The sequence below is a fragment of the Devosia sp. genome (genome assembly GCF_041917035.1).
Taxonomy (GTDB): Bacteria; Pseudomonadota; Alphaproteobacteria; order Rhizobiales; family Devosiaceae; genus Devosia_A.
The window spans coordinates 1-54961 of record NZ_JAYRYM010000003.1 but is presented as its reverse complement, the minus strand read 5'-3'; the positions used below and the strand labels follow the sequence as shown (position 1 = coordinate 54961).

Genomic DNA, 54961 nt, shown 5'->3' with positions numbered 1-54961 from the left:
GCTCGCCTGCTGACGCTCCGCCTTGTAGAAAGTGGCATCGATCATGAAGTCGATCGAATCCTCGGCGAAGAGCCCGGCGACGAGCAGCGCACCGGCCAGCGCGATGCCCAGCGTGGTCAGTGCGGATCGCAGCGGCCGACGCATGATGTTGCGCAGTGCCATGGTCAGGGCCATCGGCAACAGGCGCATCAGGCCGATGGCATCGAGCACCGAGCGCATGTAGACCGGCGGCACTGGCGGGGCCATCGCCACCGCGGGAGGCAGCCGCACCGTCGAGGCGACGGCCTGCGCGCTGCCCAGTCCCGCCGCGACCAGCGCTGCCAGCGCCGAGATCGCGAAGACATCCGGCCGCTCGTCGAACAGCAGGAACGGGAACTTGTAGAACTCGGCGTAGAGCCCGGCCATCTGCCGGCCGAGCCAGGCGCCGATACCCCAGCCGATCACCACCCCGATCGCCACGATCAGCAGCGACAGCTTGACGTAGTGCCAGGCGATGCTGACCGAGCCGTAGCCGAGCGCCTTGAACAGTCCGATCTGCTCGCGCTCGAGCTGCACGAGGCGTCCCAGTGTCATGTTGACGAGAAACGCCGCGACGCCGAGGAAGATCGGCGGCAGCACGTAGCTCATCGCCTCCAGCTGGGTCAGCTCGGAACTGAGAAACTGGTGCGAGATCTGCTGGCTGCGGCCATAGGCACCGGAACCGCCATAGGGCTTGAGCCGCTCGTCGATCGCCGCGATCACGCGCCGCTCGTCCGCCCCGCGCATCAGCCTGAGGCTCAGCGCGTTGACGTCGCTGCGCATGCCGTAGATGGCGGCCAGTTCCGATCGCGGCATCCAGATGACGCCGAAGCGTCTGTTGTCGGGCATCATGTCGCCCGGCCCGATCGAATAGACATACTCGGGCGACAGCACGATGCCGGTCACCGTCAGCCGTTGCGCGGCACCGTTCATGATGGCGGTCAGGCGTCCGCCCGGCCCCAGCCGTTGCGCTTCGGCGAACGGCTGCGAAATCACCACCTCGTGGTCATGGCCGAGTTCGGGGAACCGCCCTTCGACCAGATGCAGGTCGTTGAGTTGCGCGCGTCCGATATCGGGAATCGACAGCACCAGCCCATTGGCCGGTTCGTCCATCCCGGCGATGTCGAGAATGACCTGGCGCTCGATCCGCCCCTCCACCGTCGCCACCCCGTCTATCGCCGCGATCGCTTCGATCGCCCTCGGCGGGATACGGGTGGCGGAGGCGAACACGTCGGCAAAGCGATAGCGCTCGTAGTAGGCCTGCTGCGTCTCCCCGAGCGAGCGCAGGGTCCCCACCCCGAGCAGCAGAGTCATCACCCCGGCGGCGGCGACGAGCGCGATGGCCAGCCCCTGCGCCCACAGGCGAACCAGGTCGCGTCCGAGCTTGATGTCGAGCGCCCTCACCAGGAGACCTCCGAGGGCCTCAGCCGTTCGGCGTTGACCGTTTCCCCGACGATCCGGCCGTCCGCCATGGTCAGCACCCGGTTCGAGATCTTCTGGATCACGGCATTGTGAGTGATCACCACCGTGGTCGTGCCGAACTCGGCGTTCACCTCGCTGAGGGCCTCGAGCACCGTGATGCCGGTCTTGCTGTCGAGCGCCCCGGTCGGCTCGTCGCAGAGCAGCACCTGCGGGCGCTTGGCGATGGCGCGGGCGATCGCCACGCGCTGCTGCTCGCCGCCCGAGAGCTGTGCCGGAAAGTGCTGCGCCCGGGCCGACAGGCCCACCCGGGCCAGAGCCTCCTCGGGCCGCATCGGATTGCTGGCGATCTCGGTCACCAGCGCCACGTTCTCGACCGCCGTCAGGCTGGGCACGAGATTGTAGAACTGGAAGACGAAGCCGACATGATCGCGCCGGTAGCGCGTCAGCCCGGCCTCCCCGAGGGCGGTCAGTTCATGCTCTTCGAACCAGGCCTGTCCCGAACTGGCGCGGTCGAGGCCGCCGAGGATATTGAGCAGCGTCGACTTGCCCGATCCCGAATGGCCGAGGATCGTGGTGAACTCGCCCTTGGGCAGCACCAGGTCGGTGCCGCGCAGCGCCTGCACCGCCGTCTCGCCCTCGCCATAGGTCTTGGTGAGCTGCAATGTCCGAAAGGCGGCATCGCTCATCCCGGCGCTCCCGGCCCGGCGGCCATGTCCCTGCCATTTTCCACCCGCAGCCTCAGTCCCATCGCGACCTCCAGCCACACTCCCTAAAGACCCCTTCCGTGATGTCCTTTGATCGGTGTCAAACATCGGGTCGGAACCCCACGGCCGGCGGCACGTATACCACCAACGACAACTTGTCTTGTCCAACCCCGCACTTGCCCCTATGAGGCTCGCACAGTTGACGCGCGAGAACGTCGCGCCCGCTCCGCCAGAGGCCGCCGGTTTCGGCGAGTTGCCGCAATCAGGAATGCCGATGCCGCCCGTGATCGAGACCAAGGACACCAACCTGCACCTGACCTCGGGCAAGGTGCCGCTCCACATCCTCAAGGACATCAATCTCACGGTGAACCCCGGCGAGGTGGTGGCGACGGTCGGGCCATCGGGCAGCGGCAAGACCTCGCTGCTCATGGTGCTGGGCGGCCTCGAGCGTGCCAGCAGCGGCACGGTGGTGGTGGCCGGCCAGGACATCTCGAGGCTCGACGAGGACCAGCTGGCCATCTTCCGGCGCAAGAACCTCGGCATCCTGTTCCAGAACTTCCACCTGATCCCCTCGCTGACCGCGCTCGAGAATGTCAGCCTGACCCTCGAGATCGCCGAGACCGGGCAGAGCTTCCGCCAGATCCGCGATGCCGCCGCCGCCGCCCTCTCCGAAGTCGGGCTCGCCGACCGCCTCGACCATTTGCCGAGCGCTCTGTCGGGCGGCGAGCAGCAGCGCGTCGGCCTCGCCCGCGCCATGGTCAACAGCCCCCGCCTGCTGCTGGCCGACGAGCCCACCGGCAATCTCGACCAGGATACCGGCGCCCGCGTCATCGAACTGATGTTCGACATGGCCCGTCGCCAGTCCACCGCAGTGCTGCTCATCACCCATGACCGCTCCCTCGCCGAGCGGGCCGATCGCAAGCTGGTCATGAACCACGGCCGGCTGGCTTCCGACGCAAAGGCCGGCGCGTGAGCCGTCTTCTGGGCTGGATCCGGGTCGGCCTGACCGACCTGCGCGGCGACCTGAGGCGCTTCGGCATCCTGATCGCCTGCCTCGCGCTCGGCACCGGTGCCATCGCCGCGGTCGGCTCGGTGGGCGCCAGCCTCAAGCTCGCCGTCGAGCGCGACGCCACCATGCTGATGGGCGGCGACCTCGAGGCGGCGCGCCCCGACCGCGACGCAACGCCGGCGGAACTGGCCTTCCTCGAAAGCCTCGGAACCGTGACCCATGTCGTCGATTCCAACGCCCGCGCCGCGGTCGGCGAGGAGTCCGCCTTCGCCGACCTGCTGGCCGTCGCCGACAACTACCCCCTGCTCGGCCAGGTCTCCGCCTCCAACCTCGCTGCCGGCGCCAGGCCCGGCGTGCTGCTCGGAGAACAGGACGGCGCCTACGGGGCCATCGTCGACATCGTCATGCTCGACCGGCTCGGTATCGAACTGGGCGACCGCTTCGAGATCGGCGGCATCCCGCTCGAGGCTCGCGGCATCCTTGCCTCGCTTCCCGACGGGGCGGTCCGCGGCTTCCACCTCGGGCTGACCACGCTGGTCTCGACCGAGGCGCTGTCGAAGATGGGCGATCTCAGGCCGCCCATGCCGGGCCTGCTTACCCAGCACCGCTACAAGATCGTCCTCGACACGATGGACTACGAGCAGGCCGCCGCGGCCATCGCTGCGCAGTTCGGCAATGACGAGAACTGGAAGGTGCGCTCGCCGCGTGAAGCCGCCGGCAATCTCGCCCGCCACTACGACATGTTCGCCCGTTTCCTGCTGATCATCGGTCTGTCCTCGCTGCTGGTCGGCGGCGTCGGCGTCTCCAACGGCGTCACCGCCTATATCGGGGAACGGCAGCGTTCGATCGCCACGCTGCGCAGCATGGGGGCCACCGGCGCGCGGGTCATGGTGCATTTCCTCTCCCAGGTCGCGGTGCTGATCGGCATCGGGGTCCTCATCGGCGTGGCGCTCGGGGCAATCTCGTCGCTGGTGGCGCTGCCGATCCTGGGCCAGGCGCTCGGCGTCAACCTGCCGCCGATCGTCGAGCCGATACCGCTGCTCACCGCCGCGGGCTTCGGCATCCTCGCCGGCTTAGCCTTCTCGTACCTGCCGCTGGTCCGGGCCCAGAAGGTCAAGCCCACGACGCTGTTCCGCTCGCTGGGCTCGACCATGCCGAACGCGCCCTGGGCGCAGATGCTGCGGCCGCTGGTCCTGCTGCCGCTGCTCCTCGCCATCGCCGGCATCGTCGCGCTGGCCGTTTTCACCACCCGCGATGCGATGCTCGTCACCTATTACGGCGTCGGGGCCGTGGTTGCGTTCCTGCTCCTGCGCGGGGCCGGCTGGCTGCTGCAGCAGATTCTGCGCGTCACCCCGGTTTTGCCGATCCCGGCCCTGCGCCAGGCGCTGCGCAACATCCACCGGCCGGGTTCGTCCGCCGCGGTGGTCATCATGTCGCTCGGCCTCGGCCTCGCCATGCTGCTGGTGATCGCGCTGCTCAATGCCAACCTGCACAGCCAGCTGCTCGGCGCCGTCAGCCGCGACGCGCCCACTTTCGTTGCGACCGACCTGTTCGAGGACGAGGTGGCAACTCTCGCCGGCATGGTCGGCACCGTCCCCGAAATGGTCGACTTCAAATCGAGCCCGATGCTGCGCGGCGCCGTCACCGAGGTCAACGGCGTTGCCGCGAGCGCCATCAGGAACCCGCCGGGCGAGGCCGCCTTCCTGTTGAGCGGCGACATCCCGCTCACCTGGCTCAGCGATCTGCCCGCCGGCACCACCGTCGTCGACGGAGCCTGGTGGCCTACCGATTATGACGGCCCGCCGCTGATCTCGCTGCGCACCACGATGAAGGACGAGCTGGGGGTCAAGGTCGGCGATACCATCACCTTCGACCTGTTCGGCGAGCCTTTCGTCGCGACCATCGCCAATTTCCGCGAGTACCAGTGGCAGAACGGCATCAACTTCATGGTGACCTTCTCGCCCGGTGCCGTCGAGGACTTCGCCACCGATTTCCTCGGCACCATCAAGGCGCGCGAGGGCGACGAGAAGACCCTCGAACGCCTGCTGGTCCGGCAGTTCCCGGAGATCAACCTGATCCCGATCGGCGACGCCCTCAACCAGGCAGTCGATATCCTCGCCCAGCTCGGCACGGCAGTGAACATCGTCGGCGGGCTTGCCGTGCTGAACGGTATCCTGGTGCTGGCCGGCACCATGGCGGCCGGTCGCAAGCAGCGCGAGGCCGATGCCGTGGTCTACAAGGTGCTCGGTGCCACCCGGCCCAACGTCGTCGCGGTCTTCGCCATCGAGTACAGCCTGCTCGGCGCCTTCGCCGCGGCCATCGCGACCGGCGTCGGCATGGTCGGGGCCTGGCTGATCACCCGCAACGCGCTGGAAGTGGGCTTTTCCGTCGATCCCGGGCTGATCGGCTCGGTGATCCTGGGGGCCATCGTGCTGACCGTTGCGACCGGTGCGGCGACCACCTGGCGGGCCCTCTCCATGCGGCCGGCCCGGTACCTGCGCGAGAACTGATCCATGGCTGCCGGGGACGGCGCGCCTGCCCCGCCCGCCGCGGCGCTGGCCGGTCTCGCCACCGGCCTTGCCGACGGCAGCCTGATCGCCAACCTCAAGACCGAGCTGACGCTCGTCGACACCGCGGCCGGTCCGCTGCCGCTCAGCTGCAATCACGGCCGGGAGCCCACCTGCTATCTCTGCTGCCCGTCGGTGGCTTATCTCGACTATGCGCAGGCCGAGCTGCGCCACTTCTCCGCCCGGCCGGGGCTCCGTGTCGCGCTCCACGCCCTGCTCGGCATGGCGCGACCGCTGCTGACCTCGAGCGGCCTCGACCGGCAGGTGCAGCCCAACAACTGGCTGCTGGCCACCAATCCGCTGCCGGTGCTGGAGGAAGCAGAGCTCTCCCGCATCACCGCCGGCCTCACCGCCCGCTTCCCCGACCACGCCGTGGTCTGGCGCTCGCTCAACGCCGTGAGCGATGCGCCGGTGCTCGCCACCTTTCGTGCGGCGGGCTACCAGTTGCTCCCGGCCCGGCAGGTCTACCTCTTCGATTGCCGCGGTGCGCCGCCGCCGCTGCACCGCGACGAGAAGCGTGACCGCGCCCTGCTCGCTGCTCCCGACTACCGCGCCATCGCCCCCGAGGAGATCGGCACGGCGGACTACCGGCGAATCTCGGACCTCTATGCGCGGCTCTACCTCGACCGCTACACGCCGCTCAACCCCGCCTACACCGCCCGTTTCATCGGCGGCGTGCACGAGCAGGGGCTGATCGCGTTTCATGGCCTGCGCAATGCCGCGGGCCAGCTGGATGCCGTCATCGGCTTGTTCGAGCAAGGCGAGGTGATGACGGCCCCGATCGTTGGCTACGACACCGCCCTCCCCGTCGCCGTCGGGCTCTACCGGCGGCTGATGGCCATCGGCCTCGCGCGGGCGCGGGAGCGGCGCCGGCTGTTCAACATGAGTGCCGGCGCCGCCGGCTTCAAGCGCAACCGCGGCGCCGTCGCCGCCCTCGAGTTCACCGCCGTCTACGCTGCCCACCTGCCGTTCCGACGCCGGCTTGCCATCGCGGCGATCCGCGGCATTCTCGAATCCGTCGGCATTCCCGTGCTCAGGAGATTCGCGCTGTGAGTGCCCGCATGGTTTCGAAGTGGATCGCCGTCGGACGCGCCTCGGCGCTCGGGCGACGGCCGCTGCCGGTCACTCTCGACGGCCTGCCGATGGTGCTCTTCCGCACCCCCGCCGGAGTGCGGGCGCTGACCGACAGGTGCCCGCACCGCTCGGCGCCGCTGTCCGGCGGTCGCGTGGTCGACGGCGATATCGAGTGCCCCTATCACGGCTGGCGCTTCGACGGCAATGGCCGCTGCCGCGCCATGCCTGGCCTCATCGGCGAACTGCCGCGCGCCTTCGTGCCCTCCCACCAGGTGCTCGAACGCGACGGCCTCCTCTTCGTCACCACCGCCAAGGATCCCGGGACCCCCTATGTCGGGGCCCTCTCGGGTCCCGGCACGGCCGCGCTCAGGCTCGAGAACCGCGTCACCTCCACCCTTGCAGAGGTGGCCGAGAACATCCTCGATGCCACCCATACCCACTTCACCCACAAAGGCGTGCTGCGCGGCCTCAGCCCCCGTCGGCACACCGTCGAAGTGAGCGTGACCGGCGGCGATGGCTGGGTCGAGGCCCGCTATGTCGGGGAACCGCGGCAGGAGGGACTGGTCAGCCGCCTGCTCGAGGGCGAGCGGGCCGACAGTATCGGCCGCTTCATCGCGCCGGGCATCGTCGAGCTCGAGTTCCGCGGCCCGCGCGGCCCGCACCTCGTCACCACCTTTCACCTGCGCCAGGCCGAGCCCGACACGGTCCGCGGCGTCGCCGTGCTGTCCGGGCCGAGCCGCCTCGGTCTCGGTTATCTCAAGGCGGCGCTGTTCTTCCCCCTCTTCCGCCTCGCCGTCGATCAGGACCAGCGCATTCTCTCGGCGGCCCATCGTCGCCGGCAGCAGTTTGCCGACATCCGGCAGATGTCCGGCCCGCTCGACATCATGCGCCCGCATATCGACGCCATCCTCGCCGGTCGCCGGCCGAGCGTCGCCGACACGCCGGCCCGCCATCTCATCTCGCTCTGAGGGCTGGCTATGCCAGCGGCTCGCCGTTCCACTCGATGTCGTCGGTCGCCGCCTGCTGCAAGCTCTTGCCCGACCTCAGGGCAATGCCGGCGATCTCGGCGAGCGCCAGCACCTGTGGCACGACGAACCCCCGGTCACCCGGGAAGGCGAAGAGGTCGGCCATGCCGCGCAGCTCCCGCCACCACGCACGCACGGCGCGGCGGCGCAGCGCCTCCGCCGCGCCATAGCTCAGCATGGCGAGCGGCGCCGCGAGCGTCCGCCGCTCGGTCGGCACCGCCGGGCGGCCGGCGAGCATCGCCGCGACCAGTCCGTCTTCGGGGCGGAAGAAGTGCACCCCGCTCACCGCCCGCGGATTGCACTCGATCGCATGCAGCGCCCCTGCCGCGTCGCGGCGAAAGTCGAACGAGACCTGGCCGGTCCAGCCGGTCCGGCGCGCATATTCGGCGGCAAAGCGCTGTGCCGCGCTGTCCGCCACCGGCTCGAAGGCTATGCCGGCGCCGGTCCCGGCCCGGTAGCGTGGCCGATAGGCCGAGAAGGCAAGCAGCAACCCGCCCACCGCCACGCCATAGCCGCAGATTTCCTCGCCCGGCAGATAGCGCTGCACCACCCACGGATCGCTCGGCAGCGGCACCACCGCCGCGGCCTCCTCGGGCGTCGGCCGCACCAGCACGCGCGAGGCAAAGCGCGACCAGGCGGGCTTCAGCACCCGCTCGCGCTGATAACCCAGCGCCCGCAGCGCGGCCGCCGAGGTGACGGTCTCGGTCTCCGGCGGTCCCCCTGCCATGTCCGCGGCCTCCGCCGCAAAGCGTCCCTTGTGATGCGCCGCAGCGAGGGTGGCGAAATCCGGCGCAAACAGCGGGATGGCGTGGCCCCGGAGATCCCGCGCCGCCGCCAGGAAGAACACCTCCTCGCAGGTCGGCACCACGAGGTCGACGCCTTCGGCGGCCACCAGGCCCGCGACCGCCTCGGCATAGGCGGCGAGGTTGCGCCGCGGCGCCGGCAGGCGCCGGTAGGCCCGCTTCATCCGTGTCGCCGCAGCGACCGGATGGCGGGTCGAATCGGCCAGCACCACCGCATGCCCGGCCGCGTCGAACAGCCGTGCCAGATGCAGCGCCACCGGCGCCCTTGCCCCGGTGAGCAGCACCGTCGCCATCAGTCCCGCACCCGTCGTTCCACCCGGCGCAGCTTGCGCGCGGTGACCGCAAACGCCGCAACCCGTGCCAGCCGCAGCGCCACCGGCGCGCCCAGCCGCCCGAAGAGACGGGTGAGCGCCTGCTGCGCCGCTTCCGCCGCCGCGACCGGCACGGCCTCGAGCAGAGTCAACTCGAGTTCCCCCGGTCCCGTCTGCACCAGCCGGAAATCGCCGATGCGCCGATCCGCATCGACAATGGCATTGCGCAGCACATCCGGCGTCACCACGACCTCCCCGGTGGTCCCCGCGAGGATCAGCATGTCGTCCCGCCGCCCCTCGATGGCCGCAACGGCCTGCAGCGGCGATCCGCAGGCGCAAGGCTCGGAGGAGAGCCGCAGCAGGTCGTTCATGCGATAACGCGCCATGGCCTGCGTGGTGCGCGTGAAATCGGTGACGAGCGGCACCACCAGTTCGCTCCCGGCCACCGGTTCGAACTCGAACTTCACCGCATCCTCGCACAGGTGCAGCGTGCCGTGCGCACAGGCGACGCCGAAGAGGCCCTCGGTCGCCATGTAGATTTCGCGCACCGTCACGCCGAAGCCCCGCTCGATCACCTCCCGGTCGAGCGGATCGAGTACTTCGGCCCCCGAGAACACCCGCCTGGGGCGGATCGCAACGCCCGTCTCGACCAGGTGTCGCAGCACTTTGGGCGGTGCGATCACGCTGTCCGGGGCGAAATCGGCGACCTCGCCGGCGATGGCGTCGAGGCCCCGGTTGAGATCGAAGAAACGCAGCGTGATGAAGCCGCTCCGCCCTGCCGCATCGTAGAGCCGGGTATTGAGCGGCAGGATCAGCGCCACCCGCGCCCTCGTCAGCCGGCCGAGCGTCTTGGCGACGATCACCCCCAGCCACTCCCAGCGCTCCGCCTCCGAGATCACGAACAACCCGCGATTGCCGCTCGTGCCGGTGCTGGCGCCAACGATGTGCCGCCCCACCCGTCCCGAGCCGGAGAAGGCCGCCCAGCCGGCCTCCGCCGTCACCCCGGCACGATTGAAGGCGGCGAAGTCGGCCATCACCATCGCCTTGTCGGTCACCGGCAGGGCATCGAACGGGCCCTCCGCCCGCTCGCGGTAGAATGGCACCCGCGCCAGCACCCGCCGCTGCCAGGACGCAAGTCGGCCGGCTTGCCAGGCCATGACGTCGTCCCGCGTCCGCAGCCGCCGCGCCAGCCACCGGGTCCGCAGGTAGGCGGCGACAAACCGCCACGGCGCCAGCCGGTCGGCAAGCGCGCTCACGCCTGCACCCGCTCGTGGCAGAACAGCACCTCGCCGCCCGCTTCGGCGAACCGCCGCACCCTCGCCGCGCTCTCCCGCATGCGGTCCTCATCGGCATAGACGAGCCGGGCCGCCCCGCGCGGCAGCCGCTCCTCGAGCACCGCCGCGCTCAGCCACTGCGTGTCGACCGCGTAAAGGAGCGGCCGCTCGCGCTTCGGCCAGACGAGGCCGAAATGCCCCAGCGCATGCCCGGGCAGCTCGATCGCGATGCAATTGCCGTCACCGAAGACATCGCGCCCGGTCCCGAGGCCGAGCGGCGCCGCAACCTCGGGCCGCTCCTCGAGCGGATCGAGCCGGGCCGCGAGGTCGGGCGGCAGCAGTTCGGCGAACACCGCGTGCCGCAACTGCTGGTGCCGGCGCATCGCCGCGATCCGCCGCCAGGCCGCGCCGCTCGCGAGGATCCGGGCCGCGGGGAAATCCCGCAGGGCCGCCACGTGATCGGGATGGAAATGCGTCAGCACGATCTGCGCCACGTCCCCGGCGCCGTAGCCGTGCCGCGCCAGTACCGCCAGCGGCAGCTCCTCCCGCACCAGTTGCGGCCCCAGCACCCTGCCGTAGAACCTGAGCATCGCGCTCCGCCCCGGCATTTCGGTCGCCCGCGGCCCATAGCCGGTATCGATAAGCACCGGCCGGCCGGCCGGGTCGAGCATCAGGCCGTAGCGCACCCCGATGGCGATGCGCTGCCAGCGACCCCGCCTCAGCACCAGCCGCTCGGGCGCACGGATCACCGCGCTGTTGTGGAACTCCGGCCAGCTCATGATGCCGCGATCCCCGCCGCGACGCCGATCCGCGGCCGCCAGCCCAGCTCCCGTGCCGCCCGCGAGATGTCAAGGGTCTGGCTGTAGGCCATGACGCCGACCGAATAGGCCGTGACCACCGGCTCCGGCCGGCCCGGCGTCAGCAGCGCCCGCGTTTCCAGCGCCCGCGCGGCCAGCAGCGCCAGCCCGACCGGCACCGCGCGCCACCTGACCGATACCCCGGCGCGTGCCGCCGCCAGTTCCGCGATCCGCCGCACCGGCAGCGGCTCGCCGCCGGAGATGTTGTAGACGCGGCCTGCGACCTGCGGCCCGGCAAGGAGGGCGGCAGCAATGGCACTGACGCCGTCCTCGGCGTGGGTAAGGTCGGTGACGGCCTCGCCCCCCCTGAGCAGCGGCAGCGGTCCGCTGCGTGCCGCCCGCACCAGGCGCGGCAGCAGCGCCCGGTCGCCCGGTCCGAACAGGCCCCGCGGCCTGAGCACCACCGGCGACAGGTCGCCGGCCGAGAGCACCAGGCTCTCCGCCTGGGCCTTGCTCCGGGCATAGGCGTTGACCGGACGCGGCAGCGGAACCTCCTCGGTCACCCCCAGCTGGTCGGCGAAGCGGAAGCCGACGCTGGGCGAGGAGATATGCACGAAGCGGCGCACGCCGAGCCGGCGGGCCAGCGCCAGCGCATGCGCCGTACCGGTGACGTTGGCCGCATGGAACGCCTCGCGCGACCCCCAGTTCGAGGAGAGCGCCGCGGCGTGGACGAAGCCCTCGGCCGCCTCGCCGGGCAGGGCGTCGGACAGCGCGAGGTCGATCGGCTGAAAGCGCACGCCGTCGGCAACGAGCCGCTGCCCCGCTGCCGCATCGCGCCCGAGGCCGATCACCTCGTGACCCTCGGCGAGCAGCCGGCGGGCGAGATGTCCGCCGAGGAAGCCCGTCGCTCCGCTCACCACCACCCGCATCAGCTCACCAGCGCCAGTCCGCCGAGCGACACCCCGGCGCTGGTCCCCAGCATCAGCACCCGCGTTCCGGGCGGCATGCGGCCGGACTGCCGCGCCGCGTGCAGCGCCGAGGGCAGCGAGGCGGCGATCTGGTTGCCGTGCTCGCGCATGATGTCGATGACCACGGCTCGGCCGAAGCCGGACTTGCGCGCCAGGTGCGCCAGTGCCCCGGGGCTCGCCTGGTGCGGCACCACGAGCTCGACATCGGCGCGGCGCCAGCCGGCCTGTCCCAGCAGGCGGTCGAGAAACCCCGGAAACACCCGCAGCGTCAGCCGGAACAGCGCCTCTCCCTCCATCTCGAACATGGCATTGCGCGCAAAGTCCTCAGGATCGTGGGCGAAATCGTAGCGCGTGCCGCCCGCCCCGAGCCGGCAGGCCTCATAGCCCGACGGATAGGTCTCCATTGCGGCCGCCACCACCCCGGCGCCGCCGGAGCCGGCCGACAGCACCGCCGCCGCGGCGCCATCCCCGAACAGTCCGGCGGTTGCCGGCGCCGTTTCCCAGGGCAGCGCCCGCGAGGCGATCTCGGCGGACACCACCAGCCCGCGCCGGTAGCGCCCACTGCCGAGCAGCGAAGCCAGCACGTCGACCGCCGACAGGAAACTGAGGCAGGTCGAATTGATGTCGAAGGCCGCCGCGGCCCCTTCGGCGACACCCAGTCGCCGCTGGATCAGCGGAGCCGTCGCCGGGATGGTCTGGTAGGGGACGGCCGCCGCGAACAGCACCAGATCGAGTTCGCTCGCTCCGCACCCCGCATCCTCGAGCGCCGCGGCCGCTGCCCTCACTGCGAGGTCCACCTGGTCCTCGTCGTCCGCGACACGCCGGCTGAACACGCCCGTGCGCCGAAACAGCCAGCCGTCCGGCAGGCCCAGTTGGCGATCGATTTCCGAACTGAGCCGCACCGTCTCCGGCAGCGCCACCCCGGTCCCCTCGATCCGCATCGGCCGAAACGTCGAGACCACGGAACCTCCGACTCGCTTCGCCCCCCTGCCTAGTTGCCACCAATCCGAGGTCGAGGTGAAGCGGTGAAGCGGCGACCCCTGCCTCAGCCGGACTCGACCAGTCCGTCCACCATGCGGATCTGCCGCTTGCAGCGGGCCGCGATGTGCTCGTCATGGGTCGAGATCAGGAAGCTCGTCGCCTCCTCGCGGTTGATCTCGGTGATGAGATCCATGACGTAGGACGCGCTTTCGCGGTCGAGATTGCCCGTCGGTTCGTCCGCCAGCACCAGCTCGGGCCGGTTCATCAACGCCCGGGCGATGGCAACGCGCTGCTTCTGCCCGCCCGAGAGCTTGGTTGCCGGAAAGTGGATGCGATCGGCCAGCCCGACCCGCTCGAGCAGTTCCGCCCCCCGCCGCCGATCCGCCGCCGCCTCGCGGCCGCGCCGGGCAGCCGCCGGAAACACCACGTTCTCGAGCGCGGTGAAATCCGGCAGCAGGTGATGGAACTGGAACACGAAGCCGATATGGCTGTTGCGGAACTCGGTGAGGGCGCGGTCGTTGGCTCCGGCCAGTTCCAGCCCCAGCATGCGGTAGCTGCCGCTGCTCGGCTGCATCAGCGTGCCGAGGATGGTCAGCAGCGTCGATTTGCCCGAGCCCGACGGGCCGAGCAGGGCCACCAGTTCGTGCGTCCCGATCGACAGGTCGAGCCCCTTGAGCACGGTGACCGCCGCCTCGCCCTCCTCGAAGCGCTTGACCAGCTGCTGCACCTCGATCAATGGCGCGCTCATTGCCCGATCACCGTGACGGGGTCGACCCTGGCCGCGCTGCGCGCCGGCCAGATCGAGGCGAGGATCGCTCCGATCGTGGTCAGCAGGATCGCCGAGTCGTACGCGCCCTGCCGGATATCGATCGGAAACCCGCCGGAGGGGGCCAGCTCGGGAAGCGGGAAGGGCGAAAGCGCCAGGTAGCCGAGACCGGCCCCGATCAGCCCGCCGAGGAGCCCGATCAGTGCCCCCTGCGCGACGAACACCAGCACCACGAAGCTGCGCGAGGCGCCCATCGCGCGCATGATGCCGATCTCCGAACGTCGCCGGTAGGTCGAGAGCAGCAGCGCGCTTGCCACGCCGATCACGATGGTGACGAGCGCAAAGCCCTTGATCAGGTCGCCCGAGCGCCGCTGCGCCGACAGCCCGTCGAGCAATTGCTGGTTGGTCTCCGTCCATGGCGTTGCATCGAGCCCGGTTCCCGCCGCGATCTGCCGGGCGACTTGCGGCGCCTGCTGCAGGTCCTTGAGCTTGATCTCGATGCGCGAAATGCCTTCGGGCAGAGCGAACAGCACCTTGGCTGCCCGGATCGACACATAGGCGGCGCGATCGTCGAGGCTGGCTATGCCGAGGGCGAAGATGCCCCCCACCGTCATGTTCGCCTCGTTGCCGCGATCGGAGCGGATGCGCACCGTCTGGCCGACCCCCAGCCCCAGGGCTTCGGCCAGCCCCTTGCCCACGAGGATCGTCGACAGGTTGAGCTCGGTGCTCCCCGCCACCAGCCCCCGCTCGATATTGGCGATGGCCGATATCTGGTCGGGTTCCATGCCGGTGACATTGACCGGTTCGAGCGCCTCGCCCTTGACGAGGAAGCCGTTGCCGGTGACCTCTTCGGCGACCACCGTGACCATCGGCATGGCCCGCAGCATCGGCACGAAGGCCGCCGCGCCACGGATCTGCGGCCGCTGCTCGTTGGAGGCCTGCGTCGCCAGGAGCACGGACGGGGCGTCGCCGTAGAGCCCGTAGGGATTGCGCTCGCTGGGGGCGATGCTGATATGGGCGACGCTGCCCACGGTGCGATCGATCAGGAACACCGCGAGGCCTCCGATCAGCGCGCTCATGAACACGAACACGAACACGCCGACCGCGACGCCCAGCACCAACAGCACCGTCTGTGCCCGGTTGGCGGTCAGGTAGCGCCAGGCGATCTTCAGGCCGTAGCTCATCAGGGTGCCCTGGCGACCACCAGGGCCCCGTCGGCGACCTGGGTCGGATCGAGGATAACGGTGTCGCCGGCCGCGAGGCCTCCGGTGACGATCACCCGCCCCGCCGGCCAGTCGACGAACTCGACATCCCGACGTTCCGCCTTGCCTGCCACGATGACCCGGACGAACGGCCGGCCACGCTGGTCCGAAATCGCCGCCCGCGGCACCGTCAGGGCGTCGTCCAGCTCCTCGACCACGATGTTGGTGGTGACCGTCAGCCCCACCGGCAGCGACAGGTCGGCGGCCGTCGGCACCGGGATCCGCAGCTTGCGTCCACCCGTTGAACTGTCGACCGATGGCGACACGAACGTCACCTCGGACTCTATGGTCCGGTTGAACCCAGTGGGCTGCAGGCGGGCCTTCAGCCCACGCCGGATTTCGGCGGCATAGAGTTCGTCCACCGTGGCCTCGACCTGCAGCTGGCTCAGATCGGCGATCTGGTAGATCACGCTCGCGCTGTCGACCACCTGCCCCGGGTCGACGCCGCGGGCCAGCACGGTGCCGGCGAACGGCGCGGTGATGACGTATTCCTTGAGCCGGCTCTGCGCCTGGTCTCGCGCCGCCCCGAGCCGTTCGGCGTCCCGCGTCGCCGTTTCGAGCCCGAGGCGCGCATCCTCGGCCGCCTTGCGCGAAATGGTGTCCCCCAGGCTCTCGGCCCGGTCGAAATCGAGCTGTGCCTGGCCCCGCTGCGCCAGCGCCGCATCGAGCGCGGCGCTGGCCTGCTGCACCGCCGCCTGCTGCTGGGCGTCATCGATGGTGGCGAGCACGTCCCCGGCCGCCACCGGATCGCCCTCCTCCTTGCCCAGCGACAGCAACTGCCCGCCGACCGTCGGGCGGACATCGATCGACCTCCCCGGCACGATGCGCCCGTTGACCGCCAGCACCCGGCTGGCCGGCGCGCTTGCCAGCACTTCCACCGCGACCGACTTCGGCCGCACTTCCCAGGGGCGGGTATATCCGGCCCACGCCCCGGTCGCGAGGACCGCGAGGACAAGCACGACCGGCCAGAACCTCGACCGCTTCGACCGCAACGCCGCCGCTCCGGTCCGCGCCATGACTGCCCCCAACACCATGATTTCACCGTCACTCTACGAAGCGGCGATGCGCCCGGATCATCGACAGGGGGTCGTGCCGCGGCCTTGACGGAGATCAACGCGTGCGGCGATCGTGGCGGCCATTGTGCGCGGCGCTGGAGGCGTCGCGATGTTCAAGCTGCTCCTGACCATCCTTGCCGTCCTGGTTGTCGCCGGGGCAGTGGTGCTCGTCGGCGCCTACCTGCGGCTTTCGGCCGAGATCACCAGCGACATCGACCGGCTGCTGGCGGCGGCCGACACTGCCCCCGGACCGGTCGTCACTGCCGTCATGCTGGCCGGTCTCCCCGAGCCGGCCCGGCGCTATTTCACTCATGCCGGAGTCATCGGCCGAGCGATCCCGCGGACCGTCCGGCTCACCCAGTCGGGCCGCATCCGCGCCAGCAGCGAGGCCGACTGGATGGCCCTCGAGGCCGAGGAGGTCTATTCCGTCAGCCCGCCCGCCTTCCTCTGGCGCACCTGGCTGCCGAAGGCGGCGCTCCCCATCGCCCTCGGCCGAGACGCCTATCTGGAGGGGGAGGGCTCCATCCTCATCAAGCTCCTGGCGCTGTTTCCGATGGCCGACGAGCGCGGCGAGGAGCTGCGCGAAGCCGGTCTGATGCGCTATCTCAACGAGATGGTCTGGTTTCCCGCGGCGCTGCTCGGTCCTGCCGTGCGCATCGAGGCGGACGGGCCCGACTCCTTCGTCGCCACCCTGTCCGACCGCGGCCTCGAGGCCACCGCGACCTTCTTCGTCGATCCGCAGGGGCGCCTGACCAACTTCCGCGCCCGGCGCTACAATACCGGGACGCGGAGTATCGAGACCTGGGAGACACCGATGGCTGCCTACGGCAGCTTCGCGGGCCTGCAACTGCCGGTCAAGGGAAGCGCCGTGTGGCGGCTTCCCGGCGGCGACCTCACCTATATCGAGATCGACATCACGTCGCTTCAGTACGACGGAGGACAGAAATGACGCCCGCATCGGCGACCCGGCGGCCGATCGTGCCGCTCTTCCTGCTGCTCACCTTCGGCTGGGCCTGGCTGCTCTGGGGCTACTGGGTCGTCGCCATGCCGCCGGGCGGCCTGGTGATCAGCCCCGCCTTCATCGTCACCGCCCTGCTCGGCGGCTTCGCACCCTCGCTCGCAGCGCTCGCCGTGACCTATCGGCAGGCCGGCCGCCGCGGTCTCGCCACCTTGTTGCAGCCGCTGCGGGACGGGCGTTTCGCGCCATCGATCTATGCGATGGCGCTGCTGCTCGTGCCGGCGGTCGCGCTCCTGTCGGCCCTGCTCCAGTCCGTCCTCGTCGGCCCGCTCAAATGGGCCGACCCGGCTTTGCTGCTGATGGCGCTCCTCTGGCCGCTGATGGCGGCGCTGGGGGAGGAAATCGGCTGGCGCGGCCTGCTGCTGCCGCGACTGGCGGCGCGGCTCGGGCTGCTCCCCGCCGCCCTGGTCATCGGGCTGATCTGGGGCGTCTGGCACCTGCCGGCCGATTTCGTCGGCCTCAAGGGCTATGGCGACTGGTTCTGGCTCGCCTTCCTCGTCAACGGCCCCTACGTGCTCACCGCCCACTCGATCATCATGACCTGGCTGTGGAAGCGGACCGGCGGCAGCCTGCTCGCCGCCGTCCTCTACCATTTCAGCGTCACCGCCAGCGCCATCCTCGCGCCGACGGCCGGCGCCGAGGGACCGAGCGGGCTCGCTGCGGCGGCGATCGGTGCGACGCTGCTGTGGCTGATCGCGATTGCGCTGATCGTCTCCCGACGCCGCGACTTCGAGCAGAGGCGGCCCGAAATGACATTTCAACACTAGCCGCCGCGGCGAAAAGCGGGTTTACCTCTGCCCCATCCGGAACAGGTGCCGGCGTGCTAGCCATTGCAGCTCGCCCGGCTGGGAGAGTCCGGCGCTGCTTGAAAGGAACAACAACATGAAGCTCGAAACCATCGCGCTCCATCACGGCTATACCCCGGAGGCAACCACCAAGGCGGCGGCCGTCCCCATCTACCAGACGACCTCCTACACCTTCGACAACACCCAGCACGGCGCGGACCTGTTCAATCTCGCGGTCCCCGGCAACATCTACACCCGCATCATGAACCCCACGACCGCGGTGCTCGAAGCCCGCGTCGCCGAGATGGAGGGCGGCATCGCCGGCCTCGCGCTCGCCTCGGGCATGGCGGCGATCACCTACGCCATCCAGACCATCGCCTCGGCCGGCGACAACATCGTCTCGGTCAGCCAGCTCTATGGCGGCACCTACAACCTGTTCGTCCACACCTTCCCGCGCCAGGGCATCGAGGTCCGCCTCGCCGATCAGGGCGATTTCGACGGGCTCGAGAAGCTCATCGACAGGAACACCAAGGCCGTGTTCTGCGAGTCGATCGGCAATCCGGCCGGCAATGTCGTCGACATCGAGCGCCTCGCCAGGATCGCCCACAAGCACGGCGTGCCGCTGATCGTCGACAACACCGTGGCGACCCCCTACCTCTGCCGCCCGATCGATTTCGGCGCCGACATCGTCGTGCACGCCCTCACCAAGTATATCGGCGGCCACGGCAACTCGATCGGCGGCATCATCATCGATAGCGGCAAGTTCGACTGGAAGGCCAACAAGGAGCGCTTCCCGCTGCTCAACGAGCCCGATCCCTCCTACCACGGCGTCGTCTATACCGAGGCGCTGGGGCCGGCCGCCTTCATCGGCCGCGCCCGCGTCGTGCCGCTCAGGAATACCGGCGCGGCGCTCTCCCCGCACAATGCCTTCCTCTTCCTCATGGGCCTCGAGACCCTGGGCCTCAGGATGGAGCGCCACTGCGAGAACGCCGAAAAGCTCGCCGCCTGGCTCGCCCGGCACCCCAAGGTCACTTGGGTGAACTATGCCGGGCTGCCCGACAGCAAGTACAACGCCACGGCCAAGAAGATCGCCAGGGGCAAGGCCTCCGGCATCATCAGCTTCGGCATCAAGGGCGGTGCCGCCGCCGGTGGCCAGTTCATCGACGCGCTGCAGATGATCTTCCGGCTGGTCAATATCGGCGATGCCAAGTCGCTGGCCTGCCACCCGGCCTCGACCACGCATCGCCAGCTCGGCCCCGAGGAGCTGAAGAGGGCCGGCGTCTCCGAGGACATGGTCCGCATCTCGGTCGGCATCGAGCACATCGACGACATCATCGCCGACGTCGAGCAGGCCCTCGCCAAGGCGGGCTGACGGCAAGTGCCCAATGGCTCTCCGGTTCACCTTCTCCCCTTGCGGGAGAAGGTGGCGCGAAGCGCCGGATGAGGGGTGCGCGGTGGTGAAGTGTGTCCCTCTTTCGCCCTTCGGGCACCTTCTCGCTCGGGGGGAGAAGGGACAAAGCTCCGGCGCGTCGCGCCAGAAACGTGGCCTCTCATGACCTCCCCCACCGGCACCCGCCTGCACCCCACCGGCCGCCTGATCCCCGCCGATCTCGACGAGGCCCTGGTGCGCGCGGTGGTCGACCTGTTCTATGCCCGCGCCCGCGCCGACGATGTCATCGGCCCGGTGTTCAACCGCGTCATCGCCGGCCCCGACTGGCCCGAGCATCTCGCCACCATTGCCGACTTCTGGTCCTCGATGCTGCTCGGCACCGGTCGCTATTCCGGCCGGCCGATGCCCAGGCACCTGGCGCTGCGTGAGCTGACCGACGCCCATTTCGCCCGCTGGCTCGGGCTGTTCCGCGCAACCGTCACCGAACTCTGCTCCACCGAGACCGCCGCGCTGTTTGTCGATCGTGCCGAACGGGTCGCCCACAGCTTCCGCCTCGGCCTCGCCATCAGCCGCGGCGAGGATTCGACCCGGATCGACATCCTGCGTGCCCCCTGACCGGCGCGACCTTCGGTCGGGTTGCCCGCGCCGCGTCGCGCTGCTTCACTTGGCGGGAGGCACCGCTTTGGCATTCACAAGCCCTCGCCCCTTGTCTCCTCCCTTGCGGGCGGGGGAGAGGGGTGGGGGGTGCAGATGTGACCGGGCGGGAGGCCGTTGAGGAAGAGAGAGCAAACCGGCTCCGCGACACGAGGGAACCATGCCGACCATTTCCATTTCCGGGGCCGAAACCCATCGCCATGCCGCCCGCCGGCTGCGCGAGTCGCTGCCCGGCGCGAGCTTTGTCGAGGTGGGCGGCGACGTCGCCATCACCCTTCGCCTCGATCCGGCGCTGGCCGAGGGCGAGTACCGCATCGCCGCCAGCGGCGCCGCCATCGAGATCGCCGGCGGCCCCTTCTCCGGCGTCATCTACGGCGCCGAGGAAGCGATCACGCGCAGCGCCACCGGCCTCGACCCGGCCGCCTTCGCGACCCCGGTCACCGGCCGGCCGGGCCTTGCCTACCGCACCTTCTGGACCTGGGATCATTCGACCAACTGGGAGCTCTCCCAGATCGGCCAGCAGGAGATCGGTGTCTTCAATCCGTTCCAGAAGCCACCCTCGGGCTTTCTGGCCGACTATCGGCGCCTCGTCGATTTCTGCTCGAGGAACCGCATCGCCGCGATTGTCATCTACGGCTTCCTGCGCGACACGCACGGCGGCATCGAGGCGGCCCAGGAACTCTGCCGCTACGCCAACGAGCGCGGCGTGCGCATCTGCCCCGGCATTGCCATCGGCGCCTATGGCGGCGTCTACTGGGAGGGCAAGCATCGCTACAACCTCAAGACCTGGCTCGACGCCAACCCGCAGCATGCCGCCAGGATGGAAAAGGACATCGGCTTCCAGCTCGCCGACCTCGCCTTCCCGCTCAACTTCCCGCATTCCGACTTCACCGTCACCGCCTGCCCCAGCGCCCCCGAGACCATGGACTGGATGGAGGAGGCGGTGAGCTGGCTCGCCGAAACCTTCGAGATCGGCGGCATCAATATCGAGAGCGGCGACTACGGCGTCTGCGGCTGCGAGAAATGCGTCGCCCGCCGCCGGAACGACGCCGAGGCGGCCCGCCGCAAGGATGCGCACGGCGACAGCTGGTCCCATACCGACATGGCGACCAACTTCCCGCGCCTCTATCGGGCGGCCAAGGCGAAGCGCCCCGACCTCTGGATCTATTGCGAGATGCAGTGGGACAACCTGCTCGATCCGGTCGCCGTCGAGGCGCAGAAGAACCTGCCGCGTGGCGGTATCTACCAGCACACCGCCAACAAGAGCTTCTGGAAGCGCCTGCGGACCGAGTTGCGCCGCGACTATGTCGCTTCCCTCCCCACCCAGCCCAATGTGCTGCGCTGCCAGTTTGCCTGCCAGTGGAACGGCGACGAGCGCACCGAGCGCTACGCCCTCAACGCCCGCACCTTTGCCGACATGGCAACGCGTGGCGCCGAGCTCGGCATGGACGGCCTCACCGTCTGGGGCGAACCCTCGGACTATTTCGGCACGGTGGAACTGAGCTATCTCGCCTTCGCCCGCTTCACCTGGGATCCCGCCCTCACCTGGGAGCAGTTCATCGTTGGCGATCTCGCGCCGCTTCTGGGCGGCGAGGCCCGCGCCCGCCGCTTCGTCGACATCGCCGAGGAGGTCGACGCCCACCAGACGCTGCCGGTGGCGCGCCTGTCGGACCTGCAGGCCGAGGCTCTTGCCGCCATGGCGGCGCTCGACGGCGAACCGGCGCGGCGCTGGCTCACCTTGGGAGAACAGATCGCCCGCCGCCGCTTCATGGGTCGCTAGCGCCGCGGCGCCTGCCCGTTCCCACGCCAGCCTGCCCGGATTTTCCGCACCGGGCGGCGGCGGCGCGACGAGACTGTGCGGCAAGCCGCTCAGGCCATTGCACATTGGCCGCTGGCATGTGAATTGCCCTGCTCAGGCGTGGCGGGAGACGTCCGGGGCGACAGATGCGCCCATTCCTGCCCTGGAGCCGACCATGGCCGACCCTCAAGCCGACCTGCTGCCCATTGTCGTGGTGGGAGCCCACCTTTCGGGCCTGCCCCTCAACCACGAGCTGACCGGCCCCGGTGGCAGCCTTCTCCGTCGGGCCCGCACCGCGCCCGACTACCGGCTCTATGCCTTGCCCGGGACCACGCCACCCAAGCCGGGCCTGCGTCGCGATCCCGGCTTTGCCGGCCCCGGCGTCGAGGTCGAGGTCTGGCAACTGCCGGCCGAGGCCTTCGGCCGCTTCGTGGCACGCATTCCGGCGCCCCTCGGCATCGGCAAGATCGCCCTCGATGACGGCAGTGCCGTCTCCGGCTTCCTGTGCGAGGCGCATGCCCTGGACACGGCCGAGGAAATCACCCGCTTCGGCGGCTGGCGCGCCTATCTCGCGGCAAGGGCCGGCTGACCGCCCCCACCGACGCAGGCCGCATTGACAGCCGGTGTCCGGCAGTGATCCGCTCGGCGGCAAGGAGTGACCGCATGCCCGTCTTTGCCCTCGATGACCGCACGCCGCGCCTGCCCGCCGGCTTCTGCTTTGTTGCCGACACCGCCATTCTCGTCGGCGACGTCATCCTCGGGGAGGAGGTCGGCATCTGGTTCGGCGCCGTGCTGCGCGGCGACAACGAACCGATCACCATCGGTCGGGGCAGCAATATCCAGGAGCTTTCCGTGCTCCACACCGACATGGGCTTTCCCCTGGCGATCGGCGCCGGCTGCACCATCGGCCACCGCGCCATCCTGCATGGCTGCAGCATCGGGGACAATTCGCTCGTCGGCATGGGGGCCACCATCCTCAACGGCGCCCGCATCGGTCGCAACTGCCTCGTCGGCGCCAATGCGCTGGTCACCGAGGGCAAGGACATTGCCGATGGCAGCCTCGTCGTCGGCATGCCCGCCCGGGTCGTGCGCCCCCTCACCGAGGCCGAGATCGCCGGCCTCGAGCGCTCCGCCACCCACTATGTCGAGAATGCCCGCCGCTTCGCCGCCGGCATGCGACCGATCGGCTGACCGCCTCGATGGCTTCCCTCGCGTCACCCGGTGACGGTCCGGCCGCTTTCCTCGCAGGGACCGATTTCGACGACCAGTGATCCAGCAGTTAGCCGGACCTCCGGCAGGTCCCTGACACGGTCGCGCGCGCCGATCAGTACCTCCCGAACGCGTCTCGGAATCGAGGGCAGATCGCCATCCTCGTAATAACCGAGCGCCATCAGGGCCGTGCGAGGTTCGGCGCGGAACATCGCCTTGAAAGCGCTGAGCGCCTTGGGCAGATCAGCGCCGGCTGACAGCATGGCTGCGATGTCGAGATAGTCCTTCGCTTCCGCCCGATCGAGGATCGCCTTCAGCTTGGTTGTCATCAGGTCGTCCAGCGAGGCGACGAGCATCGCGCCATCCCGCGACTGCAGGGGGGGATTGACCCGCCCGAACCCGATGCTGCCGAAGAACGCTACCTTTACTTCCCCGGAAGGCACGCTCGCCGAGACCACGAGCGTCTCGGGCTCGTCCTGGATCGGCGTAGCGTCGGCGATGAACGGCATGGCCGCCCTGATGGCCTGTTTGTCCAAGGGACCTGCGCTGAAGAAATCGAAGTCCACCGACTGCCGATGCCCCAGGTGCAGCGCGATCGCAGTGCCGTCGTAGAGAGCAAAGCCCAGCCGTGCGGCGGGTCTCAGCGCTTCCCAAGTCTCCAGCTGCGCGGGGGGGAGGACCCCGAACTTCGGGTCAAAGCATGCCGGCATGGGCAAAGGTCCGACGCGGCCGCCGCTCGGGAATGTCGGCCTCCCCCGAAACGTGCAGTCGACCGCGCCAGAAGCTCCACGAGCGATCGTCGAACCATCCCGGGGCGGACGTCCGCATCACCCGGCCGAGGACATCCGGTCGCACGATCGATTCCATCTTTCGGATGTCGTCATAGGTACCGAAACGCATGATCTGCGCGAGCATCCGATCACTCGAATGTCCATCGGCAGCGATCGACTCCCACCACAGGTAGCGGCGCGCCATGTCCTCGATGACATGCCTGACATCCGCTGAAAGCTCCGCTTCACCCATTGTTCGATACTACACCGAACGGCGGTCCAAATCCACGCAATCAGGTCCGCGCCATCTCTCGTCGCGGCCCCCCGGAGTTCCCGGCCGTCTGCCGCGAACGCCCCGTTACGCCGCCCCCAGGTCGATCGCCGTGATGTGCCAGCGGCCGAGATTGGCCGTGTAGAGCGTGTTGCCCTTGAGCGCGATGTTCGTCGGGTGCGCCATCACCGTCGCCGCCGGGTCCTCGATCAGCGTCTCGAGCGCGCCACCGGGCCGGACACGATAGATCCGGCTTGGTTCATAACACGATATGTATAGTGTCCCGTCCGGGGCGAAGGCGAGCCCGTCCGGCACGGTGTCGACGCCGCTCACCGCCACCCGCGCCGCTCCCGCCGAGCCGTCGGCGTTGATCGGCACGTAGCTGACCTGGCTGCGGTCGCTCTCCACCACGTAGAGCCCCTGGCCGTCCGGCGCCATCGCCATGCCGTTGGCGAAGTCCATCGGCGAGGTGCTCCATACCCCGCCCTCGCCGGTTCTCAGGTCGTAGCGGAACACGCCCGGCCCGATATTGTTGTTGCCGCGGCTGTCGGAGACGTAGAGCACGCCTCGCTGCTCGTCGACCACCGGATAGTTGGGCACGAGGATGCCGGAACTGGCGAACTTCTCCACGGCACCGCGCCCCGCATCGTAGCGGAACACCGCTGCGTGCCTGAGGTCGCAGATGTAGCAATTGCCGGCGCTGTCGAAGGCGATGCCGAGGGCGAAGCCGTTGGTCGTTCCCATGCGGGTGACCCGGCTGCCATCCGCCTCGATCCGCAGCAGGTCGCCCCACTCCGTGCCGCACCAGACCGATCCGTCCGCGTGCACCGCGACGCCCTCCGGGTGTGCCACGCGCGGCTCGGTGAAGATGCCGTCGAAGAACACCCGCGCTGCCGTCTTGCTCAGGACATTTGGCATCCCTGCCTCCTCCGCCTCAGAGGCTCTCCGCCTCGATCCGATAACGCGTTATGAACAGCTCCCCGGCGCGGAACGCGCGGGCCGTCGGCGTCCCCGCTTTCGCGATGGGATTGTCGGCCAGCGCCGTTGCCGGGCCCAGCCCGAAGGGCGAGCAGATCGGTTCCATGCCGAGCGCCACGTGCCGCCCGCTCCACGGCGCCGCCTGCCGGCCGCGGTTCGAGTACCAGAGCAGCAGGCTCGGGAAGTGCTCGGGGTTCCACTTGAGCCGTACCCGGTAGCCCTCGGCCTCGTTGGCCAGCGCCACCTCGCCGGCGATGTCGTTGAGCTGCAGCAGTTCCTCGGTGTCCACCGCCAGCGGCACGCGGCTGGCATCGGTGGTGCCGCCGGCCCGCGCCGGCACCCGGGCGAGGCTGGAGAAGCCCTGGTCGAGCGCGAACACCTCGCGCCCCGGCTCGACGCTGCCCGGATAGGTCCGACCCTCGCGGAACCGGCCCGGCTCGATCCGCGCCCCGCCCGCCGCGGCCGGCAGCCGCAGGGTCGGATGGAGGCCGAACGGCAGCCGGCAGTCCCGCCGGGCCTTCACCGTCAGCATGATGTCCACCGCCGGCGCCTTGGGATCGGGCGTCACCGTGCGCTCCAGCCGCTCGATCGGGTTGTCTCGCGGGTAGTCGATCGAGAGCCTCAGGCTCTCCGCATCGCTCGGCTCCCAGGTCCAGTTATGGTTCGAGCTGTGCCCGTGCACCTCTTCATCCGCCGCCGCCGGCTCCATCAGCCTGGCCCAGGGCTCGGGCGCGCCGTCGCCGGGGACCGAATAGCCGAACGGCACGCAGGGCCACTCGCCCCTGAGCCGTTGCAGGATCCCCGGCAGGTGCTCGGTGCCCGGCGCCCCGGCCCAGGGCGAAACCTGCATCGGGCTCACCTGCCGGCCGTCGGCGAGCAGGAACGTCACCGGCGCCAGCATCGCGGCGTGCCGCTGCACCGTCAGCGCGCCATGCGCCCAGCCCAGCCCGCGGAATCCGTCCCCGTTGCTCACGCAGAGCCTCCCTTTGCCTTGGCGGCGGCCCGTTCGGCGCTCTTGCGCGCAAAGGCCTGCACCCGCTCCTGCCCCGTCTCGCTGCGATAGAGCGCCGTCACCAGCGCCTGCTCCGCCGCAAGGCCCTTGTCCATTTCGCCCGCCGCCGCCATCGCGGTCAGCTGCTTCAGCCCCTCGATCGCCGCCGGCGGCTCCGCCGCGATCGTCTCGGCCAGCGCCAGCGCTTGCGCGAGCAGCGCCTCGGCCGGCACGATCTCGTTGACCAGGCCGCTCGCCACGAAGTCCTCCGCCGGCACGATCGCGCCGGTCATCAGCAGGAAGTTGGCGCGGTTCCGCCCGAGCTTGGCGACGCTGCGCTGCGTCCCGCCGCCGCCCGGCACCAGCCCGATCTTGATCTCGGGCAGGCCCAGCTTCGCCCCCGCCGCGGCGACGACCAGGTCGCAGCACAGCACCAGTTCGAACCCGCCCCCCAGCGCGAAGCCGTTGACCGCGGCGATCACCGGTTTGCGGTTCTCCTCGACGCTGCGATACATCCAGGCGCCGCGCTCCTGGAAGGCGTCGAATTCCGGCCCGGTCTGCGCCGCGTATTCCTTGATGTCGGCCCCGGCCATGAAGCCCCGGCCCTCGCCGGTGAGAACGATCGCCCCGATCCCGGCATCGGCCGACAGCGATTCCATCGCCGCGATGATCTCGCCCTGCATCGCCCGGTTCATCGCGTTGAGCTGATCGGCGCGGCGGAAGGTGACCAGCGCCACCCGCCCCCGCCGCTCGACCGTCAGCGTCTCGAACGCGGCCATGCTCACGCCTCTGCCACCGTCATGTCGCCGGCCGCCTCGAGCGCCGCGATCTCCTCGGCCGAAAGCCCGAACTCGGCGAGGATCTCGCGTCCGTGCTGGCCGACCAGCGGGGCCGGCCGCTCGATCGTGGGTGGCGTCTCGCTCATCCGGATGGCCGGCGCCGCCACCCGCACCGTCCCGGCGCGCGGATGTTCATAGGATGTTATCATACCCATGAACCTGACCTGCGGGTCTTCCGAGGCCTGCCGGATGTCGTTGACCCCGGCGCACCAGATATCGGCGGCCAGGAGCTTCTCCAGCAGCTCGTCCTTGTCGAAGCGACGCGTCTCCGCGTTCACCTTCTCCCAGACCTCGTCGCGCTTCCTGAACAGCGTCTCGAGATCGTCGTAGACGGCGAGCTGCGGCGCCCCCAGCGTATCGTAGAGCGTCTTGAACGGGCTCATCGCGATCGACACATGGCCGCCGTCGCGCGTTTCGTAGACCCCGAACGGCGCCTGCATGCCGGGGTGGCCGATGCCCGAATTGGGCCGCACGAAATCCCGGCCGAGATTGAGCACGCCGACGAACTCCTGCCCCAGATGCGCGATCAGGCCGGCCAGCAGGTTCACCTCGATCTTCTGCCCCTTGCCGGTCTTTTCCCGATAGTAGAGCGCCGACAGGATGCCGTAGACCATGTTCATCGCGCCGATCTGGTCGGCGAGCCCCGCCCCCGCCGGGATCGGCGGCCCGTCGCCGCGCCCGGTATTGGCCGAGAGCCCGGCGAGTCCCTGGATCAGCATGTCCTGGCCCGGCCGGTCGACATAGGGCCCGGCCTCGCCGTACCCCGAGCCGGAGCAGTAGATGATGCGCGGGTTCACCGCCCTGAAGTCGTCATAGCCGTAGCCGAGCTTGGCGAGGACGCCGGGCCGGAAGTTCTGCACCACCACGTCGGCCGATTTCGCCATCTCCATGATGATCTCGTGCACCCGCCGGCTCTTCAGGTTGAGGGCAATCGAGCGCTTGTTGCGGTTCCAGGCGAGAAAGTTCGGGCTTTCCGACCCGCCCACCCACTTGGCGAAGAAGGTCATGGTGCGGAACATGTCGCCGCCGCCCGCCCGCTCGACCTTGATGACATTGGCGCCCATGTCGGCGAGCAGCTGCGTCGCGAACGGCCCCTGCAGCAGGTGGCTGAAATCGAGGATGGTGACGCCTTCGAGGGCCTTGTTCATGGCAATCGATACCTGGTTATGACTCTAGACGAGGTCGGGCACGAAACGCGGGGCCGCGGTCAGTCCGCCGTCGACCTTGAGGTCGATGCCGGTGGTGAAGCCTGCCGCGTCGCTCGCAAGGTAGACGGCGGCCTCCGCCACCTCCTCGGGAAACCCGATGCGCCCGATCGGATGCATCTTCACCCAGGCCCGCGCCACATGGTCGCCGAGTTCGCGGATCACCTGCTCATTCATCGGCGTGTTGATGGTGCCCGGCGAGATCGAGTTGATGCGCACATTGTGCGGCCCGAATTCCACCGCCATCTGCCGGCTCATCGACATCACCGCACCCTTGGCGCCGGCATAGGCCGTCCAGCCGTCGAGCCCGATATGGCCCTGCGCCGATGCCATGTTGATGATCGAACCCGATTTCTGTGCGATCATCTGCCTCAGCGCATGCTTGCAGCCGCGGAACACGCTGGTCAGGTTGATGTTGATCAGCTTGTGCCACTGCTCGTCGGTCATTTCGTAGACCGGCATGCCGCCAATGGCGATCGCCGCGTTGTTGACCAGCACGTCGATCCGCCCGGTCTTGTTCACCGCCCCCTCGATCAGCGCCTTGATGTCGGCGTCCGAACCCACGTCGCAATGCACGTACTCGGCCCTGCCGCCCGCCTTGACGATCGCCTCCGCCGCGGCGCGGCCCTTGGCGTCGTCGATGTCGGAGAGGAACACCGTCGCACCCTCGCGCGCCATTGCCTGGCTGATCGCATGTCCGATGCCGTCGGCACCGCCGGTCACCACCGCGACCTTGCCTTCGAGACGTCCCATGGTCTTCCTCCCTACTGCCGGCGGCGCTTCAGTTCGTCGAAGGCCACTGCCGCGATGATGATGAGGCCGGTGATCACCAGCTGCCACTCGGTGGCGATGTTGAGCATGCCCAGCCCGTTGGAGAGAAAGGCGAGGATCAGCACCCCGAGCGCCACGCCCAGGAGGCTCCCCACCCCGCCGGCGAGGCTGACCCCGCCCAGCACCACGGCGGCCACCACCTGGAACTCGAAGCCGAGCCCGGCGACGTGTACCGCCGAGCCGAGCCGCGACGAGAGCAGGATGCCGGAGATGCCGGCGAGCAGCGAGCAGATTACGAAGGCGGCGAACTTCAGCCGCTTGACGTTGTAGCCGGCGAGCCGGGCCACCTCCGGGTTGCCGCCCACCGCGTAGATCTGCCGGCCGAACGGGCGATGCCGCATCAGGTAGACGAAGGCTACCAGCAGCACCAGCGCCACCAGTGCCGGATAGGGCACGGTGCCGAGCAGCCGGCCATTGCCCATCTGGTAGAAGGTCTCGAGCTGCAGGTCGTCCGAGATCGCCTTCTGCCCGGTATAGAGGTAGATGCCGCCGCGGATGACGAACATCGTGCCGAGCGTCACGATCAGCGAGTTGATGCCCAGGTAGGCCGCCAGGTAGCCGTTGACGATGCCGACGCCGAGCGCCAGCAGCAGCGCCGAGGCGATGCCCAGTTCGAGCGAACCGGTCTGGTTCATCACCACCACCAGCGGCAGGCCCACGGCGCCCACCAGCGAGCCGATCGACACGTCGATCTCGCCGGCCAGCACCACGACGCCGATGCCGATGCCGGCGATCATGGCGAGCGACGCCTGCCCCAGCACATTGGTGATGTTGCGCGTGGTGAGGAACGTCCCCGAGGCGAACGAGAAGAACACGATCAGCAAAACGAGGCAGGCGAGCAGCACCGTCTCGTTGCGCCGGAACAGCGCCCGCACCAGCTCGGCGGGGCGTTTCGGCCCCGCGGCGGCCGAAAGGCTAGGCGATTGCGGCATTGAGAATGGCCTCCTGCGTTGCCCCTTCGCGGTCCATCACCGCCGTGATCCGACCTTCGGCCATCACCGCGATGCGGTCGCTGAGCCCGAGCAGTTCCGGCATTTCCGAGGTCATCATGATCACCGCCAGGCCCTCGCCTGCCAGGCGGTCGATCAGCGCGAAGATCTCGGACTTGGCTCCCACGTCGATGCCGCGGGTCGGTTCATCGACGACGATCACCTTGAGGCCCCGCATCAGCCAGCGCGCCAGCAGCACCTTCTGCTGGTTGCCGCCCGACAGGTTCTTGATCTGCTGGTTGAGCGACGGCGTCCGCACCCGGAAGCGGTCGACGAACTGCTGCACCGCACTGCGCTCCCGCCCCTCGTCGACGAAACCGGCCTTCGCGAAGTCCTCGAGCGCGGCGAGGCTGGTGTTCTGCAGTACCGGCAGTTCCAGCATCAGCCCCTCGGTCTTGCGGTCCTCGGTCAGCAGCCCGATGCCGAGCCCGACTCCGGTCCGCGTGTCGTGCGGCACGAGCGGCGTTCCGCCGATGCTGATCCGCCCGGTGCGGATCGGATCGAAGCCGACGATTGCCTTGGCGAGTTCGGTGCGACCGGCCCCCATCAGGCCGAAAAAGCCCAGCACCTCGCCGGCCTTGGCCTCGAAGCTCACGTCCCTGAGCTTGTCGGTCGAGAGCCCCTCGACCTTCACCACCACGTCGCCCCGCGCCCCGCCCCGTTCGCGCGGGAACAGGTTGTCGATCTTGCGCCCGATCATGTCCTGGATCAGGCTGTCATGGGTATGCGCGCCGATCGGCCGCGTCGAGATGTGCCGTCCGTCGCGCAGCACCGTCACGGTGTCGGCGATCTCGAACACCTCATCGAGCTTGTGCGTCACGTAGAGCACCGCGATGCCGAGCGAGGTCAGCCGGCGGATGACGGTGAACAGCAGCGCCACCTCGTTGGGCGTCAGCGAGGAGGTCGGCTCGTCCATCACCACGATGCGGGCCTCGTGCGCCAGCGCCCGCGCGATCTCCACCATCTGCTGCTGGCTGACCGGCAGGTTGCCGACCTTGGCGGCCGGATCGACGTCGAAGCCGAGCCGCGCGAACAGCGCCGCCGCCTCCTTGCGGATGGTCGACCAGCGGATCGACCCCAGCCCGTTGACCGGGTATTCCTCGAGAAAGATGTTCTCGGCGACGGTGAATTCCGAGATCAGCGCGATCTCCTGGAACACCACCTTGATGCCGGCGCGCAGGGCGTCGCGCGGCGAGCGGAGGTCCGCCTCCGCCCCGCCGATGCGCACCGTGCCGGCGTCCCGCTGGTAGACCCCGGCGAGAATCTTGATCAGCGTCGACTTGCCGGCGCCGTTCTCGCCCATCAGGGCGTGCACCTTTCCCGGCTCGAGCGTCAGGTCGACATTCTCGAGCGCCAGCACGCCCGGGAAGCGCTTGCCGATCCCGGCCATCTCGAGGGCCGGACCGGCGGGCCGCACCACGGCGGCGGTGGCGGCGTCAGCGGGCATTGGCGCGGCTCCGGATCAGGTCGAGATAGGTCGCGACGATGATCACGACGCCGGGCACCACCATCTGCAGGTTCTGGTCCCAGCGCAGGATGATGATGCCGTTGTCGATCACCTTCAGCACCAGCACCCCGAGCAGCGTGCCGATCAGCGTTCCGCGCCCGCCGAGGAGACTGGTGCCGCCCAGGATCACCGCGGCGATCACCGTCAGCTCGAAGCCGCGCCCGGCCGTGGGCTGGCCGGCATTCATCAGCGAGGTGAGGATCAGCCCGGCCAGTCCGGTGAGCAGCCCGGTGACCAAGAAGACCAGCAGCTTCAGCCGCTCGGGCCGGATGCCCGAGAGCCGGGCCGCCTTCTGGTTGGCGCCCACCGCGTAGATGTAGCGGCCGATCGTGGTGTAGCGCAGCACGATGAACGCGGCGACGAACACCACCGCGGCGATGATCACCGGGATCGGCACCGGCCCGACATAGCCGGTCGAGATCTCGGTGAACGCGACCTGCTGGTGCTTGTTCTGCACCGCTTCGCGCGAATAGAGAAACACGCTGCCCTGCAGGATCATCATGGTCGCGATCGTGGCGATCAGCGAGTTGACCCTGAGGCGGGTGACGACGAGGCCGTTGAACAGCCCCACCGCGCCCCCGAACAGGATGCCCGCGAGCACCCCGAGCGCCACGCTGCCCGTCTTGTTGGTGACATCCATCGCCACGACGCCGGAGAAGGCCAGCGACGCGCCCACCGACAGGTCGACCTCGGCGGCGATAAGCAGCATGGTCATGCCGGCCGCCACGATCAGCACCAGCGAACACTGCCTGAGGATCGCGATGATGTTCTCGACCGAATAGAACTGCGGCGAGCCCAGCGAGATGCCGATGCACAGCAGGACCAGGAGGCCGAGCAGCACGATCTGGCTGTTCTCGGCGAGCCGGCCGAGGGCGGGCGCGGGTCTGGCCGCTTGGGTGGGTTCGCTCATCTTCTGCCCGGACAATCGAAAGAGGCCGGGATGCCCAGGAGAGGCACCCCGGCCAAGCCTTGGGAGGCTAGCTTATAGGTCGGCGGCCGTCTTCATGCACTTGTCGGCCGGAACCACGGCATTGACCGTGTCCCAGTTGATCGTGCGGGTGGTGCCTTCGACCGAGTAGTACTGCTTCCAGCTGTCGGTGCCGACCATTGGAGTGGTAGGCGACACGATGTGCGCCGGCACGGCTTCGTTGTTGAACAGCTTAACGGCCGCGTCGATCGAGGTGAAGCCCACCTTCTCGGGGAACATCGCCGCTTCGATCTGGTAGCTCGGCTCGGTCGCCATCATGTTGATGAAGCCCAGGCCTTCGCCGCCGGTGCCGACGACCAGCAGGCCGTCCTGCGACTTGCCGGCTGCCTTCCAGGCCTGCAGGCCGCCCTGCGAGGACGAGTCGTTGATGCCGTAGATGATGTTGATGTCGCCGTTCTGGGCGAGCGCGGCGGCCGAGACTTCCAGCGAGCGGTCCGGATTGCCGCCGCCGTCGAGGTCATGCACCATCGTGGCATCGGGCAGGATGGTCTTGAGGCCATCCATGAAGCCATTGGAGCGCAGCACCGTCGCCGAGAGCAGCGGCAGGCCGACATTCATCACCTTGGCGACGCCGCCGAGCTTGTCGCGGGCATATTCGCCCGCCGCAACGCCGGCATGGTAGCCGGTGTCGTAGTCGCAGATGGCGACCATGGTGGTCATGCCGGAAACCGGATTGCCCTCGAGCACGAGCGGCACGCCGTCTTCCTTGGCGCGACGGACGAGCGGCACGGCGCCTTCCTCGTTCACCGGCGTGATGATCAGTACGTCCACGCCCTGCGCCATGAAGTCCTCGGCGGCCGAGACCATGCGGGCGACGTCGAGATTGGCGTCACGCACTTCGAACTCGATGCCGAGCTGGCCGGCGCGGTCCTGCATGCCCTTGATGACGTTCTGGTACCACTCGTGCGTGGCGTAGTTCGTCACGTAGCCGATCTTCTTGGGCGTTTCGGCCGAGATTGCCGAAGCGGTCATGACCGCGAGCGCGGCCGAGGTTGCGAGCAGGCTGGCTAGAAATTTCGTCACTGTGATCCTCCCCATTCGGGTCTCCTGCGGCTCGGTCCTGCCCGGCCGGCGGCGCATTCCGCCCGATCCGGCAGCCATTGCCGTCCACCGGCCATTGACCGGATGTGGCTACTAATATATTAGTGAACGTCACTTGTCCAGCGCTCGAGGCGCGGCTGCTACGAATGTTTGAGAACTCGCCACCGCCGACGCTGAAGCCGCGCTCGACCGCTCAGAACGTCTATGAGCTGTTGCGCGGCGACATCGTGCTCGGCGTGCTGAAGCCGCTCGAGGCCATTCGGGAGGCGGAAATCGCCCAGCAGCTGGGGGTCTCGCGCACCCCGGTACGCGAGGCGCTGCTGCGCCTCGCCAATCTGGGGCTGGTCGACATCTACCCCCAGTCCGGCACGCGCGTCGCCCCCATCCGGCTCGAGAAGGTCCGCGCCGCCCAGCTGATTCGCGAGGCCGTCGAGGTCGAGGTGGTGCGCCGCGCCTGCCGAACCATCACCGAACGCCAGCTCGATGGCCTGCGGCACCTGATCGAGGACCAGACGGTCGCCTTCACCCGCGGCGACAACCGGCGCCTGTTTGAGCTCGACGAGGAGTTCCACCGGATGATCTACGCCGCCGCCGGCCTCTCGGCCGTCGCCGACGAACTCGAGGATCTCAAGGTCCACCTCAACCGGCTCCGCTACGTCTCGGTCAACTGGCCGCGCGGCGGCGACAAGATCACCGGCGAGCATTCCGACATCCTTGCCGCCCTTGTGGCGCGCGACGAGGCCGCCGCCGCGTCCGCCATGACCCATCATCTCAGGGCCGTGCTGCCCGTGCTCGACCGCCTGGCCGGCGGCGACGCGCCCTCGACCCTCTGATCCGCTTGCTGGAGTCCGCCGTGAAGATCGTCGATATCCGCGCGACCACCGTCGCCATGCCGCTCGAGGCGCCCTTGCGCCACGCCATCGGCGCGCACTGGGGCCGCTTCATCCGCACCATCGTCGAGGTCGTGCTCGACAACGGCGTCGTCGGGCTGGGCGAACTGGGCGGCGGCGGCGAATCCGCCGAGGGTGCGGTGCGCGGCCTCCTCCCCTATCTCAAGGGCCACGATCCGCTGCAGCTCGAGCAGTTGCGCTGGAAGATCATGAACCCCACCGCCTCGCTCTACAACAACCGCATGCAGGTGCACGCCGCCATCGAGATGGCCTGCATGGACGCCGCCGGCAAGAGCCTCGGCATCCGCGCCTGCGACCTGCTCGGCGGCGCCATCCGCGAACGCGTCCCGTTCGCCAGCTACATCTTCTACCGCCTGCCCGACCAAAAGACCGGACACGGCGGCGAGACCTCGGCCGACGAGATCGTCGCCCACGCCCGCGATCTCGTCGCCCGCCACGGCTTCAGGACCCACAAGCTCAAGGGCGGCGTCTTTCCCCCCGACCACGATATCGAGGTGATGCGCGCCCTCGCCGCGGCCTTCCCCACCGCCGGCCTCCGGCTCGATCCCAACGCCGCCTGGTCGGTCGAGCAGGCGATCCGCGTCGGTCAGGCCATCGAGGGCCTCAATAACGAGTATTTCGAGGACCCCACCTGGGGCCTCGAGGGCATGCGCCGGCTGCGCCAGTTCATCCGCATCCCCACCGCCACCAATACCGTGGTGGTCAATTTCGAGCAGCTGGCCACCAATATCCGGCTCGACGCCATCGACGTGGTGCTGCTCGACACCACCTTCTGGGGCGGGCTGCGCCAGGCCCACAAGGCCGGCCAGGTGCTGGAGACCTTCCAGTACGGCGCCTCGGTCCACTCCTCGGGCGAGCTGGGCATCCAGCTCGCCTCCATGCTGCACCTCGGCGCCGCGCTGCCCAATCTCGGCTTTGCCGCCGACGCGCACTACCACCACCTCGTCGACGACATCATCGTCGGCGGCCCGTTCCACTATGAGAACGGCGAGATCGCGGTGCCGAAGGGCCCCGGCCTCGGCGTCGAGCTCGACCGCGACAAGCTCCTTCGCTACGCGGAATATTACCGCGAGGTCGGCGGCTACACCTATGACCGCGACCCCACCCGTCCCGACTGGTACGGCATCCTGCCCGAACAGCGCTGGGCCGACCCGGGCAAGGTCTATCTGTAGGTCCTGCGCACCGGCGGCACGTACTGCTGCCGGCCACCCGGCATCGTCGCGAACAGGGCTTTGTCGCTCAGTGCACGCCCTCGATGATTCGGCGTGTGCCCTCGGCGTCGCGGCCGAGGATGTCGTCGAGCAGCGCCCCGCGTTCCTTGGCGCCGACGAACTCGAGCCGCCGCAGGCCGAGCGGGTCGACCTCCTCGCGCAGCACGCGCAGCGTCCGCGCGTCCGGCGCCGCCACCTCGCGGCATGTCTTGTCGAACACCACCTTGAACCCGGTCTCGGCGATGATCGTCTCGCGGGCGACCCCGGGCATGGTCTCGACCACCACCAGCTGTCCCGCCGCCTCGTCGTAGCGGAACAGCGCCAGGTTGGTGACCAGCCAGGTGTCGCCCGGCTGGTACCCTGCCCGTTCCCGCTCCGCCCGCGAACTGATGCCACGGGCGGAACTGACCGTTTCCACCGCCTTCACCAGTGTGCTCGGGCTGTGCCGGGTGACATAGACGACATAGTTCTTGTGCATGTTGGCGACGTCCGACATGCCGCCCTGTCCCGGCAGCCTGAGCTTGCCGCCGCTCGGCTTGGTCAGCTCGAGATTGTTCGTCTCGCCGCGCGGCCCCACCTGCGCCGCGCCGATGATTTCGTGCGTCACGAGGCCGGCTTGATAATAGGTCGAGTAGGTATCGTCGCCGCCGCACTGTGCCACGGCGCTGCCGGCATCCATCACCTCGATCAGGCTGAGCGTCATCACCCCCGGCGCGATGTCGACGTGCCCGCAGGAAAACGTCGCGATCAGCGCCTGCGGGGCGTGCGTCGCCTTGGCGAGGCGATAGGCGACATTGGCGAGCGGCGATACGGCCCCGGCGCTGGCGAAGCTCTCGTTGTCGAGCATCCCCGCGATGCGGATCGCCATGATCTCGTCGACGCTCGCCGGCCCGGGCGCGGCGGGAGACCGGAAGGGCGCCGCCACCACCTGCTCCGGCCGGATTTCGGCCGCCGCCCGCAATTGCGCCGGGGGCGAGCCGACCGGCCGCTTCAGCGCCGCCATCAGGTCGCCCTGCCGCCCCTCCAGCACCTCGCGGATCTGGCGATAGTCGGTGACGTAGAACGGCAGGCACGAGGTGGGATAGGCGCCGCCGGGCACCTCCGCGATCGCCGTGACGAGATTGCGCGTGACGATCGTCTGTCGCCCGTTCCGCTGCAGATGGCCGGCCGGCACGATCTCCTCGACCGTCACCAGCACCTGCCGCGCCGCCCCGACGATCGCGAGGTCGAGCGCCTTCGCCCCGATGATCTCGACATTGCCGTGCTGGTCCGCGCGGGCCGCGTGCAGCAGCACGGTGTCGATATCCTGCGCGTCGACCAGCCCGATCACGTCGCCGGTCCGGGCGTCGCGATGGAAGCGCACCGCCGGGCAGCGCTCGACCATCGTCGAACCCTCGGGCAGCTGCACCGGCATGAACGGCAGGTTCTGCTGGCTGGCCCTCAGCCCCTGGATCATCGCCAGCGCCGGCCAGTCGCGGATCGGCACCCGGCCGGTCTCGGCCGCTTCGCGGAAGCGGGGCGCCAGCCCGAAGATGTCGAGGCTCGAAAAGCAGATGTCGATGCTCTCGACCGCCCCGGCCTCGAGCAGCAGTTCGAGCGGCAGGCCGCCCGCCCAGGCGAAATAGTGGAGCCCTCTGGTGCCGCGCGCCGCCACCTCGCGCAGCAGCGCGATCGGCAGGCGCGCGAAGTGATGTCCGCCCACCGAGATGCGGCTGTTCGAGGCGACTCGCGCCGCCAGCTGCGCGAGGCTCTCGATCGCCGGCCGGTTGGATTTCAGCTTGGCACTCATCGGCGGTCTCCGCGCTTGCCCGCTTCGGCGTCGGGCCTGCGCGCCCCGGCACCCAGATTGCGTGAAATCTGCCGGCTGGCCTCGAGCGCCAGTCCGCGCACCGTCTCGAGCGGCACCTTGGCGGCGCGCTGCGGCACGAAGGGCACCGTCAGCGCGGCAACGACGTGGCCGAGATAGTCGAACACCGGCACCGAGACATTGGTGACGCCGCTCACCGCCAGCGATTGCTGCACCTCGATCCCGGAGGCGAGGATCGCCTCGGCGCGTCGCGCCACCTGCTCGCGTTCGGCGGCGCTGCGGCCATCGGCGCTCAGCCAGGCATCGAGCTGCTCGCGCACATGGGGGGGCGAGTGAGCGTAGATGACGACGCCGGAACTGGTCTCGGCGAAATCGAACTTGGCGCCCAGCATCACCGAGTAGCGCATCGGCAGCGGCGAATCGACCTGCAGCACGATCAGCGCCTCGTGCCCGCTCAGCACCGCCAGGTGGCACGATTGCTGCACCCGCGGCGCCAGCGCCTGCATCACCGGCAGGGCGGAATCGCTCAGCTGCCGAACCGATGGCATCTGGTGCGCCAGTTCGAACAGCTTCAGCGAAAACCGGTAGCGATCCGAGTTGTCGCGCCGGTAGAGGTAGCCGCGCGCCTCGAGCGTCTGGATGACGCGGTAGAGTTCATGCACGCTGCGCCCGAGCCGCGCCGCGATCTCGGTGAGCGTGAGCCCGTCGGGCTCGCTCGCCATCAGTTCGATGACATCGAGCGCCTTTTCGGCGGCCGGCACCGAATAGCTGCGTTTGCCGCCGGCCTCGGCGGGGGCCTCGTCCTCGTCGCTGGGGACGGTCGCCGCCATTATGGCGTCGCCTCCGGGCCGCGGATCGTGTCGTAGCGGGCGTTCAGCCAGTCGACGAAGGCGCCGAGCGGCGCGTCCTCGTACACCACCGCCGCCAGCTTCAGCGTCGCATCGTGGAAGAACGGCACGAACCCCGGATGCGTCGGCCTCAGATAGGCGGCATCCAGCACCGGCAGGCAATCCCGGAAGAACTGCCCGGTCAGCCGGTTGCACTCGGCCGACGTCCAGGCCGTCCGGCTGCCGGGCTGCCCGCCATGGATGACGTACTGGCTGGCCTGGTAGGCCGGGCTGCTCAGGTACATCGCATAGGCGAAGGCCGCCTCGGGGTCGCTGGAGCTGGCGCTGACGCCGATGCCCGCGCCGCCGAGGATCGTCCGCGCCGGCAGGCCGACCTTCAGCCTTGGCACCGCGCCGAAGGCGACGGGCTTGCCGGCGCCGGGCGTCGAGTAGTTGACGTAGTTGAACAGGTACGGCGCATAGACGACGTCATCGGCCGTCGACATGTGATCGAGGCAGCGGATCGGGTTCCACTCCTTCGACTTGGGGTGCACCGCCTCGGCCAGCGCCTTGAGCAGCCCCACCACCTCCGGGGCATCGGCAGGCGCAAGAAACGGCCCCGCCTCGTGTCCCGGATTGCGCCCGAGGCTCGCCGACAGCGACACCAGCGTGCACATCAGGTCGGTCGGCACTGCCGGCCAGCCGACCCACAGACCCTTGGCGCGCGCCTTGCCGGCAAGGTCGATGACCTCGGCCAGCGTCGTCGGCAGCGTCCAGCCATGCCTGTCCATCAGATCCGGTCGCCGCGCCGAGGTCTGCGACGCGGTATCGATCGGCAGGGCCCAGATGCCGCCTCTGTAGGCGTAGGAACGCCAGGAGGCGCCCACCTCGTCGGCCGCGAACGCCGCCTTGTCCGCCTCGCTGAGGAATGGCGCCAGGTCGAGCAGCCAGCCCTTGCTCGCCGCATCGCCGACGAAGGGATGGTCGTAGATCACCAGGTCATAGCGCGCCGCGAAGTCTCCCAGGTCGCCTTCGCCGAAGCTGTAGAGGCTGCGCCGGTCCCAGCGCACGTCGATGCCGCGCTCCTGCTTGTAGGGCGCAACGCTCGCCTCGAGCGGACCCCAGCACCGCCGATGGTCCCACGCAATCCCCGTGATCACGGACACTATCCTCCCCGTCTTCTTGTTGTCCCCATCCTGCCCCATCGTTTTTGCAAGCGCAAATGCTTTTTGCAGAAGAAAACTGAGAAGCGTTGAGGGGGGGCGCTCCCGCACCATGTCACCCACCGCTGTCGCCCCGGCGCAGGCCGGGGCCCATCCTGAGATGGACCCCGATCACGCTGCGCAGCAAAAGCGCCGGGTCCCGGCCTGCGCCGGGATGACACCGAGCCGGCGGCACCGGCAGCACCACCCCGACCTCGGGGGAGGGAGACCGCCTCCGCCGTTGGCGGTGGAGGGGCGCTCCCGCACCATCGTGCCACCCCACCGCTGTCACCCCGGCGCAGGCCGGGGCCCATCCTGAGATGGACCCCGATCACGCTGCGCTGCAAAAGCGCTGGGTCCCGGCCTTCGCCGGGATCACACCGAGCCCACGGTACCGGCAGCACCACCCCACCCCGACCTCGGGGGAGGGAGACCTCCGTGCCCCCGCTCACCCCAGCGGGTTGTCGCCGCGCCACCAGTCCTTGAACGGGTTCGACCACAGGATCTGCTGCATCGTCTCCTCGCTCACCCGCGGCAGCCTGGTGCCCTCGAGCTGGTCGTTGATGCCGAGCAGCCCATCCACCGACTCCTCCACCCGTGCCGCCGGGAAGTCCGAGCCGAAGTAGATCTTGTCGGTGACTTTGTATTCCTGCGCCGAGATCAGCATGTTGTAGTATTGCCAGGGCCGGTAGAACAGCGCCGACACCTCGAGGAACACGTTGGGCTGCTTGCGCGCCACGACGATGGCGTCGTCGTACCAGGGGTGCCCCATATGGGCGAGCACCATGCTGAGGTCCGGATACTTCAGCGCGATCGGCTCGACATGGATGGCCCGGCCCATGTCGATCGGGGCGTTGCGTGCATAGGTCGTCCCCATATGCATGGTGAGCGGCAGGTTATGCCTCTGGAGATATTCGTAGACCGGCACCAGCCGCGGGTCGGAGAGCGCCACGCCATTGTAGATCGGCCCGAACTTGGCGCCCTTGAGCTTGAGGTCCTCCACCGCATGCACCAGCCGGTCCATGCAGTCGGGCCGCCGCGGGTCGACATAGGTGAAGCCGACGAACTTGTCGGGGTACTTCGCCACCGCCTCCGCCGTCAGCGAGTCCGGGCTGTCGATCCCGGCGGAATCGGCATAGCTCAGGGCGAAGACGATCGCCTTCTCGACCTTCTCCATTTCCATCAAGAGCGTCTCCGCATCCGCCTTCGGCGCCATCGCGCCGGGCCGTACCCGGGCCTGGTGCGTCAGGTAGAGCGGCAGCACATGCTCGTCGTTGAAGATGTTGACGTGGCAATCGCAGTAGGCACGGGCGGTCATCTTAGTGTCCTCGGGTCGAAAGGGCGTCATCCGGCGGCGGCCGGCACGGGCGACAGCAGCGCCTTGAGCGATGCGGCGGGGTCGGCGAGATAGGCGGGGTCCGGTACGGCGCGACGGGCGATCAGTCGCCTGGCGATCCCGATGTCGCGCGCCACGGCAGTGCCCGGTCCGAGACCGCTCGCCCCGAGCAACCGGCCGTCGGCGCCGAGATGGAACAGCGTCAGCCGGTCGCCGTCGCGCCGCGCCACCGTCGCCGCGCCGGCCGCCGGCAGGCCGGCGATCTGCAGGCCGAGCGCATACTGGTCGCTCCACATCCACGGCACGTGCGATACCGCCTGCCCCGCACCGGCAAGGTTCAGCGCCGCCAGTTGCCCCAGTTCCTGCGCGTTCTGCCAGCTCTCGGGCCGCAGCCGCCGCCCGCCGAACAGCGGATGCGGGAACGAGCAGCAGTCGCCCGCCGCGAGGATCGCCGCGTCGCCCGTTCGCAGCTCCGCGTCGACCGCAATGCCGTTGTCGATGGCGAGCCCGGCCTCGGCCGCCAGTTCGGTGCGCGGCGCCACGCCGATCGCCACCACCACCAGGTCGGCCACCGCGCCCGTGCCGTCGGTGCAGATGAGCTCCGCCACCCCGTCCCGCCAGGTGATCGCCGCGAGGTTCCGGTTGATGCAGAGCCGCACGCCGTTGCTGCGGTGCGCCACGGCGAGGATTTCCGCCAGGTCCTCCGGCACGCCCCGGCCGAGCAGCCTCGGCTCGGCCTCGAGCACCGTCACCGCCGCGCCCCTGCCCCGTGCCGCCGCCGCCACCTCGAGCCCGATCAGCCCGCCGCCGACGATCGCCACCCGCAAGCCCGGTGCCATCGCCGCGCGGAGGGCGAACGCATCCGCGGCGTCGCGCAGGGTGTGCACCGGCCCCGCTTCCGCCCCCGGCACCTGCAGCCGCCGCGGCGCCGCCCCGGTCGCCAGCAGCAGCCGGTCGTAGCCGAGCCCGTCGCCGTCGTCGAACTCGATCTCGCGGGCCTCGCGCCTCAGCCGCTGCACCGTCCGGCCGCGCCGCAGCGTGATCCCCGCCGCCACATAGTCGGCCTCGGCCCGGATCGGCTTCAGCGCCCCGCCGCCCAGCACGTCCTTGGACAGCGGCGGCCGCTCGTAGGGCAGCTCGGCCTCGCCACCGATCAGCGTCACCGGCCCGGCAAAGCCCGCGGCCCGCAGCGCGAACGCCGCGCCGACCCCGGCCTCGCCCGCCCCGACGATGACCGCGCCACCCGCCATCAGCCGAGGTCGATCAGCACGTCGTCGCCCTCGACCCTGACCGGATAGGTCCTGAGCGCCACGCACACCGGGGCGCCCTTGGCGGCCCCGCTGCGATAGTCGAAGCGGCCCATGTGCTTGGGGCATTCGATGATGTGGTCCATCACCAGCCCGTCGCAGAGCATCGCATGCTCGTGCGTGCAGATGCCGTCGGTGGCGTAGAACTGCCCGTCCGGCGCCCGGTAGATGGCGTAGGTCCGCCCGCCCTGGTCGAAGCGGCCGACATCCTCGCGCTCGATATCCTCGACGCCGCACGCCCTCGTCCAGTTGGCCATCGTCATCGCCCCCGCTGCGCCGGCTGGCCCGCCCCAGGCGGCAGTTCCTTGCGGATGAAGTAGCCCGGCTCGTTCAGTTGCCGGAACACCGCCGGCAGCATCTCGCCCCAGGCGGCGAACACGCTTTTCATCGGCGCCGGGCAGTCGTGCTTGATTGCCGCGTGCAGCGCCGGCAGCGCGTGGTACGGCACCATCGGGTACATGTGGTGCTCCACATGGTAGTTCATGTTCCAGTAGATGAAGCGCAGCACCGGGTTCATGTACACGGTGCGCGAATCCAGCCGGTGGTCGAGCACGTCCTCGGCCAGCCCCAGGTGCTGCGTCAGCCCCATCAACGCCAGGAGCCAGATGCCGTAGACATTGGGCAGCCCGATCAGCAGCACCGGCACGAGGCTCTGCGTCGCCACCGCCAGCAGCGCCGCGCCGCCGTGGATGGCAAGGATCGCCCAGGCTTCGCGCTGCACCTTTCCGCGCTCGTTCTCCGGGATGTAGCTCTTTTCCTCGTCGTTAAGCCGGCCCGCCGCGTAGCGCACCTGCGTCATCAGCGATTGCGGCACGTTGACCAGCCCGAAGAAGTTGAGCGCCATCACGATCAGCTGCGGCGGCCGCATCCCGGCGATCTCCGGGTCGCGCCCGACGATGATGGTGTCGGTATGGTGCCGCGCGTGGCTCCAGCGCCACGCCGTCGGGCTCCTGAGCAGCATGAACGAGGCCAGCACATAGACCACGTCGTTCGGCCAGGTGGTCCTGAACGCCGTGCGGTGGCCGCATTCGTGCCAGCGCGAATCCGCCGCCGAGGCGTAGACGACGCCATAGAGCGCGAACACCGGCACCGCCCACCAGCTGCCCGCGAGCAGCGTCCCCGCCGTCCCCAGCACCACCAGGAGCCCCAGCCAGATCGCCGTGTCGCGACTGGCCGGCCCGTCGCTGCGCTGCATCAGCGACTTGAGCAGCTTGCGCTCGATCGGCGTCTTGTACCATTCGCCCGAGGCCAGCCCGCTCTCGATCGCCTTGGCCGTCTCCGGGCCGACGAGGCTGTAGTCGCGGCTGGTGCGGAACCGCAGGAGCGAAGCCATTTCCATCTCGTGTCTCCTCCCCCTGGTCCCGCCCGGCCGTCAGCCGGCCAGCGGGTTGTCGCCGCGCCACCAGTCCTTGAACGGGTTCGACCACAGGATGCGCTGCATCGTCTCCTCGCTCACCCGCGGCAGCTTGGTGCCCTCGACCTGCTCGTTGATGTTGAGCAGCCCGTCCACCGACTCGTCCACCCGCGCGAACGGAAAGTCCGTGCCGAAATAGATCTTGTCGGTGATCTTGTACTCCTGCGCCGAAATCAGCGTGTTGTAGTACTGCCAGGGCCGGTAGAAGAGCGCCGAGATCTCGAGGAACACGTTGGGCTGCTTGCGCGCCACCACGATGGCATCGTCGGACCAGGGGTGCCCCATATGCGCCAGCACCATGGTCAGGTCCGGGTATTTCAGCGCGATCGGCTCGACATGGATGGCCCGCCCCATGTCCACCGGCGCCTGCCGGGCGAAGGTGGTGCCCATGTGCATGGTGAGCGGGATGTTCTTTTTCGACAGGTATTCGTAGACCGGCACCAGCCGCGGGTCGGAAAGCGCCACGCCGTTGTAGATCGGCCCGAACTTGACGCCCTTGAGCTTCAGGTCCTCGATGGCGTGGACCAGGAGGTCCATGCAGTCGGCCCGCCGCGGGTCGACATAGGCGAAGCCGACGAACTTGTCGGGGTATTTCGCCACCGCCCGCGCCGTCGTCTCGTCGTCGCTCTCGATGCCGACGCTGTCGCCGTAGCGCAGCGCAAAGATGATCGCCTTGTCGACATTGGCCATCTCGGCATGGAGCGTCTCGGCATCGGCCTTGGGCGCCATCGCCCCGGCCCGCACCCGGCTCAGCTGCTGGGTGTAGAGCGGCAGCACGTGCTCGTCGTTCCAGATGTTGACGTGGCAGTCGCAATAGGCGCGGGCGGTCATGGCAGCGGGGTCCGGGTCAGTGGGCGACGGGGGCGATGCGCTGCCGATGCAGCGACATCAGGAATTCGGTCAGTTCGTTGTAGCTCAGCGCCGAGGCGGGCGTATCGAGAGCCACCTCGCCGCGATCCAGCACCACCAGCCGGTCGCACACCTCGTGCACGTGGTGGATGTTGTGCTCGATATAGATGCAGCTGCGCCCGCCCGCCTTGATCGAGCGGATGAAGTCCAGCACCTTCTGCACCTCCTTGAGCGCCAGCGCCACGGTCGGCTCGTCAAGCACGATCAGGTCGCTGTCGAAATGCATGGCCCGGCCGATGGCGACGCCCTGCCGCTCGCCGCCCGACAGCCGACTCACCGGCGTGTCGACGTCGATGCCGACGCCGCGAAAGCCGATGGTCGAGCGCATGATGTGCTCGGCGACCTTCTTTTCCGCCTTCACGTCGATGAAGCCGAACCGGTTGGTGATCGGCCGCCCGACGAAGAAATTGCGCCAAAGCGGCTGCTTCTCGCCCAGCGAGGAGTCCTGGTAGACCGTCTCGATCCTCAGCTTGTGCGCTTCCTTGACCGAATAGGAGGCCGCATCGATCTTCTGGCCGCGCACGTAGATCGTGCCGCTGGTCGGCTGCTCGACCCCGGTCAGCACCTTGATCAGCGTCGACTTGCCGGCGCCGTTGTCGCCGATCAGCCCGACGATCTCGTTCGAGCCGATCTCGAGCGTCACGCCCTTGAGGCTGACGACCTTGCCGTACTGCTTGCCGACATTCTCGAGCCGGACGATCGGAGTGGAGTTCATTTCAGCTGTCCCATGGGCGCACAAGTGACGCGCGGCAACGGCCGCAGCGCCCCCTCTCCCTTTGGGGGAGAGGGTTGGGGTGAGGGGGCCTTTGCCGCAAGCACCATGGCAGCGGAAAGCCCCCTCGCCCGGATCGCTGCGCGCTCCCACCTCTCCCCCAAAGGGAGAGGCGGAGGCGCCACCATCACGTTACCGGATGCCGGTCTTCACCAGGGCCTCGAGCGCCTCGACATTGTCCTTGGTCAGGTAGCCGCCACCGGTGTTGAGCTGCAGGCCGGCGAGGCCGTACTTCTTCTGCAGCACCGCCGCGACCACCGGCATGAAGCCCTGCAGGTACGGCTGCTGGTCGAGCACGACCGTGATGTAGCCGTCCTTGACCCCCTGGATGGCCGCCGACGAGATGTCGAAGCCCGAGGTCGAGACCTCGCCCGGCGCCTTGCCGGCATCCTTGAGCACGCGGTCGAGCACGGCGGTGATGCCGCCATGGCCCGGCACGATGATCGCCTTGGTGTCGGGATTGCTCTCGAGATAGGCGACCAGCACCGGCACGGACAGCGCCGGATCGAGCACCGCCTCGTTCGACCACTGCAGGCTGTCGAACAGGATGCCGTTCTCGGTCAGCACCTCGGTCGAGCCCTTGGCCACGTCGTAGCCGGCGGCGCCTTCGGTAAACGCACCGTAGACCACCACCTTGTCGCCGGCCTTGAGATTGCCGTTCGAGATGGTGAGCGAGGCGAGGTTGCGGCCGGCGCCGTAGTTGTCGAGGCCGAAATAGCTCAGGCCCGTGCCCGGCAGTTCGTTATTGTTGACGATGACGATGATGCCGTCTTCCTTGGCCTTGTCGAGGAACGAACGCATGCCGTCGGTGCCGGCATGGCCCATCACCACGATGGCGTCGGGCTGGGCGGCGAGCGCCTCGTTGGCCTGCACCACCATCTTCTGCGGATCCCAGCCGGAGTGCTGCTCGATCAGGTTGACCTTCAGCACCCGGGCGGCATCGCGTGCCCCCAGTTCGCGGGCGAGCGTCGCCGTATCGCCCGGGTTGCCGCCCATCTGGAAGTAGATCGTCATGCCGGAGTCGACGGCGTCCTGTGCCATGGCGCCGGGCACGGCCAGCATCGCCGAGAGTGCAAGGCCGGCGAGCCCCTTCAGTAGTGTGCGCATAGTGTAGTCCCCTTTCCCTTCCTTCTATTTCCTCGCGCGCGAGCGGAGTTCTCTGAGCAGCGGGACCTTGTCGGGGTCCTCGAGTACTGCGTTCATTGTGACCGAGATGATGAAGACCAGCCCGATGAAGAAGCGCGTCCAGAAGCCCTGGACGCCGCTGGCAACGAGGCCGGCCTCGATGATGGCGACGATCAGCGAGCCGAACACCGTGCCCGCGACCTTGCCCGATCCGCCGAAGATCGAGGTGCCGCCGATGAACACCGCCGCGACGACGATCAGCAGGTACCCCATGCCGGCATTGGAGAAGTAGGTCGTGGTCTCGAGCGTCAGGAACACCCCGGCCAGCGCCGACAGCATGCCCATCAGCGTGAACAGCTTGATCTTCTCGCGGTCGATGGCGATGCCCACCACCTTGGCGACCTTCATGCTGTCGCCGATGAACAGCAGGCTCTCGCCGAACTTGTGCCGGTTGAGCAGCATCCAGATCAGCACCGACACCACGATGGCCCAGACGAACTGCACCGGGAACACCCCGAGCCGGCCGGCGAACACCATGTGGATGACATCGTCCTCGATGTCCGGGATGGCGAGCGAGGCGCCGTTCGACACCACCGTCACCAGTCCGCCCCACAGGAACAGCATGGCCAGCGTCGCGATCAGCGACGGGATGCCCAGCTTGGTGATCACCAGCCCGTTCACCCAGCCCATCGCCGTCCCCACCGCCAGCGCCGCGATCAGCGCCAGCCAGGTCTGGTCGTAGTCCTGGTAGAGGATGCAGAAGACATAGCTCGCCATCGCCACGACCGATGGGAAGGAGAGGTCCATCTCCCCCGCCACCACCACCAGCGTCAGGCCCAGCGCGATGATCATCGGCGGCGGCACCGTCGCCATGAAGCTCATGTAGACGCGAAAGCCCATGAAGGCGCGCGGCGCCGTGAGCATGAACACCAGGATCAGCAGCGCCAGCACCAGCGCGATCGCCGTGCCCTCGATCTTGAAGAATCCGGCGATGGGGTTTGCGCGCGGCGCGCCTCCGCTCATCAGAGCACCCCGTACTTGGCGTAAACGTCGCGCAGGTAGCCGCCCTCGCGCAGTTCCCGGATCGAGTGATGCTCGCCATTGACCTTGTCGAAGGCGATCCTCAGCACCTCCGCTTCGATCGCCTGCGGGATCACCACCACGCCGTCGGCGTCGCCGAACACCAGGTCGCCCGGCAAGACGCGCACGCCGTCGCAGATCACCGGGATGTCGACCGCCTGGATCTGCCCGCGCCCCTTGCTGTCGAGCGGCGCGATGCCGCCATGGAACACCGGCAGCTGCAGCCGGCGGATTTCGAGAATGTCCCGCACGAAGCCGTCGGTGACGCAGCCGGCGGCGCCGCGCGCCGTCGAGGCGGTCGAAAGCAGGCTGCCCCAGGGCGCGATGCGCGACGAGCCGCCGGTCGCCAGCACCGCCACGTCGCCGGGCTTGAGGTCGTCGATCAGCGCGATCTCGAGTTCGTAGGGATTGACGCCCGGCTCGACCGAGGCCGTCTCCATGTAGATGCCGGTGCGGGCCCGCCCGCACATCTTGAGCGTCTCGTCGAGCGGCCGGGTCCGCGGCGAGAAAGCCTGGTTGGTGACCCCGACGGCATCGAGCGCATCGGACAGCACGGCCGTGAACAGCTGGTCCCGGTTCTGGGGCAGAGGGGCGTTCTGGCGCGACGTGATGGGGGAATGAGCGGACATGTCGCCTCTGGCTAGAAGGATACTTTGGAAGGGGGCGTGCCGCTCTTGCCGGCGAGGAAGTCGAAATCGGCTCCCTTGTCGGCCTGCGTCACGTGGTCGATGAACAGCTTGCCGTAGCCGCGCTCGTGCGCCGGCTCCGGCGGCACCCAGGCGGCACGGCGCGCCGCAAGTTCCGCCTCGCTCACCTCGAGATCGAGCCGGCGGTTCGCGGCATCGATGCGGATCATGTCGCCGCTCCTCACCAGCGCCAGCGGCCCGCCGATGGCGGCCTCGGGGGCGACGTGCAGCAGCACCGTGCCGTAGGCGGTGCCGCTCATGCGCGCGTCCGAGATCCGCACCATGTCGGTGACGCCCTGCTTGAGCAGCTTCTTGGGCAGCGCCATGCTGCCGATCTCGGGCATACCCGGATAGCCGCGCGGCCCGACATTCTGCAGCACCAGGATGCTGTCGGCGTCGACCTCGAGATCGGGGTCGTCGAGCCGCGCCCGGAAGTCGTCGGCGTCCTTGAACACCACCGCCCTGCCGCGATGCTGCATCAGCCGCGGCGTCGCTGCCGACGGCTTGATGATCGCGCCGTTGGGCGCGAGGTTTCCCTTGAGCACCATGATGCCGCCCTGCTCGGTCAGCGGCTTGTCGAGCGGGCGGATCACCTCGTCGTCGTAGCTCACCGCATTGGCGATGCGCTGGCCGATGGTGCCGCCCTCGATCGCCGGGGCCTCGAGCCTGAGCTTCTCGGCGATCCGCCGCATCACTACCGGCAGCCCGCCCGCCTCGAAGAACTCTTCCATCAGGAAGCGTCCGGACGGCTTGAGATCGACCAGCGTCGGCACGTCGCGCCCCAGCGTGTCCCAGTCCTCGAGGCTGAACTCGACCCCGAGCCGCCCGGCGAGCGCCAGCAGGTGCACCACCGCGTTGGTCGAACCGCCGATCGCGCCATTGGCCTTGACGCCGTTCTCGAATGCGGCCCGCGTCAGGATCTGCGAGATCGTGATCCCCTGCTTGACCAGTTCGACGATGCGCGCCCCGCTCCGTTCGGCCAGCACCGATCGCCGGCTGTCGGCGGCGGGGATCGAGCCGTTCATCGGCAGGGCGATGCCCATCGCCTCGCCCAGCGAGGCCATGGTCGAGGCCGTGCCCATGGTCATGCACGAGCCGGCCGAGCGGCTCATCGCCGCCTCCGCATCGCCCAGCTCTTCCTTGCTGAGCAGTCCGGTGCGGTATTCCTCGTCGAGCCGGAACACGTCCGTTCCCGACCCCAGTTCGCGCCCGCGGAACTTGCCGTTCAGCATCGGCCCGCCGGAGACCAGGATGGCCGGGATGTCGCAGCTCGCCGCGCCCATCAGCAGCGCCGGGGTGGTCTTGTCGCAGCCGGCGAGCAGCACCACGCCGTCGATCGGGTTGGCGCGGATCGTCTCCTCGACATCCATGGCGACGAGGTTGCGGAACATCATCGTGGTCGGCCGCATCAGCGGCTCGCCCAGGCTCATCACCGGGAACTCGAGCGGGAAGCCGCCGGCCATCAGCACGCCGCGCTTGACGTGCTCGGCGAGGTCCCTGAGGTGCCGGTTGCAGCTGGTCAGTTCCGACCAGGTGTTGCAGATGCCGATCACCGGCCGGCCGTCGAACAGCTCGGGTCCGAAACCCTGGCTCTTCATCCAGCTGCGCGGAATAAAGCCGTACTTGCCTTCCCGCGCGAACCACTCGGCGCTGCGGAACGGGCCCGCCGGCGCTCCGGCGTGCGAACCGGACGAGTTGTCCCGCGGACGGCGTTCAGCATCGTGACCATTGTCAGGCATTGGCGTGTTCCCCTCACGGCGAGGTACATGTAACGTTAAATGTCGACGGCACGCAAGATGGTTTCTCACCCTCCCGAGGTCGAATCCTTCAGGTGGTCTCGCCGGCGTCGAAATGCACCGGCAGCACGTGGTCGTGCCGCTCGAACGTGCCGTCCTTGAGCCGCGCCAGCATGGCGTGCCCGGCCCGCTCGCCCAATTGGTAGGCGGCCGATACCACTGTGGTCAGGCGCGGCCGCGAGTAGCGGTGCGCCTCGAAGCCGTTGAAGCCGATCACCCGGACGTCCTCGGGAACCCGCACGCCGCGGTCGAGCAGCAGCAGCATCGCCGCCGTCGCGATCGGATCGTTGGCGCCGATCACCGCGCCGGGGGGCTTGTGTCCGGCAAGGTGCCGGGCCATCGCCGCCTGCACGTCGGCGAACGACTCGCTGGCCGATTCGAGCAGCGTCAGCCGCGCCGTCCCGCCGCTCGCGGCGAGGCTGTCGCGCACGCCGGCGACTCGGTTCTCGATGGCCGGCCAGTGCTGGCGCGGCACGATCATCAAAAGATCCTCGACCCGGCGGGCCAGCAGGTGATCGGCCACGAGCCGCCCGCCGCCCCGGTCATCCTGACGGACGGTGCAGATATCCGGGCCTGGCGCCGCGATCTCCTCCTGAAACACCACCACCGGCTGGTCGAGTTCGCTCAATTGCCGGATCGCGTTCCGGCGTTCCGCCGGATTGCCCGAGATCATCGCGCAAAAGCCCGCGACTTCGAAATTGCGCATGATCATCGAGTGCGCCAGCGCCGCCTCCGGCATGCCCTGGATGGTCAGCGTGTAGTCCGCCCCGTTGAGCACGTTGGCAAGCCCTGCCACCACCTGGCAGGTGAAGAAGTCGGCGAGAAACGCCGGCGATTCGTCGACGATCACCATGCCGATCGAGCGCTGCTCGGCGACCCTGAGGTTCCGCGCATTGGCCTGCCGCCGGTAGCCCAGCCGCTCGATCTCCCGCTCGACCCGCTTCTTGGTCGCCTGGCTGACGAACTGCAGCCGGCCGTTGAGCACGTTCGAGACGGTCATCGGCGACACCTCGGCGGCCTTCGCGACGTCCTTGATCGTCGCCCTGCCCCTGCGCTCGCTGTTCCCGCCCATCTGCCCCTCGACCGTTAACGACGTCGCATATATCGTTAAATGGATTTCCTTGCCAACCTGCCGGAGCCGAATCGTGTCCGCCTTCGCAACCTACCCCAGCCTCGCCGTTAAGAATGTGTTCATAACCGGCGGCGCCACGGGGATCGGCGCGTCTCTCGTCACGCATTTCGCCGCCCAGGGCGCCCGTGTCGGCTTCATCGATATCGACGACGCCGCCGCCGGACCCCTGGTCGCCTCGCTTTCGGGTAACGTTACATATGCCCATTGCGATGTCCGCGACATCGCCGCGCTCAAGGCCGCCATCGCCGCCTTCGAGACCGAGGCCGGCCACGTCGATGTGCTGATCAACAATGCCGCCCGCGACGACCGCCACGCCGTCGACGATATCGACGTCGCCTACTGGGACGACCGGCTCAACATCAACCTCCGGCCGCATTTCTTCGCCGCGCAGGCGGTTCGAGCCGGCATGGCCCGTGCCGGCGGCGGCTCGATCATCAATTTCGGCTCGGTGGTGGTGCAGATGGCGGCCGGCAACATGGCGGGCTACGTCACCGCCAAGGCCGGCGTCCAGGGTCTCACCCGCGCGCTCGCCCGCGACTTCGGCAAGGAGCGCATCCGGGTCAACTGCCTCGTGCCGGGCTGGGTCATCACCGAGCGGCAGAAGGCCCTCTACTGGACCGAGACCAGCGAACGGGCAATCGCCGAAAAGCAGTGCATTCCCGATCCGCTCGAGCCGGCCGACCTCGCCCGCATGGCGCTTTTCCTCGCCGCCGACGACAGCCGCCACTGCACCGCGCAAAGCTTCATCGTCGACGGCGGCTGGGAATAGCCCCCACCCACCGGGTCACCCCGGCGCAGGCCGGGGCCTAGTCTGAGACGCCCCACCGAGCGCGCTGCACCGCCACCCCACCAACTTCCTCACCGAGCGTGCTTCACCCCCTCCCCAACCCTCCCCGCAAGGGGGAGGGTGTCCGCCGGTGAGTTTGGCAGCCATGGTGCAACAAACTCGATCCCCACCTCCCCCTTGACGGGGGAGGCAAGCGGAGCTTGTGAGCGCAGCGAACTAGCGCAGTTCGGAGGGGGTGCGATCCGGGTTCAAACCGTTGAGATTGTTGCGCTATGCGACCTCGATCTCCAAGACTTATCCCCGCTCCTCCCAACCCATGGTAATCTCCTCCCGTTCCCCGTTGGGCGCAGTCGTGCACGGACGGTTGGCGCGGGATTTCGGGGGTCGCCGGAGCCGTCCGGCGGCGGGTTGGTGCGGCTGACACCCGGCCTTCACCCATCCAGGCTCCGCTGCAGTAATGCAGTCGCGAGGCGAGGTGGGGGGCAAGCTTCTTGGTTCGCACCCATCCAACTCCACCCGGACAGGACCGGCGCGGCGACGGCCGTTACATCTGCGGACTACCCGCGTGGCTGAACCCGCGCCGGTCCCGCCCACCTGCTCCAGGGCAGGGCTCTTTGAAAACCCCGAGGCCCGAGGGCCGTCGGTCGCCCCGTCTTGGCATTTTGGAATTCCATTTGACTTAATCCCCCCGCCGTTTCAGACTTGCTCCGTCTCGGAGGTGGAGCGATGGAGCTCAAGGGCACCAACCAGGAGTTCGGGCGGCCGTACAACCGGCGCATCGTTCTCGAATCGATCCGCCTCGACGGCCCCACCACCCGCGGGCGTATCGCCCGTCAGGTCGGGCTCACCGTGCAGACCGTCTCGACCATCATCCGCGAGCTCGAGGAGCTCGGCCTCGTCCTCTCGGTGCGCGAGGAGCCCAAGGGCCGCGGCCTGCCCCCCGCCACCCTGCGCATCAATCCCGAGGGCGGCCACGCCATCGGTGTGCACCTCACCCCGCTCGGTGTCGATGCCGCGCTGATCAACCTGGCCGGCGATATCGTCGCGAGCGCCAGTCGCAGCGCGCACCAGCCCTCGCCCGATCTCGCCTTCGCCCTCATCGCCGATCTGGTCGCGGAGTTGCGCACCGCGCGCCCGGACGGCCGCATGCTCGGCATCGGCATGGCCCTTCCCGGCCCGTTCGACGTCGATTCGATGAGCTTTGTCGGCCCTACCACCATGGCCGGCTGGCGCGATGTCGACCTGCGCCGGCGCCTCGCCGAGGCGGCCGCTCTGCCTGCCTTCTTCGAAGCCGACATGGGCGCCGCCGCCCTCGGCGAGCGGCTCTACGGCCGGGGCGCCGAGTTCGCCGATTTCTACTACCTCTATTTCGGCGTCGGCCTCGGCGGCACCATGGTGCACGATGGCGCGCCGCTGCGCGGCGCCTGGGGCAATGCCGGCGAGATCGGCCACATCCCGCTGGTGCACGATGGCGAGCCCTGCCCGTGCGGCAATCGTGGCTGCCTCGAGCGCTACGTCTCGCTCGAGGCACTGAGCCGGCGTCCGGCCGGGGTCGACGAGGCGGCCTGGGTCCGGTCCGTCGCACCGGTGTTCCGCGCCGCGCTCGTCACCATCGAGAACCTCTTCGATCCCGAGACCATCATCCTGGGTGGGCTGGCCTCCGAGCCGCTCCTCGCCGATCTCGCCGCCGTGGCGGCCGACCTGCCGAACTCGGTCTCGGCCCGGCGCGACCGCAAGGCGCCGCGGGTCGTCGTCTCCGATGGCGGGCACCAGGCCGTGCTGCGCGGTGCCGCGGCCCTCGCGGTCACCGGCGTGCTCTCGCCGCGCTTCTACCAGATGCTTGCCTCGGGTTCCGACAATCCGGCCGACAAACTGCTCAAGGGGCTCGCCGCATGACCCGTGAACCGCTGCTGGTCCTCGACAACATCACCAAGAAGTACGGCGCCATCGAAGCGCTGCGAGGGATCAGCTTTCCGATCGGCAGGGGCGAGGTGGTGGCCCTTCTCGGCGACAACGGCGCCGGCACGTCCACCCTCGTCAAGATCATCGCCGGCGGCCTCGAACCGACCTCCGGCAAGATGCTGTTCGAAGGCCGCGACTTCCTCGCCCGCTCCCCGTCCGAGGCCAAGGCAGCCGGCATCGAGACCGTCTACCAGGACCTCTCGCTGGCCACCAATGTCGACGTCGTCGCCAATTTCTTCATGGGACGCGAACTGACCCGCAGGGTGCTGGGCATCCCGGTGCTCGACGAAAAGGCCATGGAAGCGGTGACCGCCCGCGCCCTCGCCGATGCCGGCACCCGCATTCCCTCGCTCAGGACCAGGGTCGAGCACCTGTCCGGCGGCCAGCGCCAGGCGATCGAGCTCAACCGGTTCGTCCACTGGGGCGGCAAGCTGGTCCTGCTCGACGAACCTTTCGCCGCCCTCGGCGTCGAGCAGACCCGGCGCGGCCTCGACATGATCCGCAAGGTGGCGAGCCAGGGCATCGGCGTCGTCATCATCACCCACATCATGCAGCAGGCCTTCCAGGTCGCCGACCGGATCGTGGTGATCCGGCAGGGCGTCGTGGCGGGCGATGTGGCCACAACCGACACCAGTCCCGACGCGGTGGTCAGGATGATCACCGGGGAAACCCTTGCCGGCGCCGGACCGGCAGGCTGAGGGGCCAGACAGGGAATCCGGAAACAAGGAGCGAACGAATGAAGCGCATACTTCTATCCGTCTTCGGCGTCCTGGCAGTGGCCCTGGCCCTGCTGACGCCGGCCTTCGCGCAATCGAAAGGCAAGGTCTACTACCTCGTGCCGACGCTGCTCGACGAGTTCCAGACCGGCTCGGTCTCGGCCCTCGAGATGTTCCTCAAGCAGGTCGGCTACGAGGTGCAGACGCTTAACGCCGACAACAAGACCGACGTCCAGCAGTCGCAGATGAACGACGTCATCGCGCTGAAGCCCGCCGCCATCATCCTCGCCGCGGTCGACTTCAACGCGCTGAAGCCCTCGATCGAGTCGGCCATGGCCGCCGGCATCCCGGTGGTCGAGTTCGATCGCCAGATCACCTCGACGCCATCGGCCTTCACCTCGGTCGCCGGCACCATCGAAATCGGCTATGTCGCCGCCGCCGAAGCGGAAAAGCTGCTCAACGGCAAGTACGGCTCGGTCAAGGGCAAGGTGCTGCAGATCCTCGGCGACCCCGGCGATCCCTATACCCTCGACATCCAGAAGGGCTTCGAGGAAAAGATGGCGGCCTTCCCGGACGTCAAGATCATCTCCGTGCCCGCCATGCTCTGGGAAGCCAGCAATGCCGGCACCATCGCCGCCGACCAGCTGGTCGCCAATCCCGACATCGACCTGATCTTCTCGC

General features: G+C 68.9%; 51 protein-coding genes and 1 pseudogene. 17 read left to right on the top strand and 35 right to left on the bottom strand.

All coding sequences use genetic code 11. From position 1 onward, the window contains the following. Both ACE3TU_RS01215 and ACE3TU_RS01210 read right to left on the bottom strand, forming a co-directional pair. Window positions 1-1422 (bottom strand): FtsX-like permease family protein (locus ACE3TU_RS01215; protein ID WP_374619143.1); only part of this gene is annotated, 1422 nt, incomplete at its 3' end. Then, a complete protein-coding gene (locus tag ACE3TU_RS01210) occupies window positions 1419-2126 on the bottom strand; it encodes an ABC transporter ATP-binding protein (protein ID WP_374619140.1) in 708 nt (235 codons plus the stop codon). The genes ACE3TU_RS01215 and ACE3TU_RS01210, both read right to left, overlap by 4 nt. A 292-nt stretch (window positions 2127-2418) precedes the next feature. On the opposite strand from ACE3TU_RS01210, the gene ACE3TU_RS01205 reads away from it, so the two are divergent. From ACE3TU_RS01205 to ACE3TU_RS01190, 4 genes are read left to right on the top strand one after another with little or no spacing between them, the layout of a single operon-like run. Beyond that, window positions 2419-3117: an ABC transporter ATP-binding protein gene (locus ACE3TU_RS01205; RefSeq protein WP_374619137.1), complete on the top strand. Its 699-nt coding sequence runs from the start codon at window positions 2419-2421 to the stop codon at window positions 3115-3117. Next, entirely contained in the window at window positions 3114-5663 is a 2550-nt protein-coding gene (locus ACE3TU_RS01200; protein WP_374619135.1) for an ABC transporter permease, read from the top strand. Before ACE3TU_RS01205 ends, ACE3TU_RS01200 begins: the two co-directional genes overlap by 4 nt. 3 nt (window positions 5664-5666) lie before the next feature. Further along, window positions 5667-6773: a GNAT family N-acetyltransferase gene (locus tag ACE3TU_RS01195; RefSeq protein ID WP_374619132.1), complete on the top strand. Its 1107-nt coding sequence runs from the start codon at window positions 5667-5669 to the stop codon at window positions 6771-6773. Between the two features lie 8 nt (window positions 6774-6781). Further along, window positions 6782-7762 (top strand): Rieske 2Fe-2S domain-containing protein, encoded by a 981-nt coding sequence (locus ACE3TU_RS01190; RefSeq protein WP_374619129.1) that lies wholly within the window; start codon window positions 6782-6784, stop codon window positions 7760-7762. Between the two features lie 7 nt (window positions 7763-7769). On the opposite strand, the gene ACE3TU_RS01185 is transcribed toward ACE3TU_RS01190, so the two are convergent. The 8 genes from ACE3TU_RS01185 to ACE3TU_RS01150 all read right to left on the bottom strand — a co-directional run bounded on the left by ACE3TU_RS01185 (window position 7770) and on the right by ACE3TU_RS01150 (window position 15997). Beyond that, window positions 7770-8915, bottom strand: coding sequence for a hypothetical protein (locus ACE3TU_RS01185; RefSeq protein ID WP_374619127.1), 1146 nt, complete (start codon window positions 8913-8915; stop codon window positions 7770-7772). After that, complete coding sequence (locus ACE3TU_RS01180) at window positions 8915-10189, bottom strand: F390 synthetase-related protein (protein ID WP_374619125.1); 1275 nt, start codon at window positions 10187-10189, stop codon at window positions 8915-8917. The genes ACE3TU_RS01185 and ACE3TU_RS01180 overlap by 1 nt, the downstream gene beginning before the upstream one ends. Next, window positions 10186-10986, bottom strand: coding sequence for an MBL fold metallo-hydrolase (locus ACE3TU_RS01175; protein WP_374619122.1), 801 nt, complete (start codon window positions 10984-10986; stop codon window positions 10186-10188). Before ACE3TU_RS01175 ends, ACE3TU_RS01180 begins: the two co-directional genes overlap by 4 nt. Further along, window positions 10983-11933 (bottom strand): NAD-dependent epimerase/dehydratase family protein, encoded by a 951-nt coding sequence (locus ACE3TU_RS01170; RefSeq protein WP_374619119.1) that lies wholly within the window; start codon window positions 11931-11933, stop codon window positions 10983-10985. Before ACE3TU_RS01170 ends, ACE3TU_RS01175 begins: the two co-directional genes overlap by 4 nt. Beyond that, complete coding sequence (locus tag ACE3TU_RS01165; RefSeq protein WP_374619117.1) at window positions 11933-12934, bottom strand: 3-oxoacyl-ACP synthase III family protein; 1002 nt, start codon at window positions 12932-12934, stop codon at window positions 11933-11935. Before ACE3TU_RS01165 ends, ACE3TU_RS01170 begins: the two co-directional genes overlap by 1 nt. Before the next feature lie 83 nt (window positions 12935-13017). Next, window positions 13018-13701 carry an ABC transporter ATP-binding protein gene (locus tag ACE3TU_RS01160; RefSeq protein WP_374619114.1) on the bottom strand — a complete coding sequence of 228 codons (684 nt, stop codon included), beginning with the start codon at window positions 13699-13701 and terminating at the stop codon, window positions 13018-13020. After that, window positions 13698-14903 (bottom strand): ABC transporter permease, encoded by a 1206-nt coding sequence (locus tag ACE3TU_RS01155; RefSeq protein WP_374619112.1) that lies wholly within the window; start codon window positions 14901-14903, stop codon window positions 13698-13700. Before ACE3TU_RS01155 ends, ACE3TU_RS01160 begins: the two co-directional genes overlap by 4 nt. After that, the gene (locus tag ACE3TU_RS01150) at window positions 14903-15997 is read right to left on the bottom strand and encodes an efflux RND transporter periplasmic adaptor subunit (RefSeq protein WP_374619109.1); all 1095 of its coding nucleotides are present in this window, start codon (window positions 15995-15997) and stop codon (window positions 14903-14905) included. The genes ACE3TU_RS01155 and ACE3TU_RS01150 overlap by 1 nt, the downstream gene beginning before the upstream one ends. Before the next feature lie 148 nt (window positions 15998-16145). Here ACE3TU_RS01150 and ACE3TU_RS01145 point away from each other — a divergent pair, with 148 nt between their 5' ends. The 7 genes and pseudogenes from ACE3TU_RS01145 (at window position 16146) to ACE3TU_RS01115 (ending at window position 22872) form a co-directional block, all read left to right on the top strand. After that, window positions 16146-16985 (top strand): DUF6544 family protein, encoded by an 840-nt coding sequence (locus ACE3TU_RS01145; protein ID WP_374619106.1) that lies wholly within the window; start codon window positions 16146-16148, stop codon window positions 16983-16985. Further along, entirely contained in the window at window positions 16982-17821 is an 840-nt protein-coding gene (locus ACE3TU_RS01140; protein WP_374619103.1) for a type II CAAX prenyl endopeptidase Rce1 family protein, read from the top strand. Before ACE3TU_RS01145 ends, ACE3TU_RS01140 begins: the two co-directional genes overlap by 4 nt. A 115-nt stretch (window positions 17822-17936) precedes the next feature. Then, window positions 17937-19211, top strand: coding sequence for an O-acetylhomoserine aminocarboxypropyltransferase/cysteine synthase family protein (locus tag ACE3TU_RS01135; protein WP_374619100.1), 1275 nt, complete (start codon window positions 17937-17939; stop codon window positions 19209-19211). 180 nt (window positions 19212-19391) lie between these two features. Then, the gene (locus ACE3TU_RS01130) at window positions 19392-19844 is read left to right on the top strand and encodes a group III truncated hemoglobin (protein ID WP_374619098.1); all 453 of its coding nucleotides are present in this window, start codon (window positions 19392-19394) and stop codon (window positions 19842-19844) included. A 199-nt stretch (window positions 19845-20043) separates the two neighbouring features. After that, a complete protein-coding gene (locus tag ACE3TU_RS01125; RefSeq protein ID WP_374619096.1) occupies window positions 20044-21663 on the top strand; it encodes a hypothetical protein in 1620 nt (539 codons plus the stop codon). Between the two features lie 202 nt (window positions 21664-21865). Then, window positions 21866-22270: pseudogene (locus ACE3TU_RS01120) on the top strand (allophanate hydrolase); the annotation flags it as partial. 74 nt (window positions 22271-22344) lie between these two features. Beyond that, complete coding sequence (locus ACE3TU_RS01115) at window positions 22345-22872, top strand: gamma carbonic anhydrase family protein (RefSeq protein ID WP_374619093.1); 528 nt, start codon at window positions 22345-22347, stop codon at window positions 22870-22872. Window positions 22873-22895: 23 nt separating this feature from the next. Here the strand turns inward: ACE3TU_RS01115 and ACE3TU_RS01110 are convergent, their stop codons facing one another. From ACE3TU_RS01110 to ACE3TU_RS01060, 11 genes are all read right to left on the bottom strand, one after another. Beyond that, window positions 22896-23600 (bottom strand): nucleotidyl transferase AbiEii/AbiGii toxin family protein, encoded by a 705-nt coding sequence (locus ACE3TU_RS01110; protein ID WP_374619148.1) that lies wholly within the window; start codon window positions 23598-23600, stop codon window positions 22896-22898. Further along, the gene (locus ACE3TU_RS01105; protein ID WP_374619091.1) at window positions 23584-23913 is read right to left on the bottom strand and encodes a hypothetical protein; all 330 of its coding nucleotides are present in this window, start codon (window positions 23911-23913) and stop codon (window positions 23584-23586) included. The genes ACE3TU_RS01110 and ACE3TU_RS01105 overlap by 17 nt, the downstream gene beginning before the upstream one ends. A gap of 105 nt (window positions 23914-24018) precedes the next feature. Then, window positions 24019-24849 (bottom strand): SMP-30/gluconolactonase/LRE family protein, encoded by an 831-nt coding sequence (locus ACE3TU_RS01100; protein WP_374619089.1) that lies wholly within the window; start codon window positions 24847-24849, stop codon window positions 24019-24021. A gap of 16 nt (window positions 24850-24865) precedes the next feature. Beyond that, window positions 24866-25882 (bottom strand): hypothetical protein, encoded by a 1017-nt coding sequence (locus ACE3TU_RS01095; protein ID WP_374619086.1) that lies wholly within the window; start codon window positions 25880-25882, stop codon window positions 24866-24868. Further along, a complete protein-coding gene (locus tag ACE3TU_RS01090; protein ID WP_374619084.1) occupies window positions 25879-26679 on the bottom strand; it encodes an enoyl-CoA hydratase/isomerase family protein in 801 nt (266 codons plus the stop codon). The genes ACE3TU_RS01095 and ACE3TU_RS01090 overlap by 4 nt, the downstream gene beginning before the upstream one ends. A gap of 2 nt (window positions 26680-26681) precedes the next feature. After that, window positions 26682-27887, bottom strand: a complete 1206-nt coding sequence (locus ACE3TU_RS01085; RefSeq protein WP_374619081.1) for a CaiB/BaiF CoA transferase family protein — start codon at window positions 27885-27887, stop codon at window positions 26682-26684. A 24-nt stretch (window positions 27888-27911) separates the two neighbouring features. Then, window positions 27912-28697, bottom strand: a complete 786-nt coding sequence (locus ACE3TU_RS01080; RefSeq protein ID WP_374619079.1) for an SDR family NAD(P)-dependent oxidoreductase — start codon at window positions 28695-28697, stop codon at window positions 27912-27914. A gap of 11 nt (window positions 28698-28708) precedes the next feature. Beyond that, entirely contained in the window at window positions 28709-29707 is a 999-nt protein-coding gene (locus ACE3TU_RS01075) for an ABC transporter permease (protein WP_374619076.1), read from the bottom strand. Then, complete coding sequence (locus tag ACE3TU_RS01070) at window positions 29691-31211, bottom strand: sugar ABC transporter ATP-binding protein (RefSeq protein ID WP_374619073.1); 1521 nt, start codon at window positions 31209-31211, stop codon at window positions 29691-29693. Before ACE3TU_RS01070 ends, ACE3TU_RS01075 begins: the two co-directional genes overlap by 17 nt. Then, window positions 31201-32181: an ABC transporter permease gene (locus ACE3TU_RS01065; protein WP_374619071.1), complete on the bottom strand. Its 981-nt coding sequence runs from the start codon at window positions 32179-32181 to the stop codon at window positions 31201-31203. Before ACE3TU_RS01065 ends, ACE3TU_RS01070 begins: the two co-directional genes overlap by 11 nt. Before the next feature lie 72 nt (window positions 32182-32253). Next, window positions 32254-33282 carry a sugar ABC transporter substrate-binding protein gene (locus tag ACE3TU_RS01060; protein ID WP_374619069.1) on the bottom strand — a complete coding sequence of 343 codons (1029 nt, stop codon included), beginning with the start codon at window positions 33280-33282 and terminating at the stop codon, window positions 32254-32256. 164 nt (window positions 33283-33446) lie between these two features. On the opposite strand from ACE3TU_RS01060, the gene ACE3TU_RS01055 reads away from it, so the two are divergent. Together ACE3TU_RS01055 and ACE3TU_RS01050 are read left to right on the top strand one after the other, a co-directional pair. Further along, window positions 33447-34133, top strand: a complete 687-nt coding sequence (locus ACE3TU_RS01055; protein WP_374619067.1) for a GntR family transcriptional regulator — start codon at window positions 33447-33449, stop codon at window positions 34131-34133. Between the two features lie 20 nt (window positions 34134-34153). Then, on the top strand, window positions 34154-35383 hold the full coding sequence (locus ACE3TU_RS01050; protein WP_374619064.1) for an enolase C-terminal domain-like protein: 1230 nt from the start codon (window positions 34154-34156) through the stop codon (window positions 35381-35383). Between the two features lie 67 nt (window positions 35384-35450). Here the strand turns inward: ACE3TU_RS01050 and ACE3TU_RS01045 are convergent, their stop codons facing one another. The 14 genes from ACE3TU_RS01045 to ACE3TU_RS00980 all read right to left on the bottom strand — a co-directional run bounded on the left by ACE3TU_RS01045 (window position 35451) and on the right by ACE3TU_RS00980 (window position 50755). Continuing rightward, on the bottom strand, window positions 35451-37211 hold the full coding sequence (locus ACE3TU_RS01045; protein ID WP_374619061.1) for a CoA-transferase: 1761 nt from the start codon (window positions 37209-37211) through the stop codon (window positions 35451-35453). Continuing rightward, on the bottom strand, window positions 37208-38059 hold the full coding sequence (locus ACE3TU_RS01040) for an IclR family transcriptional regulator (RefSeq protein ID WP_374619058.1): 852 nt from the start codon (window positions 38057-38059) through the stop codon (window positions 37208-37210). The genes ACE3TU_RS01045 and ACE3TU_RS01040 overlap by 4 nt, the downstream gene beginning before the upstream one ends. Then, entirely contained in the window at window positions 38059-39216 is a 1158-nt protein-coding gene (locus ACE3TU_RS01035; protein WP_374619056.1) for an ABC transporter substrate-binding protein, read from the bottom strand. Before ACE3TU_RS01035 ends, ACE3TU_RS01040 begins: the two co-directional genes overlap by 1 nt. Window positions 39217-39706: 490 nt before the next feature. Beyond that, entirely contained in the window at window positions 39707-40576 is an 870-nt protein-coding gene (locus ACE3TU_RS01030) for an amidohydrolase family protein (RefSeq protein WP_374619054.1), read from the bottom strand. Between the two features lie 26 nt (window positions 40577-40602). Next, on the bottom strand, window positions 40603-41844 hold the full coding sequence (locus tag ACE3TU_RS01025; RefSeq protein ID WP_374619052.1) for an NAD(P)/FAD-dependent oxidoreductase: 1242 nt from the start codon (window positions 41842-41844) through the stop codon (window positions 40603-40605). Then, the gene (locus ACE3TU_RS01020) at window positions 41844-42158 is read right to left on the bottom strand and encodes a MocE family 2Fe-2S type ferredoxin (protein ID WP_374619050.1); all 315 of its coding nucleotides are present in this window, start codon (window positions 42156-42158) and stop codon (window positions 41844-41846) included. Before ACE3TU_RS01020 ends, ACE3TU_RS01025 begins: the two co-directional genes overlap by 1 nt. A 2-nt stretch (window positions 42159-42160) precedes the next feature. After that, complete coding sequence (locus tag ACE3TU_RS01015; RefSeq protein ID WP_374619047.1) at window positions 42161-43234, bottom strand: fatty acid desaturase family protein; 1074 nt, start codon at window positions 43232-43234, stop codon at window positions 42161-42163. Window positions 43235-43273: 39 nt separating this feature from the next. Then, window positions 43274-44146, bottom strand: coding sequence for an amidohydrolase family protein (locus tag ACE3TU_RS01010; protein WP_374619045.1), 873 nt, complete (start codon window positions 44144-44146; stop codon window positions 43274-43276). A gap of 16 nt (window positions 44147-44162) precedes the next feature. Then, window positions 44163-44939, bottom strand: coding sequence for an ATP-binding cassette domain-containing protein (locus tag ACE3TU_RS01005; RefSeq protein WP_374619042.1), 777 nt, complete (start codon window positions 44937-44939; stop codon window positions 44163-44165). Between the two features lie 189 nt (window positions 44940-45128). Then, window positions 45129-46103 (bottom strand): substrate-binding domain-containing protein, encoded by a 975-nt coding sequence (locus ACE3TU_RS01000; protein WP_374619039.1) that lies wholly within the window; start codon window positions 46101-46103, stop codon window positions 45129-45131. Window positions 46104-46127: 24 nt separating this feature from the next. Next, window positions 46128-47144: an ABC transporter permease gene (locus ACE3TU_RS00995; RefSeq protein WP_374619037.1), complete on the bottom strand. Its 1017-nt coding sequence runs from the start codon at window positions 47142-47144 to the stop codon at window positions 46128-46130. Beyond that, the gene (locus ACE3TU_RS00990; RefSeq protein ID WP_374619035.1) at window positions 47144-47830 is read right to left on the bottom strand and encodes an RraA family protein; all 687 of its coding nucleotides are present in this window, start codon (window positions 47828-47830) and stop codon (window positions 47144-47146) included. The genes ACE3TU_RS00995 and ACE3TU_RS00990 overlap by 1 nt, the downstream gene beginning before the upstream one ends. Before the next feature lie 11 nt (window positions 47831-47841). Further along, window positions 47842-49626, bottom strand: coding sequence for an IlvD/Edd family dehydratase (locus tag ACE3TU_RS00985; RefSeq protein WP_374619033.1), 1785 nt, complete (start codon window positions 49624-49626; stop codon window positions 47842-47844). A gap of 88 nt (window positions 49627-49714) precedes the next feature. Further along, window positions 49715-50755 (bottom strand): LacI family DNA-binding transcriptional regulator, encoded by a 1041-nt coding sequence (locus ACE3TU_RS00980; RefSeq protein ID WP_374619031.1) that lies wholly within the window; start codon window positions 50753-50755, stop codon window positions 49715-49717. Window positions 50756-50825: 70 nt separating this feature from the next. On the opposite strand from ACE3TU_RS00980, the gene ACE3TU_RS00975 reads away from it, so the two are divergent. The 4 genes from ACE3TU_RS00975 to ACE3TU_RS00960 all read left to right on the top strand — a co-directional run. After that, entirely contained in the window at window positions 50826-51584 is a 759-nt protein-coding gene (locus ACE3TU_RS00975; protein ID WP_374619145.1) for an SDR family NAD(P)-dependent oxidoreductase, read from the top strand. A 744-nt stretch (window positions 51585-52328) separates the two neighbouring features. Continuing rightward, a complete protein-coding gene (locus ACE3TU_RS00970; RefSeq protein WP_374619028.1) occupies window positions 52329-53498 on the top strand; it encodes an ROK family protein in 1170 nt (389 codons plus the stop codon). Beyond that, the gene (locus ACE3TU_RS00965; protein ID WP_374619025.1) at window positions 53495-54262 is read left to right on the top strand and encodes an ATP-binding cassette domain-containing protein; all 768 of its coding nucleotides are present in this window, start codon (window positions 53495-53497) and stop codon (window positions 54260-54262) included. Before ACE3TU_RS00970 ends, ACE3TU_RS00965 begins: the two co-directional genes overlap by 4 nt. Window positions 54263-54300: 38 nt before the next feature. Beyond that, window positions 54301-54961 (top strand): sugar ABC transporter substrate-binding protein (locus tag ACE3TU_RS00960; RefSeq protein ID WP_374619022.1); only part of this gene is annotated, 661 nt, incomplete at its 3' end.

Coding starts and splice junctions, on each gene's coding strand:
- ACE3TU_RS01075 (WP_374619076.1), bottom strand. CDS start 29,707: ATGCCGCAATCGCCTAGCCTTTCGGCCGCCGCGGGGCCGAAACGCCCC.
- ACE3TU_RS01000 (WP_374619039.1), bottom strand. CDS start 46,103: ATGCGCACACTACTGAAGGGGCTCGCCGGCCTTGCACTCTCGGCGATG.
- ACE3TU_RS01160 (WP_374619114.1), bottom strand. CDS start 13,701: ATGAGCGCGCCATTGATCGAGGTGCAGCAGCTGGTCAAGCGCTTCGAG.
- ACE3TU_RS01055 (WP_374619067.1), top strand. CDS start 33,447: ATGTTTGAGAACTCGCCACCGCCGACGCTGAAGCCGCGCTCGACCGCT.
- ACE3TU_RS01150 (WP_374619109.1), bottom strand. CDS start 15,997: ATGGCGCGGACCGGAGCGGCGGCGTTGCGGTCGAAGCGGTCGAGGTTC.
- ACE3TU_RS01065 (WP_374619071.1), bottom strand. CDS start 32,181: ATGAGCGAACCCACCCAAGCGGCCAGACCCGCGCCCGCCCTCGGCCGG.
- ACE3TU_RS01205 (WP_374619137.1), top strand. CDS start 2,419: ATGCCGCCCGTGATCGAGACCAAGGACACCAACCTGCACCTGACCTCG.
- ACE3TU_RS01210 (WP_374619140.1), bottom strand. CDS start 2,126: ATGAGCGATGCCGCCTTTCGGACATTGCAGCTCACCAAGACCTATGGC.
- ACE3TU_RS01030 (WP_374619054.1), bottom strand. CDS start 40,576: ATGACCGCCCGTGCCTACTGCGATTGCCACGTCAACATCTTCAACGAC.
- ACE3TU_RS00985 (WP_374619033.1), bottom strand. CDS start 49,626: ATGCCTGACAATGGTCACGATGCTGAACGCCGTCCGCGGGACAACTCG.
- ACE3TU_RS01015 (WP_374619047.1), bottom strand. CDS start 43,234: ATGGCTTCGCTCCTGCGGTTCCGCACCAGCCGCGACTACAGCCTCGTC.
- ACE3TU_RS01190 (WP_374619129.1), top strand. CDS start 6,782: ATGGTTTCGAAGTGGATCGCCGTCGGACGCGCCTCGGCGCTCGGGCGA.
- ACE3TU_RS00995 (WP_374619037.1), bottom strand. CDS start 47,144: ATGAGCGGAGGCGCGCCGCGCGCAAACCCCATCGCCGGATTCTTCAAG.
- ACE3TU_RS01145 (WP_374619106.1), top strand. CDS start 16,146: ATGTTCAAGCTGCTCCTGACCATCCTTGCCGTCCTGGTTGTCGCCGGG.
- ACE3TU_RS00990 (WP_374619035.1), bottom strand. CDS start 47,830: ATGTCCGCTCATTCCCCCATCACGTCGCGCCAGAACGCCCCTCTGCCC.
- ACE3TU_RS01175 (WP_374619122.1), bottom strand. CDS start 10,986: ATGAGCTGGCCGGAGTTCCACAACAGCGCGGTGATCCGTGCGCCCGAG.
- ACE3TU_RS01080 (WP_374619079.1), bottom strand. CDS start 28,697: ATGGGACGTCTCGAAGGCAAGGTCGCGGTGGTGACCGGCGGTGCCGAC.
- ACE3TU_RS01010 (WP_374619045.1), bottom strand. CDS start 44,146: ATGACCGCCCGCGCCTATTGCGACTGCCACGTCAACATCTGGAACGAC.
- ACE3TU_RS01090 (WP_374619084.1), bottom strand. CDS start 26,679: ATGGCCGCGTTCGAGACGCTGACGGTCGAGCGGCGGGGGCGGGTGGCG.
- ACE3TU_RS01005 (WP_374619042.1), bottom strand. CDS start 44,939: ATGAACTCCACTCCGATCGTCCGGCTCGAGAATGTCGGCAAGCAGTAC.
- ACE3TU_RS01195 (WP_374619132.1), top strand. CDS start 5,667: ATGGCTGCCGGGGACGGCGCGCCTGCCCCGCCCGCCGCGGCGCTGGCC.
- ACE3TU_RS01185 (WP_374619127.1), bottom strand. CDS start 8,915: ATGGCGACGGTGCTGCTCACCGGGGCAAGGGCGCCGGTGGCGCTGCAT.
- ACE3TU_RS01025 (WP_374619052.1), bottom strand. CDS start 41,844: ATGGCGGGTGGCGCGGTCATCGTCGGGGCGGGCGAGGCCGGGGTCGGC.
- ACE3TU_RS00980 (WP_374619031.1), bottom strand. CDS start 50,755: ATGGGCGGGAACAGCGAGCGCAGGGGCAGGGCGACGATCAAGGACGTC.
- ACE3TU_RS01115 (WP_374619093.1), top strand. CDS start 22,345: ATGCCCGTCTTTGCCCTCGATGACCGCACGCCGCGCCTGCCCGCCGGC.
- ACE3TU_RS01105 (WP_374619091.1), bottom strand. CDS start 23,913: ATGGGTGAAGCGGAGCTTTCAGCGGATGTCAGGCATGTCATCGAGGAC.
- ACE3TU_RS01020 (WP_374619050.1), bottom strand. CDS start 42,158: ATGGCCAACTGGACGAGGGCGTGCGGCGTCGAGGATATCGAGCGCGAG.
- ACE3TU_RS00970 (WP_374619028.1), top strand. CDS start 52,329: ATGGAGCTCAAGGGCACCAACCAGGAGTTCGGGCGGCCGTACAACCGG.
- ACE3TU_RS01170 (WP_374619119.1), bottom strand. CDS start 11,933: ATGCGGGTGGTGGTGAGCGGAGCGACGGGCTTCCTCGGCGGACATCTC.
- ACE3TU_RS01070 (WP_374619073.1), bottom strand. CDS start 31,211: ATGCCCGCTGACGCCGCCACCGCCGCCGTGGTGCGGCCCGCCGGTCCG.
- ACE3TU_RS00965 (WP_374619025.1), top strand. CDS start 53,495: ATGACCCGTGAACCGCTGCTGGTCCTCGACAACATCACCAAGAAGTAC.
- ACE3TU_RS01135 (WP_374619100.1), top strand. CDS start 17,937: ATGAAGCTCGAAACCATCGCGCTCCATCACGGCTATACCCCGGAGGCA.
- ACE3TU_RS01040 (WP_374619058.1), bottom strand. CDS start 38,059: ATGGCGGCGACCGTCCCCAGCGACGAGGACGAGGCCCCCGCCGAGGCC.
- ACE3TU_RS01140 (WP_374619103.1), top strand. CDS start 16,982: ATGACGCCCGCATCGGCGACCCGGCGGCCGATCGTGCCGCTCTTCCTG.
- ACE3TU_RS01130 (WP_374619098.1), top strand. CDS start 19,392: ATGACCTCCCCCACCGGCACCCGCCTGCACCCCACCGGCCGCCTGATC.
- ACE3TU_RS01125 (WP_374619096.1), top strand. CDS start 20,044: ATGCCGACCATTTCCATTTCCGGGGCCGAAACCCATCGCCATGCCGCC.
- ACE3TU_RS01110 (WP_374619148.1), bottom strand. CDS start 23,600: ATGCCGGCATGCTTTGACCCGAAGTTCGGGGTCCTCCCCCCCGCGCAG.
- ACE3TU_RS01155 (WP_374619112.1), bottom strand. CDS start 14,903: ATGAGCTACGGCCTGAAGATCGCCTGGCGCTACCTGACCGCCAACCGG.
- ACE3TU_RS01085 (WP_374619081.1), bottom strand. CDS start 27,887: ATGAACAAGGCCCTCGAAGGCGTCACCATCCTCGATTTCAGCCACCTG.
- ACE3TU_RS01100 (WP_374619089.1), bottom strand. CDS start 24,849: ATGCCAAATGTCCTGAGCAAGACGGCAGCGCGGGTGTTCTTCGACGGC.
- ACE3TU_RS01045 (WP_374619061.1), bottom strand. CDS start 37,211: ATGAGTGCCAAGCTGAAATCCAACCGGCCGGCGATCGAGAGCCTCGCG.